This is a genomic window from Acidovorax sp. BoFeN1 (assembly GCF_003345135.1).
Lineage (GTDB): Bacteria > Pseudomonadota > Gammaproteobacteria > Burkholderiales > Burkholderiaceae_C > Acidovorax > Acidovorax defluvii.
In genome coordinates, this window is record NZ_QOZT01000028.1 from 1 (window position 1) to 40,669 (window position 40,669).

A 40,669-nucleotide genomic window follows, 5' to 3' on the forward strand; every position below is an offset into this window, starting at 1 on the left:
CCCCAGGGGCCCTCCAGCCACCAGCCGAGCGCCCCCCCGGCAAGCTGCAAGGCCAGAAAATACCCAAAACGCCAGAATATGCGCACTCACTCTTTCCCGGTAGTCACAGAGGCCGTTGCGCCCCCGCTTGAAACAGTCAGGCCCGTAACAGTGCAGGCGGCTGCGCCGTGAGGCGATAACCCGCGCCGCGCACGGTTTCCACCATCTCGCCAGCGGGTCCCAGGGCCTCGCGCAGCCGCTTCACATGCACGTCCACCGTCCGCTCCTCGATGAAAACATGGTCACCCCAAACCTTGTCGAGCAGCTGCGAGCGGCTGTGCACGCGCTCGGAATGCTTCATGAAGAAATGGAGCAGCTTGAACTCGGTAGGCCCCACCTTGAGTGGCTGCCCCTGAAAGGTGACACGGTAGGTGCCCGCATCCAGCGCCAGATCTCCGATGGTGACGCTGTCACTCACCTGCTCGGGTGCACGGCGCCGCAGCACCGCCCGGATGCGTGCCAGAAGCTCTTGGGTGGAAAACGGTTTGGTGATGTAGTCGTCCGCCCCGGCGTCAAGCCCCGCCACCTTGTCGGGCTCGTCCCCCCGCGCTGTCAGCATCAGGATGGGAATGGGTTTGGTGCGGCTGTCCGCACGCCACTTGCGCGCCAACACAAGGCCGCTTTGGCTTGGCAGCATCCAGTCCAGCAGGATCACGTCTGGCAGAACGGCATCGAGCTCGCGCTGCGCCGATTCGCCGTCTTCGGACCAGATCGGCTGAAAACCGTTGTGGCGCAGGTTGACGGCAATCAGCTCGGCAATTGCCGGCTCGTCCTCGACAATCAATACGCGGGGTAGCTTTTTCATGTCAACGCCAATCGGTCACAAAAGCACAGCAGATTCAATTTCATCCATCGTCGTATGCCGCACGTCTTTGCCTTTGACGAGGTAAATGACGAGCTCGGCAACGTTCTTGGAATGGTCGCCAATGCGCTCGATAGCCTTGGCCAGGAACAGCAGATCCAGGCTGGCAGAGATCGTGCGGGGGTCTTCCATCATGTAGGTGATGAGCTTGCGCACAAAGCCATCGAACTCCTTGTCGATAAAGTCGTCCTCCTTGAGGATGGCCAGCGCCGCCTTGGTGTCCAGCCGTGCAAAAGCATCCAGCGCCTTGCGCAGCAGGCCCGAGGCCATGTCGGCTGCAACGCGCAGGTCACTCGATGGCAGCGAACGGGCGGCACCACTTTCAATAATCGACTTCACCATGCGGGCCATCTTGTTGGCCTCGTCACCCATGCGCTCAAGATTGGCGGTGGCCTTGGAAATCGACAGCAGCAGCCGCAGATCGCGGGCTGTGGGCTGGCGACGGCCAATGATGGATGCGAGTTCGTGGTCGATCTCGACTTCCATACCATTTACGCGCTGCTCAATCAAACCTACCTGCTCTACTGCTTCGAGGCTGAAATGCGAAAGGGCGTAAATGGCCTGGCGAATTTGCGATTCCACCAGGCCGCCCAGTTCCATGACTCGGGCAGAAACGCCGTTGAGTTCGCTGTCGAACTGCGATGAAAGGTGTTTATCAGCCATCTATTTGCCTCCTCAGCCGAAACGGCCGGTAATGTAGTCTTCGGTTTCCTTGCGCTGGGGCTTGAAGAACATCTGTTCTGTTTCCCCAAACTCCACCAGGTCTCCCAGGTACATGTAGGCGGTGTAGTCGCTGCATCGCGCCGCCTGCTGCATGTTGTGCGTGACGATGACCACCGTGTAGTCTTCCTTCAGCTCTGCAATCAGTTCTTCGATCTTGGCAGTAGAGATCGGATCAAGGGCCGAGCACGGCTCGTCTAGCAACAGCACCTCCGGCTTGATGGCGATGCCGCGGGCAATGCACAGACGCTGCTGCTGCCCGCCTGACAGGCTGGAACCGCTCTGGTTGAGCTTGTCCTTGACCTCATTCCACAGCGCTGCCTTCCGCAAGGCCCATTCCACGCGGTCGTCCATGTCCGTGGCGCTGAGGCTTTCAAAAAGCTTCACACCAAAGGCAACGTTGTCGTAGATGGACATGGGGAACGGCGTGGGTTTCTGAAACACCATGCCGATCTTGGCCCGGACCAGCGCCACATCCTGCTTTGTCGTCAGCAGGTTCTCGCCATCCAGCACGATCTGCCCTTCGGCCCGCTGCTCGGGATACAGCTCGAACATGCGGTTGAAGGTGCGCAAAAGGGTGGACTTGCCGCAACCCGAGGGGCCGATGAAGGCCGTCACCTTGTTTTGGGGAATATCCAGATTGATGCCCTTGAGGGCATGGAACTTGCCGTAATAGAAGTTCAGGTCACGAACCGTGATCTTGGCCGGTCCGGCCGGCGAATTCTTGAGAGTGGAGGGCATGAAAGTCTTCCTTGCTTATTTCTGCCGGGTCAGAACCCGTGCGAGGATATTGAGTCCGAGAACGGCCACGGTGATCAGGAACACTCCCGCCCAGGCTAGTTGCTGCCAGTTTTCATAGGGGCTCATGGCAAACTTGAAAATCGTGACTGGCAGGCTGGCCATGGGCTTGGACAAATCCGAGTTCCAGAACTGGTTGTTCAAGGCCGTGAAAAGCAACGGAGCCGTTTCACCCGCAATGCGCGCCACTGCCAGCAAGATCCCAGTAATCACGCCGGCCCGCGCCGCACGCAAGGTGATCATGGTGATCACGCGCCACTTGGGCGTGCCCAGGGCATAGGCCGCCTCACGCAGGCTGGCAGGCACCAGGATCAGCATGTTTTCGGTGGTGCGGATGACCACCGGTATCACGATCAGCGCAAGGGCAAGGATGCCGGCGTAGGCGGAAAAGCTCTTGAAGCGCGCCACCACGACGGCATAGACAAAAAGGCCAATCACGATGCTGGGCGCCGACAGCAGAATGTCGTTCACGAAGCGCGTAGTGGATGCCAGCCAGCTGCGCACGTCGTACTCGGCCAGGTAAACCCCGGCCATGATGCCAATGGGGGTTCCCACGAACGTGGCCAGCACCACCATCACCAGCGAGCCGAAGATGGCGTTGGAGATACCACCCGCGTCATTGGGCGGCGGCGTCATTTCGGTGAACAGGGTCAGGCTCAGCCCCCCCACGCCCAGACGCACGGTCTCCCACAAGATCCACACCAGCCAGAACAGGCCAAATACCATGGCGGCCAGCGACAGCGTCAGGGCAATCTGGTTGACCCGCTTGCGGCTGTTGTAGCGGGCCTGACGCGCCTTCGTGGCATCCGCTGCCGAAATAAGCCGTTGCGAGGTGGTCATGTGCGGGCTCCTTCATTCTTTTGAAGGCGTGACAGCAAAATCTTGGAAAGGGACAGCACCACGAACGTGATAAAGAAAAGTACCAGCCCCAGATAGATCAGGGACGCCTGGTGAAGACCTTCACCGGCTTCCGCGAATTCATTGGCCAGGGCCGAAGTGATGCTATTGGCGGCCTCGAACATCGACAAGGAATCGAGCTGGTTCATGTTGCCGATGACAAATGTGACCGCCATGGTTTCGCCCAGCGCACGCCCGAGGCCCAGCATGATGCCGCCGAGTACGCCCGTCTTGGTGTAGGGCAGCACCACCTTCCACATCACCTCCCAGGTCGTCGAACCCAGGCCGTAGGCCGACTCCTTGAGCAGTGCCGGCGTAACGTCGAAAACATCCCGCATCACCGACGCAATGAACGGGATGATCATGATGGCCAAAATGATGCCTGCAGACAAAATGCCGATACCTACTGGCGGCCCTGAGACAAACGCACCCAGGTACGGAACACCGGCAAACAGCGCCTGAAGTGGTTGCTGAACAAAACGCGCCAGGATGGGACCAAACACCATCAAGCCCCACATGCCATACACGATCGAAGGCACGGCAGCCAGCAACTCGATGGCAGTCCCCAGGGGCCGTTTCAGCCAGGCGGGCGACAGCTCTGTGAGGAACAGGGCAATGCCAAAGCTCACGGGCACAGCAATCAGCAACGCAATGAACGACGTGGCCAGCGTGCCATAAATCATGACCAGGCCGCCGTATTCGTCTTGAACGGGGTCCCAGACGCTGCGCGTGAGAAAACTCAGGCCGTACTGGGAAATGGAAGGCCAGGCCCCCACCACCAGCGATGCCAGGATGCCAAACAGCAACAAAAGCGTAATGATGGCTGCGCCTCGCGCCAGCCATCCAAAAATGCGGTCTGCCAACATGCCCGATATCAACGACTTATTGGGTGGGGGTGTGGTCCGTTTGATGCCAGAGGTCGCCTCGGAGGGCGGGCTCTGGCGGACCGGCATCGTAGTGGACACGTTGGTAGCCTTGAGAAGTTAAATCAAAAGGCCGGCATGGTGCCGGCCCAGGAAATCACTTGAACGAAACAGCCTTGCCGGAGGTGTCCTTGATGTCACCCCAGGATTTCAGGATGTTGCTCTTGACGACATCGGGCATGGGCACATAGTCCAGATCCGAAGCGGTCTTGTCGCCGGACTTGAAGGCCCAGTCAAAGAACTTCAGCGCAGCGGTGGCATCGGCCGGCTTTTCCTGCACCTTGTGCATCAGGATGAAGGTTGGGTTGGTGATAGGCCAGGTGGCATCACCAGGCTGGTTCGTCAAAATCAGGTAAAAGCTCTTGGGCCAGACAGCGCCGGCAGCCGCAGCCTTGAAGCCATCATCGTCAGGAGAAGCGAACTTGCCCGCTGCATTTTGCACCAGCGTGTAGGTCATCTTGTTTTGCTTGACGTAGGCGTACTCGACGTAACCGATGGAGTTGGGCAGACGACCCACGAAAGCGGCCACGCCTTCATTGCCCTTGCCACCCGCGCCCACAGGCCAGTTCACAGCCGTACCTTCGCCAACCTTGGTTTTCCATTCGGCGTTGACCTTGCTGAGGTAGTTGGTGAAGACGAAGGTGGTACCCGAACCGTCAGCGCGGCGCACTGGCGCAATGGCGGCGTCCGGCAGCGGCAAGGAAGGATTCAGCGCCTTGATGGCAGGATCGTTCCAATTGGTGATCTTGCCCAGATAAATATCACCCAGCACCTGGCCAGTCAGCTTGATCTGGCCTGGGTTGATGCCCTTGATGTTGACGACCGGCACCACACCGCCAATCACGGTGGGGAACTGCACCAAGCCCTTCTTTTCGAGATCTTCATCCTTCAGGGGCATATCGGAAGCGCCAAACGCCACGGTTTTGGCATCGATCTGGCGCAGACCAGCGCCCGAACCCACCGACTGGTAGTTGACCTTGACACCAGTGGCTTTGTTGTATTCGGAAGCCCACTTGGAATACAGCGGCGCCGGGAACGAGGCGCCGGCGCCCGTAACTTCTTGCTGCGCCATGGCGGTAGAAAACGCTCCAGCAGAAGCCAAACCAGCCACCAGAACTCGAATCACGGACATTTTCATGAAGATACCTTTTGGGTTGAAGGAGTTGGGATGCCGCGACTCTAGATTTCCCATATGACATTGTCATGACAATTATCCACACCTGTCACACGCCCATTTTTCCACTTTTCCGACGGTAGGTTGAATCAAATCGTCACATCTTTGTCACGACTGCTGCGTAGTCTCCTGCGACCGACATGCGTCGGCCATCTACTTCCAGGAGAATCCCATGTTTCGCCGTTATGCACTTCAATCTGCACTCGCCCTGGTGGCTGTGACCGCCTTGGGCGCCTGCGCCACGCACACGCCCGCACCGCAAACTTTGGCAGAGACGGTCGCCAAGACGTCATCGCTGCAGACGTTCAATGCCCTGGTTGCAGAAGCCGGCATGACGGAAACGCTCAAGACTGCCGGCCCCTACACCGTGTTCGCGCCTTCGGATGCAGCGTTCAAGGCGGTTCCAGCGAAGACGCTGGATGCGCTCAAGGCGGACAAGGCGTTGCTCAAGTCCGTGATCAGCTATCACATCGTGCCATCGCGCTTGGCATCTGCCGACGTGAAGACAGGCAATGTCAAGACCCTGCAGGGCGCCGACATTGCGTTGGCACGCGCCGGCACCTTCGTGACCGTGGAGGAAGCCATGGTAGAGCAAGCGGACATCGCCGCCAGCAATGGTGTTATCCACATGGTGGACACCGTGATGATGCCGCCCAAGAAAAAATAACCCTTCTCAGCGCATTAAATAGCCATGCATCTTCCCCATTGCCCAGCGGTTTCGCTGAATCGCCGCCACTGGATTCGCTGGACCGCTGCTGCAAGTGCCGCGATGGCAGGCGAAGTCATGGCCCAGCCACTGCCAGCCAGTACCCCTCGCAATGCCGACGGGGAACGCCCGCTGGTGGTGGCCCAGGTAGTTGACTTGACTTTTGGACAACAAGATATCAGTCGCGACTTTCTGGTCGGGTCCCGATCCGCCTGGCAGGACCTGAACACGCGCGGCGGGGTGCGTGGCCGCACAGTGCAGCATGTCACCATCGAAACCGATGGCACGCCTGCAGGCCTGAAGGCCGCATGGCAAGCAGTCCACGGGCAATCCGGGTGCGTGGCGCTGTCTGGCTGCGTGGGCAATGGCGCTGCCGCCGGACTGGTGGCCCTGCAGTCTGCGGCCGGCTCGGCTTCGCCCCTGGCAATAGTGGCCCCCTGGTTACACAACGCAGTGACCGACGCCCAAGCCGAGGCGACATTTGAGGTCTTCCCAGACCACCAGCTACAAATCGCACACGCCATCAAGACCCATGCGTCCTTGGGTGTGAAGCAGATTGGCGTGGTTTTTGCCACCGCACAAGTGCAGCAACAATCCCAGGCCTATGTCCTCCAGGCCGCGAAAAATCTGGATCTGCAAGCCCAGATATTGCCGCTGCCGGGCGCAACTGGCCCTGCTGCCAACCAACTTACCAACCCATTGCAAACCATTATTCTGTTTGTGGGAGGTACGCCAGAGCTGCACGCGTTTACCAGCAAGCTGGTCGCTCCGCCGGGTAGACAGTGCTTTGTTGTAGCGCTGGCGGATGTAAATTTGCAGGTGCTCGCCCAGATGGGGGGCACGCCCAAAGGCACGTCCATCATCGCCACCCAGGCAGTTCCTTTGATCACCTCCAGCCTGCCCGTGGTGCGCGCTTACCGTGACGCACTGAGCCGCTTCTTTGATGAAGCCCCCTCGCCGCAAGGCTTGGCAGGGTTCATTGCGGCGCGCTACACCGCTGAAATTCTTGGCGGCATTTCAGGCCCCATCACCCGCGCCAGCATGCTCGCGGCGTTGCAGCGGCGTAATGATGTGAACGTCGGCGGATATGTGGTGGCCTACCAAGGGAAAAAACGGTCCAACGCCTACGTGACGCAAAGCATGTTGACGCAGGACGGCCGCATCATCGGCTGACACCGCTCTGGACACCGGTATGCGGGTGCTATGCTGCCCGCTTGAGATCAAGCGCATCACGCGCAGAAACATGCACAACGGAACACTGCTCGCAGCTGTAGATCTGGGATCCAACAGCTTTCGCCTTGAAATCGGCCGCTTCGAGCATGGCCACATCCAGCGAATGGAATATCTCAAGGAAACCGTGCGACTGGGCAATGGTCTTGACGAAGAGTTCAATCTGACACGGGAAGCCATGCAGCGCGGTTGGGACTGCCTGGCGCGCTTTGGAGAGCGGCTGGCGGGTTTTGAGCGCGCCCAGGTGCGCGCCGTGGCAACGCAGACCCTTCGTGAAGCCCGCAATCGAGAAGAATTTCTGGCCCGTGGCGGTGAAATTCTGGGTTACCCCATCGATGTGGTTTCGGGCCCCGAGGAAGCCCGGCTTATCTACCAGGGGGTTGCGCGCCTGCTTCCTCAGTCAGACGAGCGCCGTCTGGTGGTGGACATTGGTGGCCGATCCACCGAGTTCATTCTTGGCCAGCAATTCAGGCCCCACACCGTGGCCTCTTTCAGGGTGGGCAGCGTGGCATGGTCCACGCGTTACTTTGCCGACGGGCAGTTCACAAGGCAGGCCTTTCTTGCCGCTGAAATTGCCGCCAAGGCGGTGCTCGATGAGGCTCTTGGCACCTTCCGACCGGACACCTGGGATGTGGCCTACGGGTCTTCCGGTACCGCTGGAGCGGTGGGCGACATCCTCGCGGCTGCGGGCGGCCCTGAGGGGCTCATCACGGCGGAGGGCCTCGACTGGCTCCAGGACCGCCTGTTGCGCTCACACCAGGCAGACCGCGTGCGACTGGAAGGGCTCAAGGAAGACCGACGGCCCGTGATTGGCGGTGGCATCAGTGTGCTGCGGGCAGTGTTCGACCTCCTGGAGATCCGTCAGATGCATGTAGCGCAAGGCGCGCTGCGCCAAGGGGCACTCTACGATCTGCTGGACCGCGAGCAGCCCGAGACCGACTTGAGAACCACCACGGTGAACGGCCTCATGCAGCGCTTCTCGGTGGACATAGCCCAGGCCGAACGGGTGGCCCGTGTTGCATCAACCCTCTTCACGCAGGCGACACCCCAGACCAGTGAGCGTGCCGCACGCAAGCTGGAATGGGCCGCTCGCCTGCATGAGATTGGCGGCATCATCTCGCACAGCGACTACCACCGCCATGGCGCCTACATTCTTGACCACGCCGATGCGGCGGGGTTTGCGGTTTCAGAGCTGCACAGGCTAGGCGCACTGGTGCTGGGACAGCGGGGAAAGGTCCGCAAGCTTGAAATCGAACTGATCAATGACCCAGGGTTTTGCCTGCAACTGTTGAGTCTTCGCGTCGCGGTTGCGCTGTGCCACGCCCGTCGAGACCCGGATGTGGATGGCCTGTCGTTGCGGGCATTGGGCTCACGCCACACGATCAGTACCCGTGCAGGGTGGGCTGCCGCCTACCCGCAATCTGCCCACCTGCTGCGCGAAGAAATTGTGGCCTGGCAAAAAACGCCCTGGGAGCTGGAGCTCAATCTGGGATGACTGGGCGCAAAAAACGATATAAACTGTTTATATCGTTTACTCATCCATTCACCATGACCACATCCAACCCGACCCCCAGCCAGAACGCTGCTTCAACGACCGCCCAACAGGCAGCCAAAACCACTACGGCGGGCACACATCCAGCGCCAGCTGCCTCCAAGGTAAAAAAAGCGGTGGTGCAAGAAACCAAGACAGTGGTTAAAGCGTCGGCAAAGAAGCCTTCCAAGCGTCCCGCAGATACCGCCCCCGCCAAGGCGAAGGCTGCTGCTCCTGCGCCAGCGCTGCCAGCCAAGGAAGTCCGCGCCAAAAAGCCCAAACTGGTGCGCGACAGTTTCACCATCCCCAAGGATGAGTACGCAGTAATTGAGGCCCTGAAGCAACGGGCAAACGCGCTCGCCCAACCAGTCAAGAAAAGCGAGTTGCTGCGCGCCGGGTTGAAGATGCTGGCGGGGCTGTCAGATGCAGCATTGCGCTCGGCACTGCAGGCGGTGCCCTCCATCAAAACGGGCCGCCCCAAGGCTGAAGCCCCTGCCACGAAACAATCGACCAAAACTACCCGCAAGTAAGTTGAGCCTGCTGGAGAGTGTTCCAGCGCCATCCAAGACCGAGAGTCATAGGAATTCGGGGGACTGCACCGTCATGAGCACGGTCTGGCAACGGTCCAGCCGTTCGCGTTGGCGAAGCCACCACACGGCGCCTTTGCGTACGGCGCATTCCGGTGCCTGCAAACCCAGCAGTTGCGCAATTGTCTGCCCAAGCACGGGTTGATGACCAACGATCAGCACTGCCCCACGCGCGCGTGGCCATTGGGCCAACTCCAGCAATTCCTCTACGCTGCCGCCAGGCAGAAGTTCGGTGCGCATCTTGAACTTGCGTCCCAGTGCCCTGGCCGTCTGCTCCGTTCGCCGCGATGGGCTTGAGAGCACCCTCAAACCTTCGGGCAGTTGCCTGTCCAGCCACGCGGCCATGCGGGCCGCCTGTTTCTCGCCCTTAGGGGTGAGGGCACGGGCTGTATCGTCCATTCCATCTGCCGCTTCTTCGGCTTCTGCATGACGCCAGAGGATGAGGTCCATCATGCCAGCCCCTGATCAGTTCGCCCTGCAGGCGAAGGCGCGCTGTATCGCCCCATCAGCGCATTCTGGGCACCCCGACCGGTTACGGGATCGCGAGCACGCTCATAGGTTCCATCTGCATTGAGCGTCCATGCGTCCTTGTCGTCGTGAAGATAGGCCACCAGGCACTCATCCACGATCTGCTGGCGCAGCACCGGATCTGTAACCGGCCACGCCAGTTCCACTCGACGCATCATGTTGCGGTTCATCCAGTCGGCGCTGGAAAGATACAAATCCTCCTGCTCCCCTGATCGGAAATAAAACACCCGCGTGTGCTCCAGAAACCGGCCAATCACCGAACGCACACAGATGTTGTCGGTGACACCGGGCAACTGGGCCGGCAACATGCAAGCGCCCCGCACGATCAGGTCAATCCGTGCCCCCCGCTGACCGGCAAGAATCAGCGCCCGGATCAAGGCTTCGTCGGTCAGGGCGTTCATCTTGGCAACGATGCGTGCATCTTCTCCACGACTGGCCGCAAGACCCACCTGCTCGATCTTTTCCACCATGCGGCGTTGCAAGTGAAACGGCGCCAGCAGCAGCCGGCGCAACTTGGGCGGGCGATTCTGACTGGCCAGATGATTGAACACCCCGTCCATGTCTGCGGTGGTTTCCTCATCCGCAGTGAGATAGCTCAGATCGGTGTACAGCCGTGCAGTGCGCATGTTGTAGTTGCCCGTGGACAAATGCCCGTAGCACCGCAACTGACGTCCTTCCCGTCGCGTAACCAGCAGCATTTTGGCGTGGGTTTTGAGCCCCACCACACCGTAAACCACCTGGGCACCAATGGACTCAAGCGCTTCGGCCCAATTGATATTGGCTTCTTCATCAAAGCGGGCTTTGAGCTCCACCACCGCCATGACCTCTTTGCCGCGCCGCACCGCCTCGGTCAACAGATCCATAAGCTCCGAGTCTGAACCCGTGCGGTAAATGGTCTGCTTGATCACCAGAACCTGGGGGTCATTGACTGCCTCGCGCAAAAAGGCCAGCAAACCGTCAAAGCTCTCGAACGGCTGGTGCATCAAAATGTCCCGGTGACGCAATTGCTCCAGGATCGAAACACCGGGCTGCATCTGCCGCGGCCAGACGGAGCGCCAGGGCGGAAACAACAACGCGGGATCGTTGACCAGATCCACCAGCTGGGTTAGCCGCACGAGATTGACCGGCCCACCAACACGGTAAAGCGCGGCACCCGGCAAGTCAAACTGCTCCAGCAAAAAGTCCGAGAGAAACACAGAACAACCGGCAGACACTTCCAGACGCACTGCCTGGCCGTAGTGGCGGTGCTGCAAGCCCTGGCGCAAGGCAGTTCTCAGGTTGCGGACATCTTCTTCGTCGAGCGCCAGATCGGAGTGGCGCGTAACGCGGAACTGCGAAAACTCGGTGACCTCACGCCCCGGAAACAGGTCGTGCAGATGCGCCCGCACGATGCTGGAAAGACTGACGAACAAGGCCTCCTTGGGAGCAACCTTGGGCGGCATGCGAATCAGCCGCGGCAAGGCACGGGGCACCTTCACAATGGCGATTTCGTTTTCGCGACCAAACGCATCACGGCCCTTGAGGCGCACAATGAAATTCAAGGACTTGTTGGCGACCTGTGGAAACGGATGGGCAGGATCGAGCCCCACGGGAATGAGCAACGGCCGCACTTCGCGCATGAAATAGTCATGAACCCAGCGCTTCTGGCCCTCAGACCGTTCACCGTGCGGAACAATGCGAATGCCCTGTGCTGCAAAAGCGGGAACCAGCGATTCGTTGTACAGAGCGTACTGGCGCGCAACAAGATCGTGCGCCTGGGCTGACAGGGCTTCAAAGGATGCTTCTGTATACAGACCTTTGGTCTCACCGTTTTTGGCCGCGGTGATGTGCGGCGCAGCCCTCACTTCAAAAAACTCGTCCAGATTGGAAGACACAATGCACAGATAGCGCAACCGCTCCAGCAGCGGCACATCGGTGCGAACGGCCCAATCAAAAACACGCTCATTGAAAGCCAGAATGCTGTGATCCCTGTCCAGGAGTTCTACCGGCGGCTGCTGTCCTGATTGCGTTCCAGACTTGCTGTCGGGCGTCTGTGCGGCGCCGGCACCTGTCTTAACGACAGGCAGGTTGGCGACCAGCGAGGCCACGGCAGCTTCATGGGACAGTGGAGACATGGGCGCGCAATATCTGGTTGTACAAAACCCTTTCAGTATTTAACACATACATGACAGCGCTGTGACAACTTATATGACAGACACAAGGCGACTCAACCCGCCTGAACGGGCTGGCACCAGATACTGAACGAAGAGCCCGGTCGCCTTTGTCCACGTGAAATCCATTGCACGGCGACGCGCTTCGTGCCGGGGCACCGCCAACGCTGCCTGACAAGCAGACAGCAGATCGGTGTTCAAAATACCACCCCGCGCACCTTGCGGCTCGAAAGCCCCAAGAACCTGCAGCGGCCCATCCACCGGGTAAGCAGCAACAGGGGTCCCACAGGACATCGCTTCCAGCATGACCAGCCCAAAGGTTTCCGAGCGGCTGGGAAACACAAACACATCCGCAGCGGCATACAGTGCAGCAAGGGATTGCCGATCCAAAAGCCCGACCCAGCGCACCTCGGGGTAACGCTCCTTCAACCGTCGCTCAAGTGGACCCACGCCACACACAATCTTGGTGCCAGGCATCTTCATCTGCAAAAAGGACTCAAGGTTCTTTTCGTACGATATTCGCCCCACAAAAAGGCTCACAGGATGCGCCAGCGCACCCACCAGAGGACTGGGCACAGCTTCCCCCTGAAACGGGAATGCCTGCGTATCGACGCCATGTGTCCACTGGCGCAAATTGCGAAAGCCACGGTGCTCCAGCATCTGCAGGACCCCTTGGGTGGGTACCATGATTCCCGAAGATGGGCGATGGAAGTGCCGAAATAACGCATATCCCCACGCCAGCGGAACACGCAAGGCGGCATTCAGGATTTCAGGAAACCGCGTGTGAAATGCCGTGGTGAAGGCGAGCTTGCGCCGCAGACAGTAACCACGGGCGGCCCATCCGAGGGGGCCCTCCGTGGCAATGTGTATAGCGTCGGGACATATGGTGTCCATGGCTCGACCCAAAGGCCCTGCCGGTCGCACTGCAAGATCGATGCCCGCATAGCCTGGACACGGGCGGGTCCGAAACTGGCCAGGGTGGATCACATGCACCTCATGCCCCAATACCTCCAGGTGCCGCACCAACTCCACGAGTGTGGTCACCACTCCGTTCACCTGCGGATGCCACGCATCGGTCACCAGCGCAATCTTCATGTGGCCACTTCCACAATCGGGGCGGTGGACAGCGCCCTGCAAAGGACGGGCCATTGCAACAACTCCAGTCGACCATCCATATGTTCGACCAGCGCAGTGTGGCTCTCGACCCAGTCGCCATCGTTGCAATACAGAATACCGTCGATCTCGCGCATCTCCGCGCGGTGGATGTGTCCGCACACCACGCCATGGTGTCCACGCCGGCGCGCCTCGGCTGCAACCGCCACCTCAAAATCCGTCACATAGTTGAGCGCCTTTTTGACTTTGCCCTTGAGGTATGCAGACAGCGACCAATACGGCAGACCCATGCGCGCCCGCAACGAATTGAGATACCGATTGAGCTTGAGAGTGAACTCGTACAGGTTGTCCCCCAGATAGGCCAGCCACTTGGCGCACTGGATGACACCATCAAAGTAGTCACCGTGGGTCACCCAGAGCTGCCGGCCATCGGCTGTCAGGTGCACGGCATCTTCAACCACCTCGATCCCGCCAAATGAATGCCCCACGAACGCGCGGGCAAACTCGTCGTGATTGCCCGGCACAAACACTACGCGGCACCCTTTGCGGGCACTGCGCAACAATTTTTGCACCACATCGTTGTGCGCCTGTGGCCAGAACCATCGGCGACGCAGTTGCCACCCGTCCACGATATCTCCCACGAGATACAGCGTTTTGCTGGGGTGGTGCTTCAGAAAATCCAGCAGGGCCGTTGCCTGGCAGCCTGGCGTTCCCAGGTGCAGATCGGAAATAAACACGGCCCTGAAACAATACGGTTCTGGCACATGCGATTCATCTGCGTTGCTGGTGACCTCCGCCATTCCGGCGGCAGCGCCCCAAGCCCCCAAGGCGTCAAACGCCGCGCGCATCAGGCCCCCAGAAAATGCTTGCGGTAGCGGGACGGCAAATCGGCAATGCGCATCAGCATCGGAAGGTCGGCGGTATTGAAATCCGGGTCCCAGGCAGGCGCCCCCAAAACCCGGGCGCCCAGACGCAGGTAGCCCTTGATCAAGGCGGGTGGTTCGATCAGCAGAGATCCGTCGAGCTGTTCCACCGGCAATGGCAACCGGGGCCGCACATGAAAATCAATCGGCGCCATATGGGTCTGGCGCAACTGCTGCCAGATGCTTGCCGCAGCGTCGCCGCTCACAACACCGTTGTGCAGCATGGGAATGCTGGCGCAACCAATCATGGTGTCGAGTTGATTGCGCACCATGAAGTCAGCCAAAGCCCCCCACAACGCCAAGATGACACCCCCATGGCGGTGATCCGGATGCACGCAGCTGCGGCCCAACTCAACCATGCGGGGCCGCAAACTGCGCAACCGGGTCAGGTCAAACTCATTGTCGCTGTAGGTGCCCCCCACCCGCTTCGCTTGCGCCGGGGTGAGCACGCGATAGGTGCCAATCACCTGCTGGCTTGGCACATCGCGCACCAAGAGATGCTCACAGTAGTCGTCAAACAGATCGATATCGTGGCCAGGCAAGGTCGTTGACAGACGCGCACCCATTTCTGTAGCAAAAACATCAAATCTCAGCCGCTGTGCCTGACGCACTTCGTCCAGGTGCCGTGCCCAACCCACCTGCACATTCCCCTGCACCTGCACCAACGGAGATACGCTGCCTTTGCCGTCTGTGCGACCAGGCTCCCCTGCTGACAGGGAAACCGATAAAAGCGGCAGATGCAGGCTGGGCGACTCATTCATGGGACGGCTCCTAGGGAAAGGAAGGGGGTTTTTCCGGAAATCGCTACCCATGGACAGGCATCGCTTCCTCGCAGTGCAGTCTGAAAGCCTGCTGTGACAAGGCCATGTCTGCGCCATGTCGGAACCGTGACGCATGGACTCCGCAAACACTGGCATTGCAGGGTTTTCTCCGCAGGCAATACAACACCGACGGCGAGAGGTGGCAATGCCCCGCTTCGGTATCTGCCCCCCCTGCTCCCCCTTTAGCCAGCCACCGGAACCATGGCGCACGCTGGATTGCCATCAATACACCGCTTGAATGGCTGCTGCTACACTTTGGAACAGATTTGTGGGCCTCCTGGCTCCTTGACCATCACGGTTTCATGCCCTCCCCGCACAGCACCCCAGAATTGCAGTCTTTCGGCGCGGTGCCTGACACGCAACTTGAGCGCACCCTGCGCGAACAGCAGATCCTGCTGGACAGCGCAGGGGTGGGCATCGTTTTCATGCGACAGCGGGTACTGGTGCGCTGCAACCAACGTTACGCCGAGATTTTTGGCTATGCGTCACCGCAGCAGATCATTGGGCTCAGCAGCGAAGTCCTCTACCCGAGCCGTGAGGAATTTCGCGAACTGGGGCGCAGCGCTTATCCCACCATGGCACGGGGCCAGACCTACCGCGTGGAGCGCCAGATGCGCCGCTGCAATGGAGAACTGTTCTGGGGCAACCTGACAGGCCGCCTCATCAACCCCCTGGACACGACCGAGGGATCCATCTGGATACTAGATGACATTGATGAGCAAAAGCGGGCCCAGGCACAACTGAGCGATGCGCTACGAGAAAAACAGCTGCTGTTCGACCATGCCATGGTCGGTATTGTTTTTCTTCGTGACCGGCACCTTACGCGTTGCAACCGCCATTTCGAGCAAATGCTGGGATACGCCCCCGGTGAACTGGCCCAAGGCCCATCCAGGCGCTGGTATGCCAGTGATGCGGTGTGGGAAGACGTTGGCCGAAGGTGCTATCCAATGCTGGCTGCTGGCCAAGCCTTCGAGGGGGAGGTGGAAATGTGCCGCAAGGACGGCACGCCCGTGGTGTGCGAGATGCGCAGCAAATCCCTTGACCCTGACGACCCGTCCCAAGGCTCGGTCTGGATCGCCATGGATGTCACCGAACGCAAGCAAGCCCAGGCAGCGCTTGCCATGGCACACGAGCGACTTGAGCAACAGGTGCAGGACCGCACGCGTGAACTGCGCGACACCGTGGACAGCCTGCACAGCGAAATCCGCGACCGCAAAGCGGACCAGGAACGCATTTACTGGCTCGCCCACTACGACCCTCTCACCGGTCTGCCCAACCGGACACTGCTGGCGGAGCGCGCAGAATGCGCCATCCGCCTGGCCAAGGAGGCCGGCACGCCGTTGGCGGTGATTTTTCTGGATCTTGACCATTTCAAGCATGTGAATGATTCGCTGGGGCATCGCGTGGGGGATGCCCTGCTGGTTGAAATTGCAGCGCGGCTGCGGGCTGTGGTGCGCGACAAGGACACAGTGTCGCGTTTGGGCGGCGATGAGTTCATCCTGCTGCTGCCTGGCGCTAGCGCCCATGGCGCAGCCCACGTCGCCGGAAAGCTACAGGAAGCGTCTCGCCACCACTACGAGATCGACCACCACGAACTCACCGTGGCCCCGTCCATGGGCATCGCGTTATTCCCCGGCGATGGAGAAGATTTCGACACCCTCACCCAGTCGGCAGACGTAGCCATGTACCAGGCCAAGTTGGACGGGCGCAACACCTTCCGGTTTTTTACGCCCGAAATGCAGGCGCAGTCAGTGCGGGTGCTGCAACTCCAAAATGCCTTGCGCCGGGCGCTTGAACGCAACCAGCTCAGCGTGCACTATCAACCCCAGGTGGACCTGCCGACGGGAAGAGTGCACGGCGTGGAAGCCCTCCTGCGCTGGCAGCACCCCGAGTGGGGCACCATTGCGCCCTCCGAATTCATCCCCATTGCAGAAGACAGCGGGCAGATCCTTCCGATCGGTGAGTGGGTGCTGCGCACTGCACTAACGCAACTCAAGGCCTGGCGTATGAGCGGCATCACCGGTCTGACCGTGGCCGTGAATCTTTCGGCCGTTCAGTTTCGCCAGCCGCAACTGCCTGAAATGGTGGGCCAAATACTTGCAGCCTGTGACGTTCCTGCCCAGGCGCTAGAACTTGAATTGACCGAGGGCGTGGCGGTCGATGATCCGCAGGCGGCAGCCGCCACGATGGACCAGCTTCATGCGCGTGGTGTGCGGATGGCGATGGATGACTTTGGCACGGGCTACTCGTCGCTCAGCCAGCTCAAGCGGTTCCAGATCTTCAAGCTCAAAATCGACCAATCATTCGTACGAGACCTGGAACACGACGCCAACGACCGCGCCATCGTGAGTGCCGTCATCCGCATGGCACAGGCGCTGGGAATGCGCACCATCGCGGAGGGGGTGGAAACCGAAGGTCAACTCACCTTCCTGCGCGAGCAAGGTTGCGATGAAGCCCAGGGTTACTACTTCAGCCATCCATTGCCGGCGCCCGAGGTGGAAACCTTCATGCGCCAGCGTCTGGGCTAAGCAGGCAAATCCACTCCCCGCCCGTCCGGATATTCTGAGTCGGCCCGAGCCACTTAACCCGCGCGCGCCGCATCGGCCAGCCGCTGGGCGCAGGCACTGGCCATTTGCGCATCGCGCGCCTCTACCATCACACGCAGCAAAGGCTCGGTGCCACTTGCACGAATCAGGAGCCGCCCGGTGCTACCCAGTTCCTGCTCAACGGCATGGGTCGTTTGTGCCAACAACTTGTTAGCCTTCCAGTCCTGCCCCGGCGCCAGGCGGACATTCAGCAGCACCTGCGGATAGAGCACCACATCGGCCAGCAGTTGCCCCATGTTTTGTCCACTGCGCACGCACGCCTGCAGCACCTGCAAGGCGCTGACGATGCCGTCACCCGTGGTGTGGCGGTCCAGCGCCAGCAGATGCCCCGAGCCCTCGCCACCCAGCACCCAGTGGTGGCGGGCCAGTTCCTCCAAAACGTAGCGGTCGCCCACGCGTGCCCGCACAAGCTTCACACCGCGCGCCTGCAACGCGACTTCAACGGCCATGTTGGTCATCAAGGTACCAACCACGCCGGGCACATGCTCGTCACGTCCCATGCGATCGGCCGCCATGAGGTAAAGCAACTCATCACCGTTGTAGAGACGCCCGGTCGCGTCCACCATCTGCAGACGGTCGGCATCGCCGTCCAGTGCGATGCCATAGTCAGCATGATTGGCGCGCACAGCACGCACCAGCGCGTCCGGATGGGTGGCACCGACCTCGTGGTTGATATTGACGCCGTCAGGAGCACACCCAATCGCCAGCACCTCAGCACCCAGCTCATGAAACACCTTGGGGGCCACCTGGTAGGCAGCGCCATGGGCCGCATCCACCACAATTTTGAGGCCCTTGAGGGTCAGATCCGACGGAAACGTGCTCTTGCAAAACTCAATGTACCGCCCTGCTGCATCGTCGAGTCGGCGGGCCTTGCCCAGCGTGGCAGAGTCAGCCCACTTGGGCGGCTCCTCCAGCGCAGCTTCTACCGCCAGCTCCCACGCGTCCGGCAGCTTGGTCCCCTGTGCACTGAAAAATTTGATGCCGTTGTCCGGGTACGCGTTGTGACTGGCACTGATGACCACTCCCAGGCTGGCGCGCTGTGCCCGCGTCAGATATGCCACACCCGGAGTGGGCAGGGGCCCCAGCAGCACCACATCGACCCCCGCCGAGTTAAAACCAGACTCCAGTGCGCTCTCGAGCATGTAGCCTGAAATACGAGTGTCCTTGCCGATCAGCACCGTGGGGCGCTCTTCAGTCTGTTTGAGCACTCGCCCGACAGCATGCGCCAGACGCAAGACAAAGTCAGGGGTGATGGGCGCCTGGCCAACGGTGCCGCGAATGCCGTCGGTACCAAAATATTTTTGAGTCATGGGAATCGACTTTACGCTGCTGTTTTATTTCACATTTGAGTCTAGCGCACGGCGCAGCCGCCGCCTTGTGAGCCCACATCAGTCCAATCCCGGCTTGACGCCCAAGGCTGGCCGGAAAGCAATGGCCCCAATCGGGACTGGGCGTTTCAAGGAAGTATTACAGCACCGCTGGACTCGCCTTTGTCCCGCCCAACATCAGCGAAGCCGTGCTGCCCTGCCAGCATGAGCTAATGCACTACTCCGGTCAAAAGGGCCATGACGGACAAGGCAAAAAAATCCTTGAAAAATGGCCTTTCGGCGTGCACGGGAGCAAACACTATGGCGCCCCTACCGCCTCGCTCGACTCCATGGCACGCCATACGGCGAGGGCCTGCACTGTTTCGCGCACGTCATGCACGCGCACAATGCGCGCACCGCGCTCCACTGCAAGCAGCGCCGCCGCCACGCTGGGCTGCAGCCGCTGCTCCACATCCAGCCCTGTGACTGCGCCCAATGATGACTTGCGCGACCAGCCGGCCAGCACGGGATAGCCCAGCGCCAGCAGTTCGCGCTGGCGCGCCAGCAGCGTGAAATTTTGCGCGACGGTTTTGCCAAAACCAATGCCCGGGTCCACAACAATTCGAGTCTTTTCGACCCCTAGCGCTTGCATGGCTTGCGTTGATAGCTCCAAAAATGATAGCACTTGTTGCAATACGTCACCCGCCATGGGCGCTGCCTGCATGGTCTGCGGATCGCCGTGCATGTGCATCAGGCACACACCGCACCGCGGGTGCCGCGCCACCACCTGCGCGGAACCTGGCTGGCGCAAAGCCCAAATGTCATTGACGATATCGGCACCGAGGTCGAGCACAGCCTGCATGACCTCGGGTTTATAGGTATCCACTGAAATCGGCACACCCAAGCCAACGGCACCGCGCACCAGGGGCAGCACACGCGCCAGTTCCTCCTCCAGCTCCACAGCCGGGCTGCCAGGGCGGGTAGATTCGCCGCCGATATCCAGGATATCGGCACCATCCTTCAAAAGCTGCTCACAGTGGCGCAAAGCAGAGGCCGTCGAGCCATGGCGTCCCCCGTCGGAGAAGGAGTCTGGCGTCACATTGACAATGCCCATGGTCTGCGGGCGTGTGAGGTCTATGGTGAAACGGGTGGTTTGCCAGAGCATGGGCTTCCAATAAAAACAAACAAAAACGGGGCCGCAAGCCCCGTTTTTGTAGTGAACACGCTCCCCGGCGTCAGGCGACGGTGGGGGCTGGCTCTGTGGCAACGGCAGGCGATCCGCCGCTGGGGCCGTCACCCGAGGACGGAGGCGTACGCGGCGTCCAGTCTTTGGGCGGACGAGGCGCCTTGCCGGCCATGATGTCGTCAAGCTGGTCGGTATCGATGGTTTCCCATTCGAGCAAGGCCTTGGCCATAGCGTGCATCTTGTCGCTGTTTTCTTCAATCAGACGGCGGGCCAGGTTGTATTGCTCGTCGATGATGCGGCGCACTTCCATGTCCACCTTTTCCATGGTCTGCTCGCTCATGGTGGTGGTCTTGGTCACCGAACGGCCCAGAAACACTTCGCCTTCGTTCTCAGCGTACACCATCGGGCCCAGGGCGTCAGTCATGCCATAGCGGGTAACCATGTCACGGGCAATGTGCGTGGCACGCTCAAAGTCATTGCTGGCGCCGGTGGTCATCTGGTTCATGAACACTTCTTCGGCGATACGGCCACCAAACAGCATGCTGATCTGGTTGAGCATGTACTCGCGGTCGTAGCTGTAGCGGTCCTGCGCAGGCAGGCTCATCGTCACACCCAGGGCACGGCCACGGGGAATGATGGTGACTTTGTGCACGGGGTCGCACTTGGGCAGCAGCTTGCCAATAAGGGCGTGGCCAGACTCGTGATAGGCCGTGTTGCGGCGTTCTTCCTCGGGCATGACCATGCTCTTGCGCTCGGGACCCATGAGGATCTTGTCCTTGGCCTTTTCAAAGTCTTGCATCTCCACGGTGCGTGCGTTGCGGCGCGCAGCCATCAGGGCAGCTTCGTTGCACAGGTTGGCCAGGTCGGCGCCACTCATACCGGGCGTGCCACGGGCAATGATGCCTGGGGCCACGTCCTGGCCGATCGGGATCTTGCGCATGTGCACGTTCAGAATCTGCTCGCGGCCACGAATGTCGGGCAGCGTCACATACACCTGGCGGTCAAAGCGGCCGGGGCGCAACAAGGCTGCGTCCAGGATGTCGGGGCGGTTGGTGGCAGCCACAACAATCACACCCAGGTTGGTCTCAAAACCATCCATCTCGACCAGCATCTGGTTCAGGGTCTGCTCGCGCTCGTCATTGCCACCACCAAGGCCAGCGCCACGCTGGCGGCCCACGGCATCAATCTCATCAATGAAGATGATGCAGGGGGCGTTCTTCTTGGCGTTGTCGAACATGTCGCGCACACGGGATGCGCCCACGCCAACGAACATTTCCACAAAATCGGACCCCGAAATACTGAAGAACGGCACCTTGGCTTCGCCAGCAATTGACTTCGCCAACAGGGTCTTTCCGGTTCCGGGCGGGCCTACCAGCAGCAAGCCACGGGGAATACGACCACCGAGCTTCTGGAATTTCTGCGGATCTTTCAGGAAGTCGACGACTTCCTTCACTTCTTCCTTGGCTTCATCGCAACCAGCCACGTCGGCAAAGGTCACGGTATTGGTGTTCTCGTCTAGCAAACGCGCCTTGCTCTTGCCGAAACTGAATGCGCCGCCCTTGCCGCCGCCCTGCATCTGGCGCATGAAGTACACCCACACGCCGATCAACAGCAGCATGGGGCCCCAACTGACCAGCAGAGTCATGAGCAGGGAACCTTCTTCGCGGGGCTTAACGTCGAACTTGACGTTGTTGGCAATCAGGTCGCCGACCAGGCCGCGGTCGAGGTAGGTGGCAGTCGTGCGCACTTTGCGGTCATCGTTGGTGACTGCAATGATCTCAGTGCCGCCCTGGCCTTCCTGGATGGTGGCACTCTTGATGCGACTGTTTCGAACTTCCTCCAGGAACTCCGAATAGCCGACATGGCCAGCACTGGCGCCAGTGCGGGTATCAAACTGTTTGAATACAGTGAACAGCACCATGGCAATGACCAGCCACACGGCAATTTTTGAAAACCACTGATTGTTCAAGCAGGACTCCAGTCGCGGAAAAAACGGTCACGAAGCCGTAGTGGCATACGTGTGGACCATTTTATGTGTTTCAAGCCTTGGGAGGAGGCTTATTCCCCCTCCCGGCCATGGACTCAGCGCGGGCTTTAAGCCCCATGGCACAAAAAATGATGGAGCGGTTTACCTCAAGCCAGTGGTTTGAGACCCATGCCCACCAGAAAAGTTTCGGAGGATTTGTCGCGCGATGCCTTGGGCTTGAGCGGTTTGACGGTTTTGAAACGGCTCTTGAAAAGCGCTACCAACTCGCCATAACCGCTACCGTGGAACAGCTTGACCACCAGCGCACCCTCGGGCTTCAGGTGCTGGCAGGCGAAGTCCACGGCAAGCTCCACGAGATGCGCAATGCGCGCCGTGTCAGCCGAATCAATTCCGGACAGGTTGGGCGCCATGTCGGACACCACCACATCCACCGGCCGCCCCTGCAAAGCGCCTTCCAGCTGCTGCAATACCTCGGACTCCCGGAAGTCTCCTTGCAGGAAGGTCACGCCCTCGACCGGCTCCATCGGCAAGACGTCCAGCGCAATGATGCAGCCATTGAGTTGCCCGGCCGCTGCACCGGTAGGAGACAGGCGCCTGCGTACATACTGGCTCCAGGCGCCTGGGGTGGAGCCCAGATCCACCACCGTATGGCCCGGCTTGATCAACCCCAGCTGCTCGTCGATCTCCTTGAGCTTGTAGGCCGCGCGGGCCCGATAACCCTCTTTGTGGGCCAGCTTGACGTAGGTGTCATTGACATGGTCGTTCAACCAGGCCTTGTTGACCTTCTTGCTTTGGGTTTTTACTTTCATACGGCTCCATTGTCTCTCGACAATCGGTACCGCCGATTGCGTCCGGGGCTCATTTCGCGAAGCGACACGAAGATGCGCCGCAACCAGCCGCAGACATAATACGGCCATGTCCCAAATTCAACTGACTCCCGCAGAGCGCCGGGAACATCGCGCCAATGCCCACCACCTCGACCCCGTGGTCCTCGTGGGAGGAGATGGCCTGACCCCCGCAGTGCAAAAAGAAATTGATGCCGCCCTGAACGCCCATGGGCTGATCAAGGTGCGCATCTTCAACGACGACCGGGCCGCACGTGAGCTGATATACCAACAACTCGCCGCAGACCTGAACGCCGCACCCATCCAGCACATCGGCAAGCTTCTTGTGCTCTGGCGCCCGCAGCCCGCCAAGGAACGCACGCCCGACGAAGACCGCATGCCCGGCCCACGCGACGTCAAGGTGCTCAAATACAGCAAGCGCGGTGGCCAGCGGCCCGAAATCAAGCAACTGCGCGTGCTGGGCAACCAGCGCCTCACGCCCGGCGGGCAGATCAAGCGGGCCAAGAAGCCCAAGCTCAAATCGGTCAAGAAACGCCAGGCTGACTGAGCCGCATGACAGCCGCAGTATCGGCGCATGAGCGCCACGTCATCTGCATGAAATGGGGCACGAAATACGGCCCCGAATATGTCAATCGCCTTTACGCGATGGTGCGACGCCACCTGAGCGGAGATTTCCGTTTCGTCTGCCTCACGGACGACAGCACAGGCATACGCAGCGAAGTGCAGTGTTTGCCCATCCCGCCCCTGGATTTGCCCGCCGGCATTCCGGAACGGGGCTGGACCAAGCTGGCCACGTTCAGCGCCGATCTGCACGGACTGCGGGGCACTGCGCTGTTCCTGGATGTGGATGTGGTGATTACCGGTAGCCTGGATGAGTTTTTCACCCAGCCCGGTGAGTTTTTGATCATCCACGACTACAAGCGGCCTTGGCGCATCACCGGCAACTCGTCTGTGTACCGGTTCGAACTGGGCGCCCACCCGGACGTGCTGGAATATTTTCGGGGCCATTTCGACACCATTCGTCAGCAGTTTCGCAACGAACAGGCTTACTTGTCAGATTTTCTGCACAAACAAGGCAAGCTGCAGTACTGGCCCGCCGCATGGTGTCCGAGCTTCAAATACCACGGCATTCCCCGCTGGCCCACCAATTACTGGAAGGCCCCCTTCGTTCCACCAGGCGCGCGCATCGTGATCTTTCATGGGGAGTGCAACCCCCCGGATGCGCTGGCAGGGCGGCGCAATCGCCGTTTTCGCTACATCCGCCCCGCCACCTGGGTGGCCGAGCACTGGCACGAGTGACCGGGGAACACGGCGGCAGAGACTGCTGCTGCCTGAAAAGGCCCTGAACCGGGCCTTGTCAGGTGGGTGCTGGCGTGGCCCGCAAGGTTCGCCAGAGCACCACCAGGGCACAGCACCACTGCAGGGCATACATCACGCTACCCACCGAGTGCCACAGGCGCAGATCCTGCCGGGCGACAATGCGAGGCGCCACACCAAACTGGACCAGCAAGGCCAGCAGCAACCCGCCAACTATAAAAACCATAGCTGCTTGCGCCCATGGATATTGGGTTACCTCGCCTTTTGGCCTTGACATCAGCAGCAACAGCACGCAACACACCACCGTCACCCAGGTCTGTGCGGCAAACAGCCGTGCCGCCATGCCGCCCGCCATTGCGGGAGAAGGCAAGTGCGCAAACAGCAGCGGCACGACCAAGAACCCGATCGTTGTCAGGCTGCCCCACCACAGGGCGGCCAAAAGTGCAGGAAGGCGGCTGAGCATGGCGCCTGGCGTCACAGGTAGCTGACAGCCACCACTTCGTAGCGCCGCACACCGCCCGGCGCCAGCACTTCCGCCGTGTCGCCCTCTTCCTTGCCAATCAAGGCCCGGGCAATCGGGCTGGAGATATTGATCAGGCCTTGCTTCAGGTCGGCCTCGTCCTCGCCCACGATCTGGTATTTCACCGTGTCGCCAGACTCTTCGTCTTCCAGCTCGACCGTGGCGCCAAAGACCACCTTGCCACCGCCGTCCACGCCGCTCGGATCGATGACCTGCGCGACCGAGAGCTTGCCCTCGATTTCCTGAATGCGCCCCTCGATGAACCCCTGGCGGTCCTTGGCGGCATCGTAGTCGGCGTTTTCGCTGAGGTCGCCCTGCGCGCGCGCTTCGGCAATGGCCGTGATCACGGCGGGCCGCTCCACGGTCTTGAGGCGATGCAGCTCTGTCTTGAGCTTTTCAGCGCCGCGCTTGGTAATGGGAATGGTGGCCATTCTGTTGAGTCTCCATCAATCAAAACGGTGAAGCGGCACAGCAGCCCCACCGGTCAGTCACCCGACATGGCCACGGAATTTCCGTGCCAATGCCACTGGCGACCCTACAAAAGGAAACCGCCGCACGTTGCCGCGCGGCGGTGTCTGGTCAGCGGCAGATTATGCCGCGTTTGCCGGGGCTCAGGCCACCAGCTGGGCGTGCAGCTCCTGCACCGAATACACATCGAGCTTGTCGAGGAACTTCATGCCCTCGACGGCGGCTTCGGCACCAAAGATGGTCGTGAACGTGGTCACGCGCGCCAGCAGCGACGACGTGCGAATGGCACGCGAATCGGCAATGGCGTTGCGCCGCTCTTCCACCGTGTTGATAACCATGACAATCTCGTCGTTCTTGATCATGTCCACGATGTGCGGGCGACCTTCGGTCACCTTGTTGACCACCTGCACCGGCACACCAGCCGCCTCAATGGCCGCCGCCGTGCCCTTGGTGGCCACCAGCTCGAAGCCCAGGGCCACGAGCTGGCGTGCGATGTCCACGGCGCGTGCTTTGTCGCTGTTCTTCACGGTGAGGAAAACCTTGCCCGAGGTGGGCAGCTTGGTGCCGGCGCCGAGCTGGCTCTTGACGAAGGCTTCGCCGAAGGTCTTGCCCACACCCATGACTTCGCCGGTGGACTTCATCTCGGGGCCGAGGATGGTGTCCACACCGGGGAATTTGACGAACGGGAACACGGCCTCCTTCACGCTGAAATATGGCGGCGTCACCTCCTTGGTGATGCCTTGCGAGGCCAGTGTCTGGCCTGCCATGCAGCGTGCCGCCACCTTGGCCAGCTGGATGCCCGTGGCCTTGCTCACGAAGGGCACCGTGCGCGAGGCGCGCGGATTCACTTCGAGCACGTAGATGATGTCCTTGCCGTCGGCTTCCTGAATGGCGAACTGCACATTCATCAGTCCCACCACATTCAGGCCCTCGGCCATCGCGGCCGTCTGGCGCTTGATTTCATCCACCGTGGCCTTGGACAGGTAATACGGCGGCAGCGAGCAAGCCGAGTCGCCGCTGTGCACGCCGGCCTGTTCGATGTGCTCCATCACGCCGCCAATGAAGGTCACGCCGGTCGAATCACGCACGCAGTCCACGTCGCACTCGATGGCGTTGGAGAGGAAGCGGTCAAGCAACACGGGCGAGTCATGGCTCACCTTCACGGCCTCGCGCATGTAGCGCTCGAGGTCGCGTTGCTCGTGCACGATTTCCATCGCGCGGCCGCCCAGCACGTAGCTGGGGCGCACCACCAGCGGGTAACCCAGTGCGGCGGCCTTTTCCAGGGCCTCGGGCTCGGTGCGCGCCGTGGCATTGGGCGGCTGGCGCAGTTGCAGCTCGTGCAGCAGCGCCTGGAAGCGCTCGCGATCTTCGGCGGCATCGATCATGTCGGGGCTGGTGCCGATGATGGGCACGCCTGCGGCTTCCAGATCGAGTGCCAGCTTCAGCGGCGTCTGACCGCCGTACTGCACGATCACGCCCACCGGCTTTTCCTTGTCGACGATTTCCAGCACGTCTTCCAGCGTGACGGGCTCGAAATACAGGCGGTCCGAGGTGTCGTAGTCGGTCGAAACCGTTTCAGGGTTGCAGTTGACCATGATGGTTTCATAACCATCCTCGCGCATGGCAAGGGCCGCGTGCACGCAGCAATAGTCGAACTCGATGCCCTGCCCAATGCGGTTGGGGCCACCGCCCAGCACCATGATCTTCTTGGCGTTGGTTGGCTCGGCCTCGCACTCTGCGACGCCGCCGTAGGGCGCGACCTCGTAGGTCGAATACAGGTAGGCCGTGTTGGTGGCGAACTCGGCGGCGCAGGTGTCCACGCGCTTGTAGACAGGGCGCACCTTGAGCGCGCGGCGCGCTTCGCGCACGGCCTTTTCCGTGGTCTTGAGCAGCTTGGCCAGACGGCGGTCGGAAAAGCCCTTCTGCTTGAGCGTGTGCAGCGTGGCGGCATCGAGTGCAGCCAGGGCTGCATCGCCCTTTTCCACTGCCAGCTGGTCCAGCTCCAGTTCGATCTTTACGATCTGCTCGATCTGCACGAGGAACCACTTGTCGATCTTGGTGAGGTCGAACACCTCGTCCACCGACAGGCCCATGGCAAATGCGTCGCCCACATACCAGATGCGCTCGGGGCCGGGCTCGCCCAGCTCCTTTTCCAGGACTTCGCGGTCCTGGGTCTTTTCGTTCATGCCGTCCACGCCCACTTCCAGGCCGCGCAGGGCTTTCTGGAACGATTCCTGGAAGGTGCGGCCCATGGCCATGACTTCGCCCACCGATTTCATCTGCGTGGTCAGGCGGCTGTCGGCCGTGGGGAATTTTTCGAACGCGAAACGCGGGATCTTGGTGACCACATAGTCGATCGAAGGCTCGAACGACGCGGGCGTGGCGCCACCCGTGATTTCGTTCTTGAGCTCATCGAGCGTGTAGCCCACGGCCAGCTTGGCCGCCACCTTGGCAATCGGGAAACCCGTGGCCTTGGAGGCCAGCGCGGACGAACGCGACACGCGCGGGTTCATCTCGATCACGACCATGCGGCCGTCTTTGGGGTTGATCGAGAACTGCACGTTGGAGCCGCCCGTGTCCACACCGATCTCGCGCAGCACCGCCAAAGAGGCGTTGCGCATGATCTGGTATTCCTTGTCGGTCAGCGTCTGCGCAGGGGCCACGGTGATCGAGTCGCCCGTGTGCACACCCATCGGGTCCAGGTTCTCGATGGAGCAGATGATGATGCAGTTGTCCGCCTTGTCGCGGACCACTTCCATCTCATACTCTTTCCAGCCGAGCAGCGACTCTTCGATCAGCAGCTCGTTGGTGGGCGAGGCTTCCAGACCGCGCTTGCAGATGGTCTCGAACTCTTCAGGGTTGTAGGCGATACCGCCGCCCGTGCCGCCCAGCGTGAAGCTGGGGCGAATGACGGTGGGGAAGCCCACGCTCTTTTGCACGGCCCAGGCCTCGTCCATGCTGTGGGCGATGCCGGAGCGCGCGGAGCCCAGACCGATCTTGGTCATGGCGTCCTTGAACTTCAAGCGGTCTTCGGCCTTGTCGATGGCTTCAGGCGTCGCACCGATGAGCTCGACCTTGTATTTGTCGAGCACACCGTTGTGCCACAGGTCGAGCGCGCAGTTGAGCGCGGTCTGGCCACCCATGGTGGGCAGAATCGCGTCGGGGCGCTCCTTGGCGATGATCTTCTCGACCGTCTGCCAGGTAATGGGCTCGATGTAGGTGACGTCGGCCGTGGCCGGGTCGGTCATGATCGTGGCGGGGTTGCTGTTGATCAGGATGACCTTGTAACCCTCTTCGCGCAGCGCCTTGCAGGCCTGCACGCCGGAGTAGTCGAACTCGCAGGCCTGGCCGATGATGATGGGGCCGGCGCCGATGATGAGGACGCTTTGGATGTCGGTGCGCTTTGGCATTATTTTTTCTCCTGGGCCGTGGCCATCAATGCCGTGAAGCGGTCAAACAGGTAGGCAATATCATGCGGGCCGGGCGAAGCCTCGGGGTGACCCTGAAAGCAGAACGCCGGCTTGTCGGTGCGCACCAGGCCTTGCAGCGTGCCGTCGAACAGGCTGATGTGCGTGGCACGCAGGTTGGCGGGCAGCGACTCCATCTCCACCGCAAAGCCGTGGTTCTGGCTGGTGATGCTGACGCGGCCCGTGTCCAGGTCTTTCACCGGGTGGTTGGCGCCGTGGTGGCTGTGCTGCATCTTGAACGTCCGGGCGCCCGAGGCCAGGGCCATGATCTGGTGACCCAGGCAGATACCAAAGGTAGGAACGCCACTCTCGATGATCTGTTGCACCGCGGTGATAGCGTAGTCGCAAGGCGCCGGGTCGCCAGGGCCGTTGGACAGAAACACGCCGTCGGGGTTCATTGCCAGCACTTCGGCGGCTGGCGTTTGGGCAGGCACCACCGTCAGTTTGCAACCGCGCTCTGCCAGCATGCGCAGGATGTTCAGCTTCACGCCAAAGTCGTAGGCCACCACATGAAAGCGGGGCGACTCCTGCTTGCCGTAGCCCGTGCCCAGCTTCCACTCGGTCTGTTCCCAGGGATATGCAGCGGCGGTGGTGACCACCTGGGCCAGATCCAGGCCCTTCATGCTGGGCGCCGCCTTGGCAGCGGCCAGCGCGGCGTCGATGTGCGCCTGCGTCACGGTTTCACCGGCCGCCAGGCCGACGATGGCGCCGTTTTGCGCGCCTTGGCTGCGCAGCAGGCGGGTGAGTTTGCGGGTATCGATGTTGGCAATGGCCACTGTCTGCTCGCGCACCAGGTACTGCGAGAGGGTTTCGGTCTGTCGGAAATTGCTGGCCAGCAGGGGCAGGTCCTTGATGATCAGGCCTGCGGCATGGACCTTGTCAGCTTCGATATCCTCGGTGTTGACGCCGTAGTTGCCGATGTGCGGATACGTGAGTGTCACGATCTGCTGGCAATAGCTGGGGTCGGTGAGGATTTCCTGGTAGCCGGTGATGGAGGTGTTGAACACCACTTCGCCGACGGTGGTGCCGGTGGCACCAATCGAATTGCCGATAAAGACCGTGCCGTCTGCGAGCGCCAGGATGGCGGAGGGGAATTTTCCCTGTAGAGACAAAAGCACTGGATTCTCCGGATGGTTACGGTCGCCCGGTGCCTGCAGGCCGCTCGCGCAACGAATGCCGGCGGCTGCTCTCAGATGGGTTGTTGCTTTGGGTGCGATCGGGCGACGCTGTTGCGAGAAAAGCCCCTGATTATACCCGGCGACACTCCGTTCCGAATGCCCTCATGCCGCTGTGCAGCATCTGCGCGCGGGCTGCTGCACTGCGCCCAACGTGCTTCCTTTTCCAGCCTGACCCGCCGGCAAAGTTCAAATTTCAGCGCACGGCGCCGCTGGCATGCAGGCAAATGGCTGCGGCGGCGGCCACATTCAGTGACTCCTCGCCGCCCGGCTGCGCAATGCGTATGCGCAGGGCGGCCTGCGCCTCCAGCGCGGGGGAAACGCCCTGCCCTTCATGGCCCAAGACCCAGGCGCAAGGCCAGGGCAATGCGGCGCGGTGCAAAAAATCCCCGGCGTGCGAGCTGGTAACCAGCAGCGGCACATCCAGAGCGTGCAAATCATCCAACGCGAGCCCCTCCACCAGATCCAGCGCAAAATGCGCGCCCATGCCCGCGCGCAGCACCTTGGGGGCCCACAGCGCCGCACTGCCCTTGAGCGCCGCCACCTGCCGAAAGCCAAACGCCGATGCGCTGCGCAGGATGGAACCCACGTTGCCCGCATCCTGCACGCGGTCCAGCACCACCGTGGCCACACCCGACTGCAGCGCCCTTGGCGCGGCGGTGTCCACCAGAAAACCCATGGCCGCCGGCGACTCCAGACCACTGATGTCGGCAAACAAGGCATCGGCAACTACTATTACTTTAATAGCTGCTTTCGCATATACAGCGGGGGCTATAGGCCAAAAAGACTCTGAAAACACTGCAATGGCGGGCTGCACGCCGCGCTGCAGGGCGGCGCTGCACAGGTGGTCGCCCTCCAGCCAGACCCGGCCCTGCTTGCGGTAGGCCGTGCTGTCCTGCGACAGCCGACGCAAGTCTTTGACAAAAGCGTTGTCACGCGAGTGAATGACGGTCAGGGGAGCGGAGGTCATGCGGTGTCCGGGGCGGGCAATGAAAAGGCAAGCGGCAACAAGGAACTCAGACCAGCACCTTGGCCACGGGTGCAAAGCTGCGCCGATGGTGAATGCAAGCGCCGTGCTCGCGCAGCGCAGCCATGTGCACGGCGGTGCCATAGCCCTTGTGCCCGGCAAAGCCGTATTGAGGGTACTGCTCATCGACCTGCACGCACCAGCGGTCACGGTGCACCTTCGCCAGAATGGATGCGGCCGAGATGGCGGGAACCAACGCATCGCCTTTGACAATGGCCTCGGCGGGCATGTCCAGCATGGGCAACCGGTTGCCGTCCACCAGAACCATCTTTGGCTTGAGCCGCAGGCCCATCACGGCGCGGCGCATGGCCAGCAGCGTGGCCTGCAGGATGTTCAGGCGGTCGATCTCCTCGACGCTGGCTTCAGCGATGCTGCAACACAGCGCCCGTGCGCGGATCTCGTCAAACAGGGCCTCGCGCCGCGCGGCGGTGAGCTTTTTGGAGTCGGCCAGGCCGGCAATGGGATGGAGGTCATCCAGGATGACCGCAGCCGCCACCACGGGCCCGGCCAGCGGGCCACGGCCAGCCTCGTCCACACCGGCGACCAGACCGGGGGGATGCCAGGGCAGGCTGGCCTGTTCAGGCGCCAAGGATTTTGCGGATCGCATCGGCAGCCAGTTGGGACGTGTCGCGCTGCAGGCTTTCGTGCAGGGCAGTAAAACGCTGCTCGAGCGCGGTGATTTTTTCACTCTGGTGCGCGCGGGCGTCGAACCACTGCAGCGTGGCCGCGCAGAGCGCCTGCGGCGTGGCCGCATCCTGAATCAGCTCGGGCACGACAAAATCGCGGCAAAGAATATTGGGCAGCCCCACCCAGGGCTGCAGTTGCTTGCGCCGCATGAGCCACCAGCTCAAGGGGTGCATGTGATAGCCAATCACCATGGGGCGCTTGAACAGCGCAGCTTCAAGCGTGGCAGTGCCGCTAGCGATCAGCGTCACATCACAGGCAGCTAGCACGGTGTGTGATTGGCCGGTGACGATCTGCAGCGCATCGCCCAGTCCGCTGGCATGGGCCAGCTGCTCAATGCGCTCACGCAGGGTGGGCACGGCAGGCACTATTAATTTGATAGCTGAACGCGCTTTAAGGATAAGCGCTGCAGCCCGAAAGAAGGGCAAGGCGATGTATTCGACCTCGGCCGACCGGCTGCCCGGCAAAATGGCCAGCACCTCATCGCCATCGTGCAGCCCCAGTTGCGCCCTGGCGGCATGGCGGTCTGGCACCATGGGGATCACACTTGCCAGCGGATGCCCCACATAGGTCGCGGCAATGCCATGCTGGGCCAGCAATTGCGGCTCGAAGGGAAAGATGCACAGCACATGGTCTGCACTGCGGCGGATTTTTTCGACCCGATCAGCCCGCCAAGCCCAGATCGAAGGGCAGACAAAATGCACGGTCTTGATGCCGGCAGCGCGCAGGTCGGCCTCCAGGCCCAGGTTGAAATCGGGCGCATCCACGCCAATGAACACATCGGGCCGGTCTTGCAGCAAGCGCGCGCGCAACTGCTTGCGAATGCTCAGGATGTCGCGCAAACGGCGCAGCACCTCCATGCTGTAGCCATGCACCGCCAGCCGCTCGCTGGGCCACCAGGCCGTGAAGCCCCGGCGCGCCATCTGCGGCCCGCCAATGCCCTGCCCCTGCAACCCGGGCCACTGTGCCTGCAGGCCATCCAGCAGCAGCCCTGCCAGCAGATCACCCGATGTTTCGCCCGCCACCATGGCAACGCGGGGGGATGCATTCATCAGCGGCCCTTCAGCGCGCGATGCCGCGCGTGGCGTCGGCCAGGAACTGCTCCATCATCGCCACGTCGCCAGCAGCCTCCGGCACCAACTGCACCAGGTCAGCGATGGATACACGCGCGGCCTCCAGCGTGAGGCCCTGGCGATAAAGCAGCTTGTGCATCTGTTTGACGGCGGCCAGCCGCTCTGGCGAAAAGCCCCGGCGACGCAGCCCCACCACGTTGTAGCCGCGCACGGCCAGCGGGTTGCCGTCCACCAGCATGAACGGCGGCACATCTTGCGCCACCGCACTGGCAAATCCCACCATGGCGTGCGCCCCCACCTTTACAAATTGGTGAATGCCGGTGAGCCCGCCCACCGTCACCCAGTCACCCAGGTGCACATGACCGGCCAGCGTGGTGTTATTGGCCAGCGTGGTGTGGTTGCCCACATGGCAATCGTGGGCGATGTGAGTGTAGGCCATGATCCAGTTGTCATCACCCACGGTAGTGATGCCGCCGGCCTGAGGCACCCCGAGATTCAGGGTGCAGAACTCGCGGATGGTGTTGCGGTCGCCTATCACCAGCTCGGTGGGTTCGCCCGCATACTTTTTGTCCTGGGGAATCGCGCCAATGGAGTTGAACTGGAAGATATGGTTGTCGCGGCCCAGCGTGGTGCGCCCGTCGATCACGCAGTGCGGGCCCACGGTGGTGCCCGCCCCGATGACCACATGGGCACCGATCACGCTGTATGGCCCGATGCTGGCCGTCGCGTCGATTTCAGCGCGCGGATCGACGATGGCTGTGGGATGGATGTTGCTCACGGCTTGCAAAGGCGCACTCAGCCAACGCTGCGCATCGTGCACATGAGTTCGGCCTCGCAGGCCACTTCCTCGCCCACACGCGCCACGCCCTTGAACTTCCAGATGCCACCACGCACGCGGTCGATCGTGATTTCCAGGATCAACTGGTCACCGGGCTCCACCGGGCGCTTGAAACGCGCACCGTCGATGCCGACAAAATAGTAGATGTTGTTTTCATCGGGCACCTTGCCCATGGCGTCAAACGCCAGCAGACCCGCCGCCTGCGCCAGCGCTTCCAGAATCAGCACCCCCGGCATCACAGGGTGTCCGGGAAAGTGCCCCATGAAATAAGGCTCGTTGAACGTTACGTTCTTGATCGCCTTGATGCGGGTGTTGCTCTCAAGCTCGATCACCTTGTCCACCAGAAGAAACGGGTAGCGGTGAGGCAGTTGCTTGAGAATTGCGTGAATATCCATCATCGAGTTGTTCTTCCGTTCATGCTGCCTTGAGAGCCTGCTCCAGCGCCTTGACGCGCTCTCGCAAGCCGTACAGTTGTTTGAGTGTGGCAGCGTTTTTTTCCCAGCGCGCATTGTCGTCGATGGGAAACATACCGGTGTATTGACCCGGCTTGGTGAGCGAGCGTGTGACAACCGTGGCTGCAGAGATGTGCACGTTGTCGGCCAGTTCGAGATGGCCCAGGACGATGGCACCGCCACCGACAGTGCAGTGCGCGCCAATGGTGGCACTGCCGGCCACCCCCACGCACCCGGCCATGGCCGAATGCTTGCCAATGTGAACGTTGTGGCCGATCTGGATCAGGTTGTCGAGTTTGACGCCGTCTTCAATGACGGTGTCTTGCAGCGCACCACGATCAATGCAGGTGTTGGCGCCAATTTCCACGTCGTCGCCAATGCGCACCGCACCCAGCTGTTCAATCTTGATCCATTCACCGCCCTGTGGCGCAAAGCCAAAGCCATCGGCGCCTATCACCACACCCGCGTGCACAATGCAGCGCGCGCCAATGTGGCAGTTTTCGCCCACCGTCACACGCGACTTCAGCACCGTGCCTGCACCAATGTGCGCGCCGCGCTCCACAACGCACAGCGGGCCCACCGACGCACTGGGATGCACGACCGCGCCGACATCCACCACGGCGCTGGGATGCACGCCGGATTGCACGGCAGCACCATGGTGCTGCCGCCAAAGCTGCGTGACCCGTGCGAAATAGACGTAGGGGTTGTCCGCCACAATGCATGCCCCCCGCGCCAGCGCAGGCTCGCGCATGGCGGGCGCCACAATGACACAGGCCGCCCGAGAGGCGGCCAGTTGCTGCTGGTAGCGCGGGTGGCTCAGAAAACTGATGTCCCCTGGGCCGGCGGTTTCGAGCGGCGCGATCCGGAGCACCGCGGTGTCCCGCAGCCCTCCTTCCAGCGATCCGCCCAGCGCGTCAACAATGTTCCCAAGGAGCAAGCTCACGCGCCACCCACCCTGCGCCGCAGCTCACTTGCCTGCAGCATTCAGCGCCTTGATCACCCGGTCAGTGATGTCGTGCTTGGGGTTGATATAGACGGCTTCCTGCAGGATGACGTCGTACTTCTCAGCTTCGGCAACCTGCTTGACCACCTTGTTGGCACGCTCGAGAACCTGGGCAAGTTCTTCGTTCTTGCGCACGTTCAGGTCTTCCTGGAACTCACGGCGCTTGCGCTGGAACTCGCGATCCTGGTCCACCAGCTGACGCTGGCGCGTGGTGCGCTGGCTTTCGGCCATGGTGGGAGCCTCGCGCTCGAATTTTTCGGTGGCGGACTTCAGGGCATTACCCGACTCGATCAGTTCCTTCTCGCGACGGGAAAACTCCTGCTCCAGCTTGGACTGGGCCGCCTTGGCGGTAGTGGCCTCGCGGAAGATGCGGTCGGTGTTGACGAAACCGGCCTTGAACTCTTGTGCCTGCAGCGCAGGGGAAGCCACGGCCAGCGCGCTCAGCAGCAGGGCCAGTGTGAAATGACGGGAAAGTGATTTCATTAGAAGGACGTACCAATCTGGAATTGAAGTTTCTGAATTCTATCGCCGGCGAACTTGCGCACCGGTTGTGCATAGGCAAGACGCAGCGGACCCAAGGGAGAAATCCAGCTCAAGCCCACACCCGCTGACGCGCGCATGTCGCTGAAACTGACCTTGTCATTTTCACCATACACATTGCCCACATCCACAAAGGTGAACAGGCGCAGCGTGCGGTCATTGCCAGCGCCTGGAAACGGCACCATCAGCTCGGCATTGAGCGTGACTTTCTTCGGCCCGCCCAAAGAGGCGCCCGTCACATCGCGCGGTCCCAGGGTGCCTTGGTCAAAACCACGCACTGAACCCAGGCCACCGGAGTAGAAGTTCTTGAACACCGGAAACGGACGACCATTCATGCCCTTGCCATAACCCAGCTCGCCATTGAAGGCCACCGTGAACCGCTTGTTCAACGGGATGTATTGCTGGTACTGGTAGTTCGCCCGCAGGTAGCGCGCGTCACCCGCCACAGACCATTCGGAATTGAGCCGCTGGTAACGACCCGAATTTGGAGCCAGCGCGCTGTCACGGTCATCGCGCGACCAACCGATGGTCAGGGGAATGGAGCTGCTACTGAAGCCGTAGGTGTCTGCGTAGGCAAGGTACGCGGCCGGGATGTTGGTGCCGGGCTTGATCTTGGTCTGCTCTATGCCGCCGCCGAAGAATACGGTATCGGTCTCACTGAAGGGCACCCCGAAACGCATGGATGCACCCGTAGTGACCAGCTGGTAATTGCCACCCTGATCTTCATAGGGCTTGTCGGTGCGGTAGTAAAGGTCCAGCGTTCGAGAGATGCCATCCTGTGTGAAGTACGGGTTGGTGGTGCTGAACACCAAAGTACGGCGGTACTTGCTGGTGTTGACATCCACCCCCAGGTAGTTGCCTGAACCGAATACGTTTTCCTGCTTGACGGCAAATGACAAGGACACCTTTTCAGCGCTGGAGAAACCCGCACCGAGCTGCAAAGACCCGGTGGGTTTTTCGGCGACGCTGATCACAAGGTCAACCTGGTCCGGCGATCCGGGCACTTCCTGGGTTTCGATTCCCACCTCGGTAAAGTACCCGAGACGGTCCACACGGTCCCGCGACAGGCGGATCTTCTCGCCGTCGTACCACGAAGACTCATACTGCCGGAATTCGCGGCGCACGACTTCATCACGGGTGCGGTTGTTGCCGCTCACATTGATGCGCCGCACGTAAGCCCGGCGGGCCGGTTCGGCCTGAAGCACCAGCGACACGCGGTTGTTTTCGCGGTCAATGTCCGGCACCGCCTCGACACGCGCAAACGCAAAACCGAATCGACCAAAGTATTCGGAGAAGGCCTTGGTAGTTTCGGTGACCTGATCAGCGTTGTAGGGCTCGCCGGGACGGATGGCGACCAGCGATTTGAACTCGTCTTCACGATCGAGGTAGTTGCCTTCGAGCTTGACTCCCGACACCACAAACCGCTCGCCTTCGGAGACATTGACCACAATGGAAATGTCCTGCTTGTCGGGCGAGATGGCCACCTGGGTGGAGTCCACGCGAAACTCAAGGTATCCGCGCTGGAGATAGTAGGAACGCAGCGTCTCCAGATCGGCATTGAGCTTTGCGCGGGCATAGCGATCCGACTTGGTGTACCAACTCAGCCAGCCGCCGGTGTCCTGGTCGAACAACCCCTTGAGCGTGGACTCGCCGAAAGCCTTGTTGCCCACAATGCGCACTTCCTTGATGCGCGCCGGCTCACCCTCCACCACCGTGAAGGTGAGGTTGACACGGTTGCGCTCAATGGGCGTCACGGTGGTAACCACCTCGGCCCCGTACAGGCTCTTGTTGATGTACTGGCGCTTGAGTTCCTGCTCGGCCCGGTCGGCCAGTGCCTTGTCATAAGGCCGGCCTTCTGTCAGCCCCACGTCGCGCATGCTCTTCTTGAGGGCCTCCTTGTCGAACTCCTTGGTGCCCGCAAATTCGACATCGGCAATGGTGGGACGCTCTTCGACCACGACGACCAGCACGTTACCAGTGGCCTCCAGCCGGACGTCCTTGAAAAGCCCCAGACCAAACAGGGCCCGAATGGCGGCGGCGCCCTTTTCGTCGTTGTAGTCATCGCCCACGCGCAGTGGCATGGATGCGAAGATGGTGCCGGGCTCCACACGCTGCAGCCCCTCCACCCGAATGTCCTGCACCTTGAAGGGCTCCAGGGCCCACGCCGCATTGGCGACCAAAACCATGGCGGCAACGGCCGATGCAGTGCGCACGCCCAGGCGATTGATGTGTTTTTTCATGAGTGAAGCGGGAGCCGCAAGTCGCAGGGAAATGCAGCAAAAAGTTTAGCCAAAGAGCCGGGTGATATCGTTGAACAGGGCAATGGACATCATGAGAAGAAGAACCGCCACGCCACCGCGCTGCAGGTGCTCCATCCACGCATCCGACACCTTCCGGCCCGTCACGCCCTCCCAAAGATAATACATCAGGTGCCCACCATCGAGGACAGGCAAGGGCAGCAGGTTCAGCACCCCAAGGCTGACGCTGATGAGCGCCAGGAAAACCAGATACTGAGTAAAGCCCATGCTGGCCGAGCGGCCCGCGTAGTCGGCAATGGTGAGGGGCCCGCTCAGGTTCTTCAGCGACGCCTGACCCACGACCATGCGGCCCATCATCCGCAGAGTCAGGACAGACACATCCCAGGTACGCGCTATGCCGTTCCACGCCCCTTCCAGCGGGCCGTACTGCACCGTGACAAACTCGGGCGGCGCGCCGACATAGGCGCCGATGCGGCCCACACTGCCGGTTTGTTCCTTGTGAACGTCGGGCATCACGTCCACGGTCATCTGCTGGCCGGCGCGCTCGATACGCCAGGGCTGCACTACGGCCGAGTCGTCGCGCACGGACTGGCGAATCAGCTCACGCAGCTGCTGGCCATCCACCACCTCCACTGCGCCTATTTTCTGTACCACGTCGCCTTGGCGGAGTCCCGCGCGCTGCGCAGCGCTATCGGCCATGATTTCACCCAGCACGGGCCGTGTCCAGGGGCCTAGAAGCCCCACCTTGCGAAAGAGTTGCGCATCTGCTTCGCGCGCATCGATCTGCTCCATGTCAAGCAATACCTCGCGGTGCAGAGCTCCAGGCGTCGGTTCAACCTCCAGCCGGACCCGTTCGCCTTCCAGGGCGCCGCGGGTCAACAACCAGCGCAGGTCTTCAAAAGAACGCACTGGCTCCAGTTCGCCCGAACCGAGGGCCGCACCGTGCACCAGCTCCCCGCCACGCAGACCTGCAGCCTGCGCTACCGAGCCCGCTACCGGGCTGGCCAGCAGCGCTTTGGGCTCCTGGACACCGCTCCAGTTCACCACCGAATACAACAGCACTGCCAAGAGCAGGTTGGCAATGGGGCCCGCCGCCACGATGGCTGCGCGCGAGCGCAAGGGCTGCGTGTTGAAGGCAAGATGCCGCTCGGCCTCGGGCACGGGCGCCTCACGCTCATCGAGCATGCGCACATAGCCGCCCAACGGAAACGCGCTCAAAACAAACTCGGTGGGCGAGCCCTTGGGTTGCCAGCGCAGCAGAGGCTTGCCAAAACCCACCGAGAACCGCAATACCTTGACACCGCACGCCACGGCCACCCGGTAATGCCCATACTCATGGGCGGCGATCAGCAAGCCCAGGGCAACAACAAAAGCGACGAGGGTCAGCAGCATGCGAAAACTCCGTGAATCAACCGCACTCAGGCCGCCAGTCGGCCGATGGCCTGCTCGGCAACACTGCGCGCCTGGGCATCCAGGGCCAACAAGGCATTGAGCGAATCGGGGTTCGAGGGAGAAACCGCCTCTAAAGTTGCAATATTGAGGTGGTGAATCTGATCAAACCGGATACGACGCTCTAGAAAGGCCGCCACCGCCACCTCGTTGGCCGCATTCAGGACCGCTGTGGTGCCCTGCGGAGCCGCCAAGGCATCCCACGCCAGCTGCAATCCAGGAAACCTGTCGCGATGCCCATGGCCATCAATGGCCTCGAAAGTCATGGCCGAGAGTGCGTGAAAATTCAGCGCTGCGGCCCCTGACTCAACCCGCTCAGGCCACGCCAGACCATAGGCGATGGGCACCCGCATGTCGGGGGTACCCAGCTGCGCCACCACCGAGGTGTCGCGGTACTGCACCATGGAGTGGATGATGCTTTGGGGGTGGATCACCACATCCAGCTGCACCGGAGCCAGACCAAAGAGATAGCGCGCCTCAATCACCTCCAGCGCCTTGTTCATCATGGTCGCCGAATCCACCGAAATCTTGCGCCCCATGTTCCAGTTGGGATGGGCACAGGCCTGCTCTGGCGTGACATCACGCAGCGAATCAGGCGTGCGGGTACGAAACGGCCCCCCCGATGCAGTCAGAATGATTTTTTCTACCCGCTGCGTCCAGGTGGCCGGATCTTCGGGCAGGGACTGAAAGATGGCCGAATGCTCGCTGTCGATCGGCAGCAACGTGGCCGCCCCTTCGCGCACCGCGTCCAGAAACACGTCGCCTCCCACCACCAGCGCTTCCTTGTTGGCCAGCAAAAGACGCTTTCCTGCCCATGCCGCAGCGAGACACGGCGCCAGCCCTGCCGACCCGACAATGGCTGCCATGACCGTGTCCACATCGTCGTTGGATGCTATTATTTCAAGAGCATCTGGCGATTGGAGGACGGTGGTTTTCAGCCCATTTGCCTTGATTTTTTCGGCCAGCAGGCGGGCATGGGGAGCGCTGGCCATCACCGCAAAGCGCGGACTGAATTGAGCGCACTGCGCCAGCATGAGATCGACCTGGGTGGCGGCACTCAGGGCAAACACCTCAAAACGGTCGGGGTGGCGCGCCACCACGTCGAGTGTGCTGGTTCCAATCGAACCAGTAGAGCCCAGAACAGTGAGTCGTTGTTTCATAGAGGTGTTGTGAGGCGGGTCAGCATCAGGGCCAGTGGAAGCGTTGGCAACAAGGCATCCACCCGGTCCAGCACTCCGCCATGACCCGGCAGCAGGCCGCTGCTGTCTTTCACGCCTGCGCTGCGTTTGATGAGCGACTCCACCAGGTCACCCGCCACGCTCATGGCCACCATGAACAGAACCGAGATCACCAGCAGCCATCCACCCTGCTGTGCCAGACGGCTGTAGAAACTGGGCACAGCGGCTTGCCAGTGGGCATCTGCGGCTGTCCAGACAAATGCCAGCACAACCACGCCCGCCAGCCC

Annotated in this window: 37 protein-coding genes; 7 read left to right on the plus strand and 30 right to left on the minus strand. The window is 61.2% G+C overall.

Features of this window, described 5'->3' with window-relative positions; all coding sequences use genetic code 11:
* Positions 1 to 136: 136 nt before the first annotated feature.
* The 6 genes from phoB to pstS all read right to left on the minus strand — a co-directional run bounded on the left by phoB (position 137) and on the right by pstS (position 5,377).
* On the minus strand, positions 137 to 844 hold the full coding sequence (gene phoB, locus DTW89_RS08555; RefSeq protein WP_114655638.1) for a phosphate regulon transcriptional regulator PhoB: 708 nt from the start codon (positions 842 to 844) through the stop codon (positions 137 to 139).
* A gap of 15 nt (positions 845 to 859) precedes the next feature.
* Positions 860 to 1,564: a phosphate signaling complex protein PhoU gene (gene phoU / locus DTW89_RS08560; RefSeq protein ID WP_114655639.1), complete on the minus strand. Its 705-nt coding sequence runs from the start codon at positions 1,562 to 1,564 to the stop codon at positions 860 to 862.
* Between the two features lie 12 nt (positions 1,565 to 1,576).
* Entirely contained in the window at positions 1,577 to 2,362 is a 786-nt protein-coding gene (gene pstB, locus DTW89_RS08565) for a phosphate ABC transporter ATP-binding protein PstB (protein ID WP_114655640.1), read from the minus strand.
* A 15-nt stretch (positions 2,363 to 2,377) separates the two neighbouring features.
* Positions 2,378 to 3,259: a phosphate ABC transporter permease PstA gene (gene pstA / locus DTW89_RS08570; protein WP_086912805.1), complete on the minus strand. Its 882-nt coding sequence runs from the start codon at positions 3,257 to 3,259 to the stop codon at positions 2,378 to 2,380.
* The gene (gene pstC / locus DTW89_RS08575; RefSeq protein WP_236637080.1) at positions 3,256 to 4,182 is read right to left on the minus strand and encodes a phosphate ABC transporter permease PstC; all 927 of its coding nucleotides are present in this window, start codon (positions 4,180 to 4,182) and stop codon (positions 3,256 to 3,258) included. The genes pstA and pstC overlap by 4 nt, the downstream gene beginning before the upstream one ends.
* Positions 4,183 to 4,336: 154 nt before the next feature.
* Positions 4,337 to 5,377, minus strand: a complete 1,041-nt coding sequence (pstS, locus tag DTW89_RS08580) for a phosphate ABC transporter substrate-binding protein PstS (RefSeq protein ID WP_114655641.1) — start codon at positions 5,375 to 5,377, stop codon at positions 4,337 to 4,339.
* A 208-nt stretch (positions 5,378 to 5,585) separates the two neighbouring features.
* Between pstS and DTW89_RS08585 the strand changes: the two genes are divergently transcribed.
* From DTW89_RS08585 to DTW89_RS08600, 4 genes are all read left to right on the plus strand, one after another.
* The gene (locus DTW89_RS08585; RefSeq protein WP_114655642.1) at positions 5,586 to 6,080 is read left to right on the plus strand and encodes a fasciclin domain-containing protein; all 495 of its coding nucleotides are present in this window, start codon (positions 5,586 to 5,588) and stop codon (positions 6,078 to 6,080) included.
* 102 nt (positions 6,081 to 6,182) lie between these two features.
* Positions 6,183 to 7,292 carry an ABC transporter substrate-binding protein gene (locus DTW89_RS08590; RefSeq protein ID WP_236637081.1) on the plus strand — a complete coding sequence of 370 codons (1,110 nt, stop codon included), beginning with the start codon at positions 6,183 to 6,185 and terminating at the stop codon, positions 7,290 to 7,292.
* A 70-nt stretch (positions 7,293 to 7,362) separates the two neighbouring features.
* Positions 7,363 to 8,844: a Ppx/GppA phosphatase family protein gene (locus DTW89_RS08595; protein WP_024814667.1), complete on the plus strand. Its 1,482-nt coding sequence runs from the start codon at positions 7,363 to 7,365 to the stop codon at positions 8,842 to 8,844.
* Complete coding sequence (locus DTW89_RS08600; protein ID WP_330863084.1) at positions 8,841 to 9,410, plus strand: hypothetical protein; 570 nt, start codon at positions 8,841 to 8,843, stop codon at positions 9,408 to 9,410. The genes DTW89_RS08595 and DTW89_RS08600 overlap by 4 nt, the downstream gene beginning before the upstream one ends.
* Positions 9,411 to 9,455: 45 nt before the next feature.
* Here the strand turns inward: DTW89_RS08600 and sixA are convergent, their stop codons facing one another.
* The 5 genes from sixA to DTW89_RS08625 all read right to left on the minus strand — a co-directional run bounded on the left by sixA (position 9,456) and on the right by DTW89_RS08625 (position 14,942).
* Complete coding sequence (sixA, locus tag DTW89_RS08605; protein ID WP_114655644.1) at positions 9,456 to 9,920, minus strand: phosphohistidine phosphatase SixA; 465 nt, start codon at positions 9,918 to 9,920, stop codon at positions 9,456 to 9,458.
* Positions 9,917 to 12,109, minus strand: coding sequence for a polyphosphate kinase 1 (gene ppk1 / locus DTW89_RS08610; protein ID WP_114655645.1), 2,193 nt, complete (start codon positions 12,107 to 12,109; stop codon positions 9,917 to 9,919). The genes sixA and ppk1 overlap by 4 nt, the downstream gene beginning before the upstream one ends.
* A 69-nt stretch (positions 12,110 to 12,178) precedes the next feature.
* On the minus strand, positions 12,179 to 13,240 hold the full coding sequence (locus tag DTW89_RS08615) for a glycosyltransferase family 4 protein (protein WP_114655646.1): 1,062 nt from the start codon (positions 13,238 to 13,240) through the stop codon (positions 12,179 to 12,181).
* Positions 13,237 to 14,058: a UDP-2,3-diacylglucosamine diphosphatase gene (locus tag DTW89_RS08620; protein WP_369795467.1), complete on the minus strand. Its 822-nt coding sequence runs from the start codon at positions 14,056 to 14,058 to the stop codon at positions 13,237 to 13,239. Before DTW89_RS08620 ends, DTW89_RS08615 begins: the two co-directional genes overlap by 4 nt.
* Before the next feature lie 47 nt (positions 14,059 to 14,105).
* Positions 14,106 to 14,942 (minus strand): GNAT family N-acetyltransferase, encoded by an 837-nt coding sequence (locus DTW89_RS08625; RefSeq protein ID WP_114655647.1) that lies wholly within the window; start codon positions 14,940 to 14,942, stop codon positions 14,106 to 14,108.
* 362 nt (positions 14,943 to 15,304) lie between these two features.
* On the opposite strand from DTW89_RS08625, the gene DTW89_RS08630 reads away from it, so the two are divergent.
* Positions 15,305 to 17,530 carry a sensor domain-containing protein gene (locus tag DTW89_RS08630; RefSeq protein WP_114655648.1) on the plus strand — a complete coding sequence of 742 codons (2,226 nt, stop codon included), beginning with the start codon at positions 15,305 to 15,307 and terminating at the stop codon, positions 17,528 to 17,530.
* Positions 17,531 to 17,583: 53 nt separating this feature from the next.
* Here DTW89_RS08630 and glmM read toward each other — a convergent pair whose 3' ends face one another.
* From glmM to DTW89_RS08650, 4 genes are all read right to left on the minus strand, one after another.
* Positions 17,584 to 18,918 (minus strand): phosphoglucosamine mutase, encoded by a 1,335-nt coding sequence (glmM, locus tag DTW89_RS08635; protein WP_024814659.1) that lies wholly within the window; start codon positions 18,916 to 18,918, stop codon positions 17,584 to 17,586.
* Positions 18,919 to 19,234: 316 nt separating this feature from the next.
* Entirely contained in the window at positions 19,235 to 20,080 is an 846-nt protein-coding gene (folP, locus tag DTW89_RS08640; protein ID WP_114655649.1) for a dihydropteroate synthase, read from the minus strand.
* A gap of 70 nt (positions 20,081 to 20,150) precedes the next feature.
* Positions 20,151 to 22,070, minus strand: coding sequence for an ATP-dependent zinc metalloprotease FtsH (ftsH, locus tag DTW89_RS08645; RefSeq protein ID WP_024814657.1), 1,920 nt, complete (start codon positions 22,068 to 22,070; stop codon positions 20,151 to 20,153).
* Between the two features lie 164 nt (positions 22,071 to 22,234).
* Entirely contained in the window at positions 22,235 to 22,897 is a 663-nt protein-coding gene (locus DTW89_RS08650; RefSeq protein WP_114655650.1) for an RlmE family RNA methyltransferase, read from the minus strand.
* 106 nt (positions 22,898 to 23,003) lie between these two features.
* Here DTW89_RS08650 and DTW89_RS08655 point away from each other — a divergent pair, with 106 nt between their 5' ends.
* Positions 23,004 to 23,480 (plus strand): YhbY family RNA-binding protein, encoded by a 477-nt coding sequence (locus tag DTW89_RS08655; RefSeq protein WP_111864440.1) that lies wholly within the window; start codon positions 23,004 to 23,006, stop codon positions 23,478 to 23,480.
* A 5-nt stretch (positions 23,481 to 23,485) separates the two neighbouring features.
* A complete protein-coding gene (locus DTW89_RS08660) occupies positions 23,486 to 24,232 on the plus strand; it encodes a hypothetical protein (protein WP_024814654.1) in 747 nt (248 codons plus the stop codon).
* 58 nt (positions 24,233 to 24,290) lie between these two features.
* On the opposite strand, the gene DTW89_RS08665 is transcribed toward DTW89_RS08660, so the two are convergent.
* From DTW89_RS08665 to DTW89_RS08735, 15 genes are all read right to left on the minus strand, one after another.
* Positions 24,291 to 24,713 carry a DUF4149 domain-containing protein gene (locus DTW89_RS08665; RefSeq protein ID WP_024814653.1) on the minus strand — a complete coding sequence of 141 codons (423 nt, stop codon included), beginning with the start codon at positions 24,711 to 24,713 and terminating at the stop codon, positions 24,291 to 24,293.
* Between the two features lie 11 nt (positions 24,714 to 24,724).
* Positions 24,725 to 25,201: a transcription elongation factor GreA gene (gene greA, locus DTW89_RS08670; RefSeq protein ID WP_024814652.1), complete on the minus strand. Its 477-nt coding sequence runs from the start codon at positions 25,199 to 25,201 to the stop codon at positions 24,725 to 24,727.
* Positions 25,202 to 25,381: 180 nt separating this feature from the next.
* Positions 25,382 to 28,648: a carbamoyl-phosphate synthase large subunit gene (gene carB, locus DTW89_RS08675; RefSeq protein ID WP_114655651.1), complete on the minus strand. Its 3,267-nt coding sequence runs from the start codon at positions 28,646 to 28,648 to the stop codon at positions 25,382 to 25,384.
* A complete protein-coding gene (gene carA / locus DTW89_RS08680) occupies positions 28,648 to 29,823 on the minus strand; it encodes a glutamine-hydrolyzing carbamoyl-phosphate synthase small subunit (RefSeq protein ID WP_024814650.1) in 1,176 nt (391 codons plus the stop codon). The genes carB and carA overlap by 1 nt, the downstream gene beginning before the upstream one ends.
* Before the next feature lie 253 nt (positions 29,824 to 30,076).
* Positions 30,077 to 30,850 (minus strand): TrmH family RNA methyltransferase, encoded by a 774-nt coding sequence (locus DTW89_RS08685; RefSeq protein ID WP_024814649.1) that lies wholly within the window; start codon positions 30,848 to 30,850, stop codon positions 30,077 to 30,079.
* A 46-nt stretch (positions 30,851 to 30,896) separates the two neighbouring features.
* The gene (gene rnhB, locus DTW89_RS08690) at positions 30,897 to 31,514 is read right to left on the minus strand and encodes a ribonuclease HII (RefSeq protein ID WP_114655652.1); all 618 of its coding nucleotides are present in this window, start codon (positions 31,512 to 31,514) and stop codon (positions 30,897 to 30,899) included.
* The gene (gene lpxB / locus DTW89_RS08695; protein WP_114655653.1) at positions 31,486 to 32,643 is read right to left on the minus strand and encodes a lipid-A-disaccharide synthase; all 1,158 of its coding nucleotides are present in this window, start codon (positions 32,641 to 32,643) and stop codon (positions 31,486 to 31,488) included. The genes rnhB and lpxB overlap by 29 nt, the downstream gene beginning before the upstream one ends.
* A 10-nt stretch (positions 32,644 to 32,653) precedes the next feature.
* The gene (gene lpxA, locus DTW89_RS08700) at positions 32,654 to 33,442 is read right to left on the minus strand and encodes an acyl-ACP--UDP-N-acetylglucosamine O-acyltransferase (protein ID WP_114655660.1); all 789 of its coding nucleotides are present in this window, start codon (positions 33,440 to 33,442) and stop codon (positions 32,654 to 32,656) included.
* Between the two features lie 17 nt (positions 33,443 to 33,459).
* Entirely contained in the window at positions 33,460 to 33,900 is a 441-nt protein-coding gene (gene fabZ / locus DTW89_RS08705; protein WP_024814645.1) for a 3-hydroxyacyl-ACP dehydratase FabZ, read from the minus strand.
* 16 nt (positions 33,901 to 33,916) lie between these two features.
* The gene (gene lpxD, locus DTW89_RS08710) at positions 33,917 to 34,897 is read right to left on the minus strand and encodes a UDP-3-O-(3-hydroxymyristoyl)glucosamine N-acyltransferase (RefSeq protein ID WP_114655654.1); all 981 of its coding nucleotides are present in this window, start codon (positions 34,895 to 34,897) and stop codon (positions 33,917 to 33,919) included.
* A gap of 24 nt (positions 34,898 to 34,921) precedes the next feature.
* Positions 34,922 to 35,440, minus strand: a complete 519-nt coding sequence (locus DTW89_RS08715; protein ID WP_114655655.1) for an OmpH family outer membrane protein — start codon at positions 35,438 to 35,440, stop codon at positions 34,922 to 34,924.
* The gene (gene bamA / locus DTW89_RS08720; RefSeq protein ID WP_114655656.1) at positions 35,440 to 37,737 is read right to left on the minus strand and encodes an outer membrane protein assembly factor BamA; all 2,298 of its coding nucleotides are present in this window, start codon (positions 37,735 to 37,737) and stop codon (positions 35,440 to 35,442) included. The genes DTW89_RS08715 and bamA overlap by 1 nt, the downstream gene beginning before the upstream one ends.
* Before the next feature lie 45 nt (positions 37,738 to 37,782).
* Positions 37,783 to 39,147: an RIP metalloprotease RseP gene (gene rseP / locus DTW89_RS08725; RefSeq protein WP_114655657.1), complete on the minus strand. Its 1,365-nt coding sequence runs from the start codon at positions 39,145 to 39,147 to the stop codon at positions 37,783 to 37,785.
* 26 nt (positions 39,148 to 39,173) lie between these two features.
* Positions 39,174 to 40,364, minus strand: a complete 1,191-nt coding sequence (gene ispC / locus DTW89_RS08730) for a 1-deoxy-D-xylulose-5-phosphate reductoisomerase (RefSeq protein ID WP_114655658.1) — start codon at positions 40,362 to 40,364, stop codon at positions 39,174 to 39,176.
* On the minus strand, positions 40,361 to 40,669 hold a 309-nt coding region (locus tag DTW89_RS08735), incomplete at its 5' end, for a phosphatidate cytidylyltransferase (protein WP_147277640.1). The genes DTW89_RS08735 and ispC, both read right to left, overlap by 4 nt.

Bases quoted from the DNA above. Each gene is read 5' to 3' on its own strand.
- phoB (WP_114655638.1), bottom strand. From the start codon at position 844: ATGAAAAAGCTACCCCGCGTATTGATTGTCGAGGACGAGCCGGCAATT.
- phoU (WP_114655639.1), bottom strand. From the start codon at position 1,564: ATGGCTGATAAACACCTTTCATCGCAGTTCGACAGCGAACTCAACGGC.
- pstB (WP_114655640.1), bottom strand. From the start codon at position 2,362: ATGCCCTCCACTCTCAAGAATTCGCCGGCCGGACCGGCCAAGATCACG.
- pstA (WP_086912805.1), bottom strand. From the start codon at position 3,259: ATGACCACCTCGCAACGGCTTATTTCGGCAGCGGATGCCACGAAGGCG.
- pstC (WP_236637080.1), bottom strand. From the start codon at position 4,182: ATGTTGGCAGACCGCATTTTTGGATGGCTGGCGCGAGGCGCAGCCATC.
- pstS (WP_114655641.1), bottom strand. From the start codon at position 5,377: ATGAAAATGTCCGTGATTCGAGTTCTGGTGGCTGGTTTGGCTTCTGCT.
- DTW89_RS08585 (WP_114655642.1), top strand. From the start codon at position 5,586: ATGTTTCGCCGTTATGCACTTCAATCTGCACTCGCCCTGGTGGCTGTG.
- DTW89_RS08590 (WP_236637081.1), top strand. From the start codon at position 6,183: ATGGCAGGCGAAGTCATGGCCCAGCCACTGCCAGCCAGTACCCCTCGC.
- DTW89_RS08595 (WP_024814667.1), top strand. From the start codon at position 7,363: ATGCACAACGGAACACTGCTCGCAGCTGTAGATCTGGGATCCAACAGC.
- DTW89_RS08600 (WP_330863084.1), top strand. From the start codon at position 8,841: ATGACTGGGCGCAAAAAACGATATAAACTGTTTATATCGTTTACTCAT.
- sixA (WP_114655644.1), bottom strand. From the start codon at position 9,920: ATGATGGACCTCATCCTCTGGCGTCATGCAGAAGCCGAAGAAGCGGCA.
- ppk1 (WP_114655645.1), bottom strand. From the start codon at position 12,109: ATGTCTCCACTGTCCCATGAAGCTGCCGTGGCCTCGCTGGTCGCCAAC.
- DTW89_RS08615 (WP_114655646.1), bottom strand. From the start codon at position 13,240: ATGAAGATTGCGCTGGTGACCGATGCGTGGCATCCGCAGGTGAACGGA.
- DTW89_RS08620 (WP_369795467.1), bottom strand. From the start codon at position 14,058: ATGGCGGAGGTCACCAGCAACGCAGATGAATCGCATGTGCCAGAACCG.
- DTW89_RS08625 (WP_114655647.1), bottom strand. From the start codon at position 14,942: ATGAATGAGTCGCCCAGCCTGCATCTGCCGCTTTTATCGGTTTCCCTG.
- DTW89_RS08630 (WP_114655648.1), top strand. From the start codon at position 15,305: ATGCCCTCCCCGCACAGCACCCCAGAATTGCAGTCTTTCGGCGCGGTG.
- glmM (WP_024814659.1), bottom strand. From the start codon at position 18,918: ATGACTCAAAAATATTTTGGTACCGACGGCATTCGCGGCACCGTTGGC.
- folP (WP_114655649.1), bottom strand. From the start codon at position 20,080: ATGCTCTGGCAAACCACCCGTTTCACCATAGACCTCACACGCCCGCAG.
- DTW89_RS08650 (WP_114655650.1), bottom strand. From the start codon at position 22,897: ATGAAAGTAAAAACCCAAAGCAAGAAGGTCAACAAGGCCTGGTTGAAC.
- DTW89_RS08655 (WP_111864440.1), top strand. From the start codon at position 23,004: ATGTCCCAAATTCAACTGACTCCCGCAGAGCGCCGGGAACATCGCGCC.
- DTW89_RS08660 (WP_024814654.1), top strand. From the start codon at position 23,486: ATGACAGCCGCAGTATCGGCGCATGAGCGCCACGTCATCTGCATGAAA.
- DTW89_RS08665 (WP_024814653.1), bottom strand. From the start codon at position 24,713: ATGCTCAGCCGCCTTCCTGCACTTTTGGCCGCCCTGTGGTGGGGCAGC.
- greA (WP_024814652.1), bottom strand. From the start codon at position 25,201: ATGGCCACCATTCCCATTACCAAGCGCGGCGCTGAAAAGCTCAAGACA.
- carB (WP_114655651.1), bottom strand. From the start codon at position 28,648: ATGCCAAAGCGCACCGACATCCAAAGCGTCCTCATCATCGGCGCCGGC.
- DTW89_RS08685 (WP_024814649.1), bottom strand. From the start codon at position 30,850: ATGACCTCCGCTCCCCTGACCGTCATTCACTCGCGTGACAACGCTTTT.
- rnhB (WP_114655652.1), bottom strand. From the start codon at position 31,514: ATGCGATCCGCAAAATCCTTGGCGCCTGAACAGGCCAGCCTGCCCTGG.
- lpxB (WP_114655653.1), bottom strand. From the start codon at position 32,643: ATGAATGCATCCCCCCGCGTTGCCATGGTGGCGGGCGAAACATCGGGT.
- fabZ (WP_024814645.1), bottom strand. From the start codon at position 33,900: ATGATGGATATTCACGCAATTCTCAAGCAACTGCCTCACCGCTACCCG.
- DTW89_RS08715 (WP_114655655.1), bottom strand. From the start codon at position 35,440: ATGAAATCACTTTCCCGTCATTTCACACTGGCCCTGCTGCTGAGCGCG.
- bamA (WP_114655656.1), bottom strand. From the start codon at position 37,737: ATGAAAAAACACATCAATCGCCTGGGCGTGCGCACTGCATCGGCCGTT.
- rseP (WP_114655657.1), bottom strand. From the start codon at position 39,147: ATGCTGCTGACCCTCGTCGCTTTTGTTGTTGCCCTGGGCTTGCTGATC.
- ispC (WP_114655658.1), bottom strand. From the start codon at position 40,364: ATGAAACAACGACTCACTGTTCTGGGCTCTACTGGTTCGATTGGAACC.